The following is a 54,450-nucleotide window of genomic DNA, read 5'->3' as shown; positions in this document are numbered from 1 at the left end:
CCGACGATGACGGTGAACTTGCCCGCTGCGATTTCAACGTCGAGGTCGGCGATGACCTGCCGATGGTCGTAGGCGAGATCGAGATCGCGGGCTGCCAGCGGAGCGGTGACCGACGCCGCCTTGCCCGTCGTGCCCGTCGTGTCAGTAGTGTCCGTTGTGTCAGATGAGATGCTCATTGTGCCTTCCGAGCTTCTTGGATGAGGAGCCAGATCAGGTAGATGCCGCCGATGCACACGGTGACGACTCCGACGGGAAGTTGGGTCTCGCCCAGAGCGTGCTGGGCGATGAGGTCCGCGGCCACGAGCAGGAGCGCTCCGACTGCCGCCGCAGACAGCAGGCTAGTGCCCTGGGATCTTGCGATTCTGCGCCCGATCTGCGGGGCGGCAAGGGCGACGAAGGCGATCGGTCCCGCGGCCGCCGTGACGACGGCGACGAGAGCTACGGCCACCAGGATGAGACCGGCACGAACGGGTTCATTGCGCACGCCGAGTGCCTTAGCTGTGTCATCGCCGAGTTCCAGGGTCCCCAGGCCGCGCGAGAAGAGACCACATCCCAGGGCAAGGAGCACAGTGCCGATGGCGGCCGGCAGGAGGGTCGACCAGCCCATGCCGTTGAGTGTTCCAGCACCCCACGTGGCTGCTGCCATCGCGAGGTCGAGATCGGCGCGCAGAATCAGCCAGGTGTTGAAGGCGTTGAGCATGGCAGTCAGCGCGATGCCGACGATGATGAGCCGGAAGCCTTGGACGCCGCCCTTCCACGTCAGGAGGTAGACCACGATGGCGGTGAGGAGGCCGCCGATGATCGCACCGAAGGCGGTGGAGATGAAGCTGGAGCCGAAGACGATGATGGTGAGGATGCCGCCGGTGTAGGCACCGGTGGAGAAACCGATGATGTCGGGGCTGCCCAGAGGGTTGCGGGTCAGGGACTGGAACACCGCGCCCGAAACCCCCAGGCCCGCCCCAAGGACGATTCCAGCGATGATGCGCGGTGCCCGCCATTGCCCGACGACGGTGTTGACGATGCTTTTGTCGGCCTGGCCGAACAGTCCTTGGAAGACCTCGCTGGGAGTCAGCGAGAACTCTCCCAGCAGCAGTCCCAAGAACCCGCAGCCCAGGGCCAGAAGCGTGACGATGCCGGCTGTGACCACGACGCGCAGATCGATGCGGAAGCCGAAGGCTCGCAGCATAGGGCGACCGAAGTTGATCCGCTCCCCCGGCAGGGCGCGGCGTCCTGGAACGAATTCAGTGGCGCCACCGAGCGGTGAGTTCGACGATTTCACAGTCCGCTCGCCTTCTTTCTGCGAACCAGGGCGATGAGCACCGGTGCCCCGACGAAGGCGGTGACGACGCCGACCTGAAGTTCGCCCGGTTTCATCACCACACGCCCGAGCACATCGGAGATGAGAAGCAGGATGGGCGAAAGAATCACCGAATAGCTCAGTATCCATCTCTGATCCGGACCGACGATCCAGCGGGCGATATGTGGAATCATCAGTCCGATGAAGCCGATCGGCCCGGCGGCAGCGGTGGCGCCACCTGCCAGGAGAGTGACCGCGAGAATGGTGATGATGCGGGTGCGATTGACCGAGGTGCCCAGGCTGGCAGCCAGATCGTCGCCCAGTGCCACCGCGTTGAGCGAGTGGGCCAGGAACAATGCCAGGACGATGCCGACGATGATGAATGGGGCGACCGCGTAGATCGTATCGAAGCCGCGACCGGCAATGGCTCCGACGTCCCATGCCCGGAAGGCGTCGAAGGCTCTTTCGTTCGTGAGCAGGATTCCCTTGGTCAGTCCCGTCAGGACCGCGGCGACCGCGACTCCCGCCAAGGTCAGGCGGATCGGATCGACGCTGTGGTTCCGACCGGAGGAGCCGATGATGTACACACCGGTCGTGGCCACGAGGGCGCCGAGGAAGGCGAACCAGATGTAGCCGTTGATCGAAGTGATTCCGAAGAACCCGACGCCGATGGCCACCGCGAAGGAGGCTCCGGCGTTGACGCCGAGGATGCCCGGATCTGCAAGAGGGTTGCGGGTCAGAGCCTGGATGAGACCACCTGCCAAGCCCAGTCCCATGCCGACGAGGATGCCGAGAACGGTCCGGGGCAGCCGCAGTTCCAATACGACCAATTGGTCGTCGCTGCCGTTGGGGTCGAAGAACGCTCCGAGGACCTCCGAGACCGGCATGTCCCGGGTGCCGATGGCCAGTGACGCCAGCACGACGACAACCAATGCAAGAATCGCCACGATGAGCCCGACGGCTCTTTTGACTTTCAGTGCCCGGCTCGCCTTCTGACCGCTCACCTCAGACGAATTCGCCGAGGCGGTGGTGGCGAGACCGGTCATCGGAGGGTTCCTTAGCATCGACTAATTAAGGGCAGGCTAACCACAATCTAGTCGAAAACTTCGGCTCATCCAAACGAATTCCCGATCACTGGCCTGTGATCTTGCCGATCCTCTCGGAGACCTGACGCTGGATCCGGGAGAGCATTCCGCTCATCCCACGCAGACGCAGGGGGCTGACCAACTCGGTCATCGACAGGCGCAGTGGCAGGTCGGCGGGGATGGACAGGACCACCTCGGCGGTCTGGCCGTTGAGCCCTTCGTGGAGAATCCCGGCGAAGCCACGCGTCGTCGGCGCCTCGGGAGGCGCAGAGAAGTGCAGCGTCACGACCGCTTGCTCCCCCTGCTCGGGATTCTCAACCTCGGTGACGAGGAAGATCGGCGACTGACATTCGGGCACCGGCTCGAGCAGCTCGGGGTGATCACTGTAGCGCGGTGGCAGCTCGGGCAGCTCGGTTGCGAGTTCGAGCAGCAGCTGCAGTCGGTCGCTGGACTCTGTTTCCGCGAAGTCCGCAACGATCTCCCGCAGGCTCTCCGGCAGGTCCGAGTTCTCGGGTTCGGATGCGTGTGTGTCAGCAGTCATCACCGGCTGGGCACCTCCCCTGGTTCGGTCCCCTTCGTGATGGGAACACCGACGACGTTGCCCCATTCGGTCCAGGAACCGTCGTAGTTGCGGACGTTGCTGTAGCCGAGCAGGTGCTGGAGGACGAACCAGGTGTGGCTCGAGCGTTCGCCGATGCGGCAGTAGGCGATGACTTCGTCGGCGGTGCCGAGCCCGGCTTCATCGGTGTAGATGGCCTTGAGCTCTTCTGCCGATTTGAAGGTGCCGTCCTCGTTTGCGGCCCTCGCCCAGGGCACCGAGGCTGCGCTGGGGATGTGTCCGCCGCGCAGTGCACCCTCTTCGGGGTAGGAGGGCATGTGGGTGCGCTCTCCGCTGTATTCCTCGGGGCTGCGCACGTCGATGAGGGGACGCTTGCCCAGGCTGTCTCTGACCTCGGGCAGGAAGGCCCGCAGGGTTGTGTCATCACGGTCGATGACCGGGTATTCGGTCGGTTCGGGACGTGGCTTCTCCGTGGTCAGTTCGCGTTCTTCGGCCTGCCACTTGGCACGCCCGCCGTCCATGAGGCGGACGTCTTCGTGGCCGAACAGCGAGAAGACCCACAGCGCGTAGGCAGCCCACCAGTTTGATTTGTCGCCGTAGAAGACGATCGTGTCATCACGTGAGATGCCTTTGGCGGACATGAGCGCGGCGAAGCCTTCACCGTCGACATAGTCACGGGTCACGGTGTCATTGAGTTCGGTGTGCCAGTCGATTTTCACCGCGCCGGGGATGTGCCCGGTCTCATAGAGGAGGACGTCCTCATCGCTTTCGACGATGACCAGCCCGGGTTCACCGGTGTGCTTGGCCACCCACTCGGTGCTGACCAGTCGTGATCCGTCTGCGTAGTCGGCGAATTTGCCTGTGGAATCGGCTGGGATCGCTGTGCTCACTCGTTCCTCCTCGTGAAGATTGTGATGATGTGGCTCATTGGCTCTCTGTGTGGCTCAACGCCACTTCCCACCAGCATATTCCTCTTCAGCCGTGTGCCGACCCGGGGGTGGGCGCAGGTGAGGTCGGGGGTGTCATCGGCGTGCGAAGAACGCCCGCAGGGAGGAGATGAACGTCTGCGGCTGCTCAGAGTGGACCCAGTGGCCCGATCCCTTGACGGTGAGCAGAGATGCGCGGGGGAAGAGGGAACGCATGAGGGGCAGGTCGTCGCGGGAGACGTAGTCCGATGTCTCACCGGCGATCCACAGCACGGGACCGTCGAAGGTCGCCTCCCCAGTCTCGGGGAAGTCTCCGATCGCGGGCAGACTCTCATGGAGCAGGGTGAGATTGGGCTGCCAGGCGTACCCCGCCGAGGTGGTGCGCAGGTTCTGCAGCAGGAATCCCCTGATCGTGTCCTCGGGGATCTTCTCCTGCAGGGCTTCGTCCGCAGCGGTACGCGAATCGATCTCGTCGAGATCGAGTTCGGCCAGGCTCGAGAGCAGATGTTCGAACACTCCGAGGGAGCCGCCTGCAGTGGGAGCGATGTCAACGACGACGAGGTGGTCGATGAGGTCCGGGTGACGCAGGGCCAGGATCATGGCGACCTTGCCGCCCAGGGAATGCCCCACCAGGTGCACGGGCAGGTCATCGGGATCGGTCACCTCGGCGATCAGCGCGGCCACGGAGTCGGCCATGTCCACATAGCTGAACTCCTCGGTCCATCCCGAATCACCATGGTTGGGCAGGTCCACGAGCAGGCTCGAGTAGTCGGGCTCGAGGGCCTTGGCGATGGAGGTGAAATTCTTGCCACGGCCGAAGAGGCCGTGGAGGAACACGATGCGCTCACCGGTGCTGCCGATGAGTCTGCTGGCGATCTCAGTCACGCCACCAGCCTACCCGGGACGTCTCAGCGGGTCATCTGCTGCCCGGTGTCGGGTGGGATCACGCAGCACATCGACGATCGCGTGGACGTGGGGTGTCGAGCATGCGTGTAGCGATGATGCGTTCGTTGGGGAATTTCGCCGCTGCAGGCATGTGACCAGCCTATTCACCCCATTTCGGCGTGGGAAGAGATACTCACAGGTAGGCTGAGTCCATGCACTTCTCCGATTACGACACACGACTGGCCGGGTACGCGGTGATCGTCAACCAGGACCGGGAAATCCTTCTCAGCTGGTTCAACGGCGGCAAAGAGCCGGCCCATGCGCTGTGGACTCTGCCCGGCGGTGGAATCGAGTTCCATGAGAGCATCGAGGCCGGCACGATCCGCGAGATCAAAGAGGAGACGGGCTTCGACGCCGAGCTGGTGCGCCCGCTCACGACTCACACATTCACGGAGCACCGCAGCAATTCCTCCCGTCGCAGGTCGGTCTCACGTCCGTTCAAGGGAGTTCGGATCGTCTATGAGGCTCGCGTCACCGCAGGCACGCTGGGGACTCTTGAGGTCGATGGCACCACGGACCGGGCCGAATGGCTGGCCATCGATTCGCTGGCAGACGTGCGGCACGCCCGCATCATCGATATCGGCCTTGATGCGTGGCGTGCCGCACTGTGAGAGCCTCGACGGCCGGTTGAGTGCCCGCCCCTCTATTTGAGTGCGTCTGCGACGAGCTCGGGCATCTTGTCTGCCGCGTACGAGGCGGAGAGCACCGAGTTGAGTGAGAATGCCTGTCTGACGTCGTTGAGGTCCTCGGTCAGCACCAGGGCGTGCCCATCCTCGACCGCCGGGATCCGCTTGAAGGCAGCATCCTTGGTGATATCAGTGTCGGGGATGTAGATCGGGAAGGCCACGAGCAGGTCCGCGTCGAGATCGTTCAGCTTCTCCTCGGACACGGTGGCGGTGAAGCCCTCGGGTTTGAGGGCCGCGACATTCTTCGACTGTGTGAATCCGAGCTTTTCCATGAACTGCACGCGTTCGGAACCTTCGACATAGGCTCCCCAGCCTTCTGAGGTCTTCGCGGCCACGCTCACGGATTTCCCGTCGAACTCCGGATGGGCCCCACGAACAGCGTCAAATTTCTTGTCGAGATCCTTCAGCACCTTCTTGCCTTCGTCTTCTCTGCCCAAAGCCTGGGAGACGAGGTCGACCTGCTGATCCATTGTCGTCAGGTAGTTGTCTCCACCTTCAGGTGCCCCCACCGTCGGGGCGATCTCTGAGAGGCGGTCATAGCGCTTCTGCTCACCGGAGCTCTTCGTGTCGAGGATGAGGTCGGGTTCGAGAGCCGCGATCTTTTCGAAATCGGGTTCCATCGTCGCAATGATCTCCGGTGCCTGGTCGTAGAGGTCCTGGGCCCAGGGGCCAACGCCTTTGCCTCCGAACTCCACCCAGTCGGAGGCCCCGACCGGCTGCACTCCGAGCGCCAGTGCGGTTTCAGCGTCTCCCCAGCCCAGAGCCACAACTTTCTGCGGGTCCTGCGGGACCTCGACTGAGCCGAATTTGGTGTTGACGCTGACGCCGGAGGCCGCTTCTTCTTCACCACCGCCACTGCCACCACAGGCGGCGAGCAGGAGTACGGAGGCGAGCATGGGGGCGAGAATTCTGCGCATGTGATCCTTCTTCGTGAGTTAGGCAAGCCTAGCTTAACGTATGCGCAGGATCCCCGCGACAGACAGGTGCGACAGCCCGTATCCGCTAGGACTTGATCTCGAGTCCGTCGACGTCCATCTCATCAAGACCCACAGTGCGTGAGGAGGCGCCGGTGACCAGCCGGTGGATGAGCCACAGCAGAAGGAAGGCGGGCAGTCCGATGTAGGCCGAGGCCACTTCGAGGACCCGACCCTCGACGATCGCCTGCACGTTCTGGCCGATGATGACGATGACCAGCATCACCAGAGCGATGATCGGCCCGATCGGAAACAGCGGCGCCCGATACGGCAGGTCCGCGAGGTCGTAACCCTGCCTGAGGTAGGCACGACGGAACCGGAAATGGCACCAGGCGATGCCGACCCAGACGATGAACCCGGAGAGCCCGGAGACATTGATCAGCCACGTGTAGGCCCCTCCGTCACCCATCACCTCCGACAGGAATCCGAACAGGCCGATGACGGCGGTGGCCAGCAGCGCCATGACGGGCACTCCGCGTTCATTGAGTCGGGCGAACAGCCTCGGCGCCGTGCCTTCCCTGGCCATCGCATAGAGCATGCGGGTCGAGGCGTACAGCCCGGAGTTCCCGGCCGAGAGGATCGCGGTGAGGATGACGGCATTCATCACAGACGCGGCCACGGCGATGCCGGCGCGTTCGAAGACGAGGGTGAAGGGTGAGGCGGTGACATCCTCATTGGCAGCCGCCGCCAGCAGCGAGGGGTCCGAATACGGCAGGAGGAAGCCGATGATGATGATTGCGCCGATATAGAAGAGCATGATGCGCCAGAACACGGTGCGGATGGCTCGCGGCATATCGCGGCGCGGGTTGCTCGACTCCCCCGCGGTGACGCCGACGAGCTCCGTGCCCTGGAAGGAGAAGCCGGCGATCATGAACACGCTGATGATCGAGACCCAGCCGCCCACAAACGGTGCCTCGTCTCGCGTCCAATTGCTCATGCCCGGCGACTCGCCGCCGATGATGCCCGCAATCATGAGCACGCCCAGAACGAGGAACGCGAGGACCGCGGTGACCTTGATGGCTGCAAACCAGAATTCGCCTTCACCGAAGGCCTTGGCCGAGAGGAAGTTGAGTCCGGTGAGCAGGGCGAGGAAGATCGCAGCCCAGACCCAGGAGGGGACATTGGGCATCCAGAAGGACATGATGACTCCGGCCGCAACGAGTTCCGCGGCGAGCGTGATCGCCCAGTTGAACCAGTAGTTCCAGCCCATGGCGAATCCGAACGAGGGGCTGACGTATTTCGAGCCGTAGGTGTGGAAGGAACCTGCCACGGGCAGATGGGTCGACATCTCTCCCAGGGACTGCATGACGAAGAGGACCATGATCCCGATCGCGGCGTAGGCCAGGAGTGCACCGCCAGGTCCTGCCTGCGAGATCGTGCCGCCGGAGCCGAGGAAGAGCCCGGTGCCGATGGCACCGCCGATGGCGATCATCTGCAGGTGCCGTGACTTCAGCCCCCGCGCGTGTTTTCGCGCTTCTCCCTCGCAAAGGTGGCTGCTTCTTTCATCATGTTCCTTGACTGTCGTGCGACCGGTGTCCCGTTCGGACCCCGGCCATTTTTACCACATTCAGATCTCGGGGCTGCGCACCTCCTCCGGCCTGGCCGGGTGCTTGAGGAGGTCGATGATCGGTGCCAACGCAGTCTTGACGCTCACCAGCTTGACGATGAGCCCCCGCAGACCGGCGAGAGCCCCGGGCAGGTAGAACATGAGTCGAGCCAGTTGACGAGAGGTGGACTGTGCCTGTTCGACCCTGGGCCGTTGGACGGCTTCGAAGCGGGCCAGCGCGGCGGGCAGTCGCGCCGGTGAGGTGGATTCGAGCGATGCTGCGAGCATCCGCGCCGATTCCATGGACATTCCGGCACCGATTCCGGCCATGGGGAGGAATCCCGCCGCGGCATCTCCGAGGAGGACCGTGCTTCCGGTGGCCCACTGCGCGCTGCGAAAGTCTCGGAGCGACCAGAAATATGGGTCCTCTGCCTCGGCGACGGCGGTCAGGGCCGCATCGATTCTGGGACTCAGCGTGGTGAGCTTGCTGCGGACCTCGGTGACGAAGCGCTTCGCGCCCAGAGGTTCCCGTGGGTCTGGAGCGCCGAGGAAGATTCCGGTTCTGCCCTTGACCGGGTAGGCACCGAGGAAGAAGCCCTCACCCCAGAGTTCGTCGACCTGGTCGGTATCCGCATCTGCTGGAGCCCAGGCAACCCACCCGCCCCACGCCGTGTCGACCGAACTCTCGGATGAGCCTCCCGGGACGAGGCGTCTGCTGTGGGAACCCAGACCGTCGGCGATGATGACGAGGTCGAACTCCGCGCTGTGCAGATGATTGTCCTCGCTGTGGACGCCTGTGCGTACCTCCACCCGGGTCGGGCGAGGTACCGAGTCGGCTGCAGGCTCGGCTGCGAAGTCAGCTGCAGCAAGGGAGACCAGTGATGAGTCGAAGGAGACTGGGCAGGTGCCGGTCGACAGGACCGCGATGAGTTCTCCCCTGGCAATTCCTCTGTATTCCCCGTAGCGGGCGAGCAGACGTCCCAGACGGTCTTCGCGCAGCGTTTCGCCGGTATGAGCATGGAATGCGTACCGATCGATTGCCACGCTGTTCTCACGATAGTGCTCGCGGACACCGAGATCATCGAAGACCGGGTCGACCATGGGCATGAGGGCGAGCATGTATCCGGCATGATCGTCATCGGTCAACGTCTCTGAGACGCGCGAACGCTCGATGAGCACCGGATGTCTGCCCTGCCTGCGCAGCAGTTGGGTGACCGTGATCCCGGCGATTCCGGCGCCCACGACGAGAATGCGCACATCGTCGGTCACCGTGGCCTCTTACTGCTCTTCGAAGGGCACTTCCGTGATCATCGCATCTCCTCGCGTCGCCATCTCCTCGACTGGTCACCGTGTCCGCAGTCAGCATGCGAAGTGGACCGGCTGGTCCACTCACGGTAGCATTGTCTGGACCGGGTGGTCCAGGGATGGAGAGGAAGTGATCATGTCGGCTTCTGCCTTCGCACGTATGTCGATCACCAAACGGCAGGCGTTGATCCTCGCTGCCGCGAAAGAATTCGCCTCCAGCCCCTTCGAACAGGCCTCCCTCAACGGCATCATCTCCGGAGCTGGGATGAGCAAGAGCTCCTTCTACCACGTCATCGACTCCAAGGAGTCCTTGTTGTCGCTGGTCGTCGATGAGCTTCGCGAGCAAGCGAGGAAAGATTGGACTCCCCCGGAACCGCCGGACTTCATCCCGGACTTCTGGGCGACTGCGGCACGCGTGTTCGATGATGTGCTGCGTGTCTGGCCGACGAGTCAAGCACTAGGACTGCTGTGGCGGATCGTGCATGCCAATCGTGCCGATCCCAGCGTCAGCAGTCTTGAGTACAGCTACAGGAAGTGGATCTCGTCGGTGCTGGGCATCGGGCGAGAGACTGGTGCGATCGATGCGGACTGCCCGGCGGACCTCCAGGCCCTGGCGGCCGCGACAATGCTGGCGGCCTTCGACGAATGGGCGCTGCACCAGACCGAGGGCGGCAGCCGAACCGGCGACGGCCTGGAGTCCGCCGCCGGTCAGCAGTTCCGTCTGCTCAAGCGCCTGCTCCAGGCGTGAGGCGCTTCCCTGCGATATCAGCGGGCAAGCCGGGGACCGTTGGCAGTCCCCTGGCGAGGTGGGGCCCGAGGTCGGAGACAGTTCGGGAGCCCATCAGGCCCATGGAAGTTCGTATCTCGGCCCGGATGAGGTCGATGGCCTTCTCCACGCCACGCTGCCCGCCGGCCATGAGGCCGTAGAGATAGGCCCGGCCGATGAGCACGAAGTCCGCTCCGGCGCACAGCGCGGCCACGACGTCGGTACCGGACATGATTCCGGAGTCGAGGACGAGCTCCATATCTTCTCCGACCTCCGCTCGCACCTCTGCCAGTGCAGTCAGGGAATCGGGTGCGCGATCGAGCTGGCGTCCTCCGTGGTTGGACACGACCAGACCGTCGGCACCGATGGACCGGGCTCGGCTGGCATCGTCGGCGGTGAGGACTCCCTTGACGAAGAGTGAGCCCTTCCACTGCTCGCGGATCCATTTGAGGTCATCAAGGTCGAGGGTCGGATCGAACATGGTCCGCGTCATCTCGGCCAGGGACTGCGAGGTATTCGACAAGGAGGCATATTTCGGTGGTTCGGTGGTGAGGAAGTTGAACCACCAGCCGGGACGATAGGAGGCGTCGAGAATGGTCTTCAGGGTCAGCTTCGGCGGGATAGAGAGTCCATTGCGGTGATCGCGCAGACGCTGTCCGGTGATCGGGGTGTCGACGGTGACGAGAAGAGTCTCATACCCGCTGGCTTGGGCTCGTTGAAGCAGGTCGAGGCTGCGCTCGCGGTCCTTCCACAGGTAGAGCTGGAACCACCGCGTGGATCCCGGTGCCGCCTGCGCGACCTCTTCAATGGACCGCGTGCCCATCGTTGACAGGGAGAAGGGAATGCCGGCCTTCGTCGCCGCCCTGACTCCCCCTGTCTCACCTTCGGAATGCATCATCCGCGTGTAGCCGGTCGGGGCGATGCCGAATGGCAGCGCTGTGTGCTGACCGGCGATCGTCGTCGATGTGTTCGGAGCGTCGACCCCGTGCAGAATCCGTGGGAGGAGTTCGACATCGGCGAAGACCTGACGATTCTTGCGCAGCGTGTACTCATCGAGTGCCCCGCCGTCGACGTAGTCGAAGGGAGCTGTGGGGGTCACCCGCTTCGCGATACGACGCAGGTCCCAGATATCAGCAGCGGAGTCGAGCCGCGCAGCCACTCGGTCGAGCCTGGGCAGACCGAACTGCAGGAGAGGGGCGAGTTCTTTCACGTCGGGCAGCTGCCGTTTCATCGTTCTCCTCGTATTCAGCACTGAATCTGATCGGACTCTATACGTCTGCGACCTCCAGCGGCTGCTGGCGTCCCTGAGCTGCGAGTCTAGCGAGGGGTCCGTATTCACTGGAACGGGGATCACCATGAGAGATATTTCCGCTTGTGGAGATAGGTGGAAATATCTCGGTCCACTCAGGAGCGGTCGAGGCAATGCAGGACGGAAGCAACTCGACAACTGATCGTCTCCCCCGCGTGCAGCCCGAGCTTGTCGAAGATCGGGCTCTTGGCCAGGAGGAAGGCTCGAGCAGACGGCGGTCGGACGGCACACCGAGACACTGCAGATTGGACAGTGCCAACCGTTGACGTGGCATGATGAAAGAGATATCTCAAGCAGTCGTGTGGTATGTCAGCTACGGTTCGAACATGCATCGTGACAGGCTCGCCTGTTACCTGCAGGGCGGCCGTCCCCCAGGTGCATTCGTCACCTATCCCGGCGCAAGGAACACCGGTCCGCCGTTGGCAGAGATGGGCATCGAACTTCCCGGATCCATCTACTTCGCTGGCAGCTCCACCGTGTGGGGCGGCGGAGGAATGGCCTTCTACGACCATCGTGTACCGGGCCCCACACCTGCAAAGGCATATCTCATCACTGCCGAACAATTCGCCGATGTCGCCGATCAGGAGATGAATCGGCCACCCTCATCTGCCAATCCGCTGGAGGCGCTGGCCTGCGAACTTCCCGTCGGCTCTGCCCATTCCGTCGGACCAGGCAAATACGAGACTCTTCTGGTCCTCGACCGCAGAGATTCGATCCCGATGGTGACGTTCACGGCTCCGCACGGATCCGATGCAGTCACCCACACCGTCCCCGGTGAACCGTATCTGACAATGCTGCGCCTCGGCGCCGAGGAAGTCAGCTCTGTCGCAGCGATTCCCCAGCCCGCAGCTGCACAAGTGTGAGGTCGAGCAGGGGCGTCTCCACGCTGAGGTCAGCAGCCGTGCTCGCCAAATGACCGAGGATGTGCTCGGTTTCGCTGGGCAGTCCCGAAGTCACGTCACGGTAGAGCGATGAGGTGAATGAGGAGCCCTCGGCGGTGAGCATGGACAGTGTCATGTCCCTGGCTTTGGCCGAGACCGGGTGACCCCCGGCAGCCGCAACGGCTTCGAGCTCGTCGACGATCCAGATGACCTGCGGCCGGCCCCCGACTGCCATGATTGCGCCGACCGGGGCCCGGAACAGGCAGGTGACGACTCCGGCAGCGGCGATGAAGATCCATTTCTCCCACAGTGCGTCCGTGATTTCGTCGATGATCTGCAGTCTGCAGCCAGGGACATCAAGAGTCTGAGCAACGGGTTCTGGAACTGCTCCCCCGCCGAGTTCACCGATGGTCATGATCGCCATGTCTGTCATCTGGTGGACGACGCCGTCCTCGACCGTTCCCACGATCTTGACCAGACCGCCGAGCACCTGGCCGGGGAACTCCTCAACCAGCCGGTCGATCTGAGCCATGCCGTTGAGGAACGGAAGGATGCGTGTGCCCTCACCCACGGCGGGTCTGATGTCATCGATGATCGACTCCAACCCGTTGGCTTTGACCGCCACGATCACAAGATCGAAACGAGTGGAGCCTGGTCCATCGGCAGTGGCCAACTCCGCCGCAGTGAGGACGGGAATGTGGTTCGTCCGGTCCTCCCCGGGAGACACGAATCGCAGGCCCTCGGCACGCATCGTCTCTGCTCGGGCAGGCCGGACGAGGAATGTCACATCTCGGTCTGCTTCGAACAGGCGGGTGCCGAATGCCCCGCCGGTCGCGCCGGCTCCGGCGATGAGTATCTTCACTGCGTGCTCTCCCATGTCAGTTGGATTCCTTCGCTGTCACACTGTGCACCCTCATAATGCCTCTTTGAGTTCCGCGGCCGCGGCCGCGGGATCATCTGCTGCGGTCACCGCACGGACGACGACGATGCGCTGCGCGCCCGTGGCCTTCACCTTCGCGAGGCGCTCGCCTGCGCAGATCCCGCCGATCGCGAACCAGGGCTTTCTCGCGGTGGCGGCGAGCGCACGCAGGGGGTCAGTGCCGATGGCTGGCCTGCCGGGTTTGGTCGGGGTCTCCCACACGGGGCCCAAGCAGAAATAGTCGATCTCGGGGTCTGCCTCGGCGGCGAGCGCCTGGTCGATGGAATGGGTCGAGCGGCCCAGGATCACATCCGGGCCGAGGACCGCGCGGGCCTGCGTGCTGGTGAGATCTCCCTGCCCGACGTGGAAGACATCGGCGCCGACGAGCAGCGCCACGTCCGCGCGATCATTGACGGAGAACAGTTTCGAATGACGGTGGGCTGCGTCCCTGAGCACTTCGAGTGCTTCGATCTCGGCGCGGGCTTCGAGGCCCTTGTCGCGCAGCTGGATGATGTCGACACCACCGGCGTAAGCGGCATCAAGGAACTCGGGAAGGTCACCCTGCGCGCTGCGGGAATCGGTGCAGACGTAGAGCCTGGCATCGCGAACTCGGGCGAGTCGGGTGGCTCTGTCTGTGTCTCGGACTGCGGTGTCCATTGTCATATCTGCGACCATGCTCCTAGAGTAGAGGAGTTCGCGGGAGCCTCATAAAGAGGCTGAGAGGGCTGTGTGCCGACCGTTCAACCTGATGCGGATGATGCCGCCGGAGGGAGAAGCACATGCACGTCATTGTTGTTGGCGCCGGAATCATCGGCTTGTCCACTGCCTGGAATCTGGTCCGTCGCGGTGTGAGGGTCACCATCGTCGATCCTGCTCCCGCTACGGGTGCCTCCCATGCGGCGGCGGGGATGCTGGCACCGGCCGCCGAGGTGGTGTGGGGGCAGTCTCCCCTGTACCCGCTCATGCGTGCCTCGGCCGATCTCTACCCGGGCTTCACCGCCGACCTGGCTGCCGCTTCCGGTCGTGACCTCGGGTACTCGAGCACCGAGACGTTCGTCTGTGCCGGTGATCGGGCCGACCTCGCTTCGCTGCGTGAACTCATGAACCTGCAGCGCTCTGCCGGTTTCGACGTCTCCCTCATCGCCGGGTCCCAGGCCCGGAGCCGGGAACCGTCTCTGGCTCCCGGGGTAAGCGGGGCGGTGACGATCCCCGGAGATCATTCGATCGATCCCCGTCGGGTCACCGGTGCACTGACAGCGGTGCTGAGCGACGACATCGTCCGGACGCGCGTCAACGCTCTGATCAATGCGGAGGGACGGACCGTCGGCGTCGAGGCCGAGGATGGGACGAGGCTCACCGCTGATCAGGTCATCGTCGCCGCGGGCAGCTCCTGCAATGACATCTCGGGCTTGCCGATGCTGCCTCTGCGCCAAGTGTGGGGTGAGGTGATCAGGCTCCGGGTACCCGAGGCCCTGACACCGCTGCTGACTCGCACGATCCGCGGTCTGGTCCATGCCCGGCCTGTCTACATCGTGCCTCGCCCCGACGGTGAGCTCGTCCTCGGTGCCACGAGCCGTGAGGACGGTCGGTCGGGGACCAACGCAGGAGGCGTCCACCAGCTGCTTCATGATGCAGAACGTCTCGTTCCGGCCATCCTCGATTGCGAGATCACCGACATCACCACCCGCGCCAGGCCGGGCTCACCCGATGACGTGCCGATCATCGGACGCATCGATCCCGGCTGCGTGGTGTCCACCGGCTTCTTCCGGCACGGCATCCTCCTCGCCCCACTGGGTGCGGGCCTCACCGCCGACCTTGCCATCGGAGCCGACACTGCGTGGGCGCCATCGGGGTCCCTGGCCGCGGTGGGACCAGAACGCTTCGGCTCACAGAACCCACCGACCACCGCACCGGCCACAGAGCACACCGTTTTGATCCAGCAACCAGCAGGGAGCCATCCGTGACCGAGACAATCACCATTACGCTCAATGGCGAGGCCCACGCACTCGCCGGACCCACCACGGCCAGAGACCTCGTCTCCGGCATCATCGACAAGGACATCGCTGCCGACGGCACCCCCGTCGACGGCAGCCGACTGGGCATCGCCGTCGCCGTTGACGGTGAGGTGATCAGGCGCGGACAGTGGTCGCACTTCACCCTGGCCCAGGGACACAGTGTCGACATCGTCACCGCAGTGCAGGGAGGCTGATATGAGCTGGAACGTCGACGAGGTGACCCTGAACTCACGGCTCGTCATGGGCACCGGTGGCGCACGTTCGCTGAGCATCCTCGAACAGGCCCTGGACGCATCGGGCACCGAGCTTACGACCGTGGCACTGCGCCGCTACGACGGTCATGCCCGGGACTCGGTCTTCGCCCTGCTGCAGCGACTCGGTATCCGCATCCTGCCCAACACTGCCGGGTGCTACACGGCCAGGGATGCTGTGCTGACTGCTCAGTTGGCTCGGGAGGCGCTCGAGACGAACTGGGTGAAACTCGAGGTCATCGCCGATGAGGAGACGTTGCTGCCCGATCCGGTGGAGCTGTTCCGGGCGGCGGAGGAACTCGTCCTCGACGGTTTCACGGTCTTCGCCTACACGAACGACGATCCGGCCCTGGCCAAGAGGCTTGAGGATGCCGGGGTCGCGGTGGTCATGCCCGCAGGTGCTCCGATCGGCAGCGGGCTGGGTATCCTCAACCCTCACAACATCGACACGATCGTCACCCGCGCCCACGTGCCTGTGATCCTTGATGCCGGCATCGGCACCGCCTCCGATGCGGCTTTGGCGATGGAGCTGGGCTGCACCGCTGTCCTTTTGGCCTCTGCGGTGACCCGGGCGCATGATGCCAGCTCCATGGCTCGGGCGATGTCCCTTGCCGTGGAGTCGGGTCACCTGGCCGCCCACGCCGGGCGCATCCCGAAACGACCGTTGGCCCTAGCCTCGTCGACCTTCGACGGGATGGTGACCCCGGCATGAACGCGGCGAACAATCCGGGTCCGCTGGTCGAACCGACCGATTCTCTGAGCCCGCGGGAACTCGACCGCTACGCCAGGCATCTGAGCTTGCCGGGGATCGGAGTCGAGGGACAGCGCAGACTCCGGGCCGCCTCGGCGCTGGTCGTCGGTGCGGGAGGTTTGGGGGCACCGGTCCTGCACTATCTGGCCGCGGCCGGGATCGGCTCGATCACGATCATCGACGATGATGTGGTCGAAGCTTCGAACCTGCAGCGCCAGGTCCTTCACCGCGAGGCTGATATCGGGCGGGCCAAGGTCGATTCCGCCCGTGATGCCCTGCTGCGTCTCGATCCGCTGCTCGAGGTCCGTACCGTCGAGGAGCGGTTGAGTCCCGACAATGCGCTCGAGTTGTTTCGTGCCCATGATCTGGTCCTCGACGGTGCAGACAATTTCGCGACCCGGTACCTGTCCAATGATGCGGCCGAACTCACCGGCACCCCACTCATCTGGGGCACGATCTTTCGCTTCGCCGGTCAGGTGAGCACCTTCGTTCCCGGGCATGGGCCGCTGCTGCGCGACCTGTTTCCCGACATCCCCGAGGCCGACTCCGTACCCAACTGTGCCGACGGCGGTGTGCTCGGGGTGCTGTGCGGCACCATCGGTTCGGCGATGGCCACGGAGGCTGTGAAACTCATCTGCGGCATCGGCACACCGCTGATCGGTCGCCTTCTGCGCTATGACGCACTGGAGTCCGACTACTCCACGCTGAGGTTCTCACCCGACCCTGACCGCGAACCGGTCACCGACCTCGCCGAGGTGACGCTGGCCTGTGCCGCTGACCGTTTTGAACCAGACGATGACGGTGCAGATCGGGAGGACGAGATCAGTGTCGACGAGTATCTGGCTGATCCTTCCCCCAGCCTCCTCATCGATGTGCGTGCCGGATGGGAGCGGCAGCTGGCGGCTATACCCGGATCCGTCCACCTGCCGCTGTGCGTGCTGCAGGTTAAGGGGTGGAAGGCGCTAGAAACGGTGTCTGAACTGAACTCTGCCAACATCGTCATCCACTGCAAGTCGGGGGCTCGCTCCGCTCAGACCGTGCAGCTGCTGCGCGACGCGGCACCGGAGTCCGTGCGTCTGAGGTCCTTGACCGGCGGCATCGATGCCTGGTCAGCTTCAGGACGTGAGACGGTTGAGTCGTGCGACCAAACCGTGGTGCCCGGCGCTCATCACACGTGAGTGCATCCACGTTGCCACGGGACGCATCATGCGAATGGACATGCGCCGGGTGGTCACGCACCACACGGAGCTGATCGTGGTAATCGGGCCCGTCTGCTGCAGCGACCACACACCGGTCCCTCTCAGGTCGCCGGCGGCGGAGAACATCACGAAGTTCGGCGGGTCTGTGTCCTGAAGTTCGATGCCGAAACTCAACGTCACACCGATCGGGCTGTCGACCTGAATGTCGGCGCGGCTTCCGGGCACGATCTCGTCATCGGCGGGTACCGCGACTGGCAGGCCCGGCCACCACTGCGGCCACGACTCGATTTCGGAGAGCACGGACCATACGTCTGCCAGACGAGCATTGACCCTCCACCTGTTCTCGAAGTGGAAGGGTGCGGACTCGCCGGCGTGCGTTCGCACGTGCTGATGAGGCTGCTGCCCGTGTTCGTAGGTCATGGGTCTCCCGATGGTGCTGAGTCGGCGGGCGCTGATTCGTCCGGTCTGACTCGACGGTAGTGTGGACAGCGTGATTGAGGAAAATTTCATCAGCTCCCGGCGACCGTCGCCCTTAGGCGGACGAAAGCCGACGAAGGGCGACCTCGCTGAGTTCGCCAATGACAATCCCGACGCCATCGATGATGTCCTCCCCGAGCGCCCGGGTGAGCTGTCGATGCTCATCGTCGGAATCAACCCGGGCCTGTGGACGGCCGCGGTCAATGCGCCCTTCGCCCGACCGGGCAACCGCTTCTGGCCGTCTCTGCATCAGGCGGGTCTGACCGATCATCTTGTCGATGCCTCCTTGGGGCTCGCCGCCGAAGACGAGGCAGCGCTGCTGGCACGCGGCATCGGCATCACCAACCTCGTCGGACGAGCCACGGCGCGGGCTGATGAGCTGGACAAGCAGGAGCTGCGCGACGGTGCGGCCAGGCTTGTCCGCCGACTCGACGTCATCCGCCCTCGGGTGGTCGCGGTCGCTGGGATCACTTCGTTCCGGATCGGATACCTACAGCCCAAGGCTCACCTCGGCAAACAGGACACGTCTCTCATCGATGGCTGGCCCGAGGAGATCGCGCTTCATGTCGTGCCTCAGCCCAGCGGCCTCAATGCCCATTATCAGGTTCCGGACCTGGCCCGGATCTGGCGTGGGGTGTGGGAGAGCATCAAGGACTGACCATCTTCTCTTACACGATCGGGACCATTCGCTTCTCAGGCGTCGGAGCGAAATGCTCCCGGCAGCGTGCGACATAGGAATCAAGACCCCCGATATGGCTGGCATCGATGTCTGTGGCACGGGGTTCCGAGCCCTCAGCCGTGAGGCCGGGCGTGCCCACACGTTGGTGGAAGACGGCATCCCTGCCGCAGATCGTGCACACCGCAGTCAGTTTGAGGACGTCCTCGGCTACGGCCATGAATGTCGGCATCGGCTCGAAGGGCTCGCCGTCAAACGTCACGCACAGCCCTTCGACGATGACGGTGGCACCACGTTCCACGAATTCGAATACGGTCGGCACCAGGTCAGGCCCGAAGAACTGGGCCTCATCGATGGCCACCAGATCATAATCCTCTGCGCGAGCCACCTCGCCGAGGGACCTGACGTCACCGACGGGCACGGCGGGAATGTTGATCCCGTCGTGAGAGGTGATCGCCGAGAGATCGGAACGGGTGTCGAGAGAGTGGCTGAGGACGAGGACGTTGACACCAGCGATCTTTGCTCGCCGGACTCGGCGCATGAGCTCCTCGGACTTGCCGGAGAACATGGGGCCGGCGATGACCTCGAGACGCCCCGACGGCCGTGGCGAAGCTACTGGGTGCATGGGCATGGCGCCAGCCTACGCCGCGACGTTGCGTCCTGACAGTGCCCGGGAGGCGGCAGTGGTCAGTCGTCGACGGTGACATTCTTCGATTCGACGTCGACGGAGACCTCGATCTCTTGGCCCTTGTCATCAAAATCAAACTGGTATTCGATACGACCATCGTCTGATTCCAGCTTCCACCCTTCGAGTCGACCCGAGGCCTTGTCCTGGGCGAGTGTGAGCGCCTCGTCGAAGGTCATCGGGTCGTTCAGGTCGATGGCCTTCTCCTTGTCGTCCGTGGAGTCCTTCTCCACGTCGACGACGTCACCGGTCTCAGCGTCGATTTCGACGTCGAAGTCAGTGGTGGTGTTGATGATCGTGACCTCGTACTGCCATGCTTTGTCGCGTTCGTCGAAGTCGAGTTCGATGCCGTGTACGGTGCCGTCCTTTCCTTCCTTCTTCGCGGTGGCAATGGCATCCTTGGGGGTCACCGATGGTGATTCCTTGCTCAGATCGGCGTCACTGGCCAACCCTGAGGAGCTGGATGCTATCGAGTCCTGCGACTTCGCATCTTCAGCGCCGTCATCGCTGCTGGCGTCGTCGCCGCCAGATTCGGTGTCGTCGCCTGATTCGCTCTGAGACTCGGCTGCCTCCGAGGCCTGGTCCTCGGCCCCCGAGGTCTGATCCTCGCCTGACTCGTGATTCGAACAGCCGGCGAGGGCGAAGGCCAGAATCATGGTCCCGGCAGCGGCCCGCGTGGCCCATCTCTGTGTCTTCATACTCTTCACCGTAGCAAGGGGGTACATTTCCCACCCCCTTGCTCAGAGGGTTCTCATTCTGGTGAGAGCCCTCGTCAGTCGAGGCAGAACTCGTTTCCCTCAGGGTCGGCCATGACGATGAATCCAGTCTCCATCGGCGGGTTGGGATCAACCCGCTCGAGTCGCTGTGCACCTAGGTCCTGCAAGCGGCGACATTCGTCTTCCAGCGCTTGCATCCGTTCCTGATTCTGCAGCCCGGGAGCCGCGCGCACATCGAGATGGACTCTGTTCTTGACGGCTTTGCCTTCAGGCACGATCTGAAAGAATACTCGGGGGCCGCGTCCTTGCGGATCCTCGATCGCAGCACGGAAGTCCTCCGGCTTCATATTCATGCCCAGACCCGAGATGAATTCGTGCCATGCGGCAAAAGGATCATCGCCGGCGTCCAGCCTGACGCCAGGTGGGCCAGGGATGACATATCCGAGCGTCTCTGCCCAGAAGGTGGCCAGCTTGATCGGGTCGTGGCAATCGAAGGTGATCTGAACTGCTCGGCTCATTGTGTCTCCTCATTGAGATAGTTCGATCAAGGATACCTGCTTTTCCAACAAGGGCCACTGCTCGTCCAACGCCCAGTTGACCAGGGAGCTGCAGAGGTCGGTTCACGGGTTCCCGCCGAGTACCAGCAGGTGGGCGTCACCGGCTATGACGAGAGAGACCACTGTTCGGTCAGCGGAAACAGGCTCGGCACGTCCTCGCGGACAATCTGAGCGAATCTCAGTGCCCCACCAAAGAGCTTCTCGATGGCATTCACCGCGTGCAGGACCCTGTCCCTGGACAGTGGGGGCAAGAGTTCGCCGTGCTTGAGATAGCCCTTCAACGATCCGGTTGCCGCCGTTTTCAGACCGAGGCGTCCGGCTATCAGCCAGGTGATGCATTCGGCTTCAAAGCGGGCCTGTCTTCCGTCGATGTCGGTCTCACCAGCGGCTATACCCAGTTTCGGGAAGGCTCCGCGATGGCCGGCAAAGACCAGCGCCAGCTCATCGAGCACGTGCCGCAACTTCACCGTGGGACTCTGCGTCTTCGGCAGGCCGGCGAGATCCAGGCCCTTTCGGTGAAGGACATCCATGACGAGACGGTGCCCGTCCCACGTTGGTGCACCAACTGCTTTGAATGGGTTGATCGCGGCATCGGGGACTGGAGGCCCGTGAGTGTCTTCGACATCATAGACGAAGCGCACCGGAGCGAAGGGGTGAAGCACGATCAGCGCCACCGCTTCGTCCTTGAGCAGCCTGCCGTACTTCTGCTGCCAAGCGTGCTCTGTTTCGACGAAGATTGCTCCGGCATTCTGCTGCGCGATGAGAGCCGCGTTGAACGCGGCAATCTGGGGAAATCGGCGGACGAAGCCGAGCAGCTCGTCCCATGGCATCACGGATCTGTGACTGCCGACTTCGGCGTACAGTGCATCAAACGAATTCACGTTCTTATCCATGACCTCACGCTACGACGCGGCACTGACACGGCAGAGGCAAACGTCTGAGGATATGGTCAAGCAGCGCTGGTCGCACGTAACATCGAATCAGGGACGTGTCGCGGTCTCGCGCCAGCGAATCGGTCCCACGCGAATTCATCCCAGGAGGACGATATGACCGATGACGACCACATTCTGACGATCCGCATCGGCCATGACGAACTCGTCATCCGTCAGCGGTATCAGGTGTTGAGCATCGTCAACGATGTTCTCATCGGCATCTGGTTCCTCATCGGCAGCTTCATGTTCTTCTCCGACAAATGGGTGTTCACGGGAACCTGCCTATTCGTCCTGGGCAGCGTCGAGATGCTCATCCGTCCCATCATCCGCCTGATCAGACACGTGCACCTGCAGAAGATCCACGGACCTGAAACCCCGACTGCGGACTCCACGTACGACTTCTGAACTGACCGGCTGAAGTGACCTCGACTTAAGGGAGGGGCAGATTCGGTCCTCTCATCCCCATCCTGCCCTCTCCCCGGTCTCCCGGTCCTCACGCAGCCGCCCCTCGTCCAGTTCCAGGATGTGATCCGCTGTCGTTGCGGCCCATCGCCGGTCGTGGGTGGTGGCCAGGATGGACCCGCCTCGGCGGAGGAATTCCCGGATGAAAATGTTCAGCCTGTTGATGGCCTTGCCGTCTCTGCCCAGAGTCGGCTCGTCGAGGAGGAGAATCCGCGGGCTCATGATGAGCGCCGAAGCCATCACCAGGTCCTTGCGCAGGTCGATGCTCAGATCATAGGGGTGGGTCTCACTCACCGTGTCCAGATGAGTCGTCTCCATGGCCGAGGTGACCGCCGCCTGTCGCCGGGCGCGGATCGTTGCCCGGTCGCGGCGTCTGTGTGAGGGCAGGGGCACGGCATGCAAAAGCTCATCGCGCACGGTCGCGGCTGAAAGCTGACTGCCCGGGTCCTGCCCCACCCAGCCAAGGTGCTGTGCTCGTTCATGCGCGCGAGCATCACCGAGGCTGACCCGGGTTCCGTTGCCATCAACGGTGATCATGCCCGATGTTCGGGCTCCAGCTCCGAGGAGACCGGCGAGACTGCGCAGGAGGGTGGACTTCCCAGCACCGTTGGATCCCCTGATCGTGACGATCTCACCGGATGCGACGTCGAGATCGATGTGCTTGAGGACGGTGGCCCCAGCCCGGGCGACAGTCAGCCCGCGCACGGAGAGTGCGACAGTTGCCGGAGCAGTCGATCCAACTGGCTCAGAGGGGTCCTGCTCGCGTGGCTCATATGACTCATGTGGTTCACGTGGTCGAGTGTCCCAGATCCCGCATCGTTCAAGCTCGTGGGCTGCAAGACAGATGTCGGTCGTGATCAGCCGACCGGAATCCAAAACGCTCAGGTGGTCACAGGCTTCAGTCACCTCGTCGAACTGATGGGCGGTGATGAGAACCGCGCCTCCAGCGGAGCAGAAAGCCCGCAGCACCGTGCCGAGGCGCCGCCGAGCGTCGGGATCCAAGGACAGTGAGGGCTGGTCGAGGACCAGCAGCGACGGATTCACGGTCAGCAGCCCGGCCAGTGTGACCAGCTGCCGCTGACCACCCGAGAAAGTGTCGAGGCGTCGCCCCCACAGATCGCCGATGCCCAGTGAGCGCAGGACCTGCCGCGCACGCTCCTCGACCACCGAGACCTCATCACCATGCAGCCGCCCAGGCAGCTGGACCTCATCACCGACGAGGCTCGTCATTCCGCTCAGCTGCGCCTCGGGGTCATCGCCTAGCATCACCGCAGCCCCCTCGACGCGGATGCGCCCCACGCTGGTTCCACGGTCGCTCAACAATCCTGTGATCAGCCTACCCAGAGTGGACGTGCCCGAGCCCAGCGGTCCGAGGATCGCATGCATCTGTCCTGGGGCCAGGCGAAGGTCGATGCCGGTCAGTGCTGCCGAGGCGCCGCCGCGGTAGGTGAAGCCGGCTCCGAGGAGTTCGAGAGACATCATCTCAGACACCCCCGATCAGCTGGTCGGCAGTGGGCAGGGGCAGAACACCGGCCACGGAGCACACGACGAGGACGCAGGTGAGGATGGGAACACCTCGGCGCAACAATCGTTGGCCCGGCCCGTCGTGGTGATCCTGCAGTGACGTCGCCTGTGCTGCTTCTCCGAGGCCGCGTTGTTCGAGCACGTCATGACGCTGTTCGACCTCAATGAGGACAGAGGTGAACAGGCCGGTGACGATGCTCGGGAGCAGCCGTGTACGGACCGTCCAATTGCTGACGTCCCAACCACGACTGGCACGGGCCTCGATGATCTGCTGAGTACGGGTACGGATGAGCGGGATGAGGCCAATCGCAGAGGCGCAGACATAGGCCACCGAGGAGGGCAGTCGCAGGGCCCGCAGCCCGTCGAAGAGGCGCGCCGAGTCGGCGCCGAGACCGAAGAATGCGCTCAGGGACACGAGCGCAGTGACCCGCAACCAGATCTGAACGGCGATCGCCAGACCTTCGACGGTGAGCTGGGCTGGACCGTATTCCCACAGAACGCTCACCTCAGCGCCAGGGTAGAACAGACCCTGCACGAGACACAGGACGATCAGCGTCGGCAGGCACAGCACACCGACGCCGATCGCCCAGGCGCGCAGTCTCACCGTGGGAGAAGCCACCGCGGCGACAAACGTGGCAGCGATGATGGCGGTGGGCACGACCGGAGACGGGATGCCGAAGACGAGCAGCAGAGAGCATGCGAGAACGATGATCTCCGTGGCTGGATGAAGTCGGTGCCTGGCCTGCTGTTCCCGGTCGAGAACAGTCGCGGTCATTCAGCCGACCCGCACCGGTGCGCGGGAACTGCGCGAAAGACTGTGGTCGGTGAACGGATACCGGTCGAGGATTCGCCGAGGCAGGGTGCGCACGACCGTATAGGCCAAAGCGAAGATCAGCGCCTTGTCGATGATGTCGGAGAACAGGCTCTGCGCCAAGGTTGCGTTGAGCATTTCGAGGCCCGCTGCCTGCAGGATGGCGACGACGCCGCCGGTGCCCGAGCCCAGACCGCCGCCGAAGACGTAGGCGGCAACGGGGGCGCCGAGCGCTCCGGCCGGAATTCCTGCGAGCGCCCCGGCGATGACGGCGAACCAGGGGGTGCGGAAGGCTCCGAGCCGTGCGGCCCACCCTGCTGCGGCACCGATGAAGGCCGCCCCAGAACTGAAAGCGATGACGCTGGGGCTCAGGGTGACTCCCCAGATGAGGTTGGAGATGATGCCGGTGAATGCACCGGCTGCGGGGCCGGCGAGGACGCCGATCATCACGGTTCCGATCGAGTCGAGGTAGAGCGGGATGGGGGTGACGTTGCCGACGACCTGCCCGATGACGATGTTGGCGGCGATGGCGACAGGAATGAGGGCGAGAATGCTGCGCGGGATGAGCGGCAGTGTGCCGGCTGCCAGGAGAACTCCTCCGACCAGGTAGCCGAGGATGACCCACAGGGTCGTATGTCCCAGATCGGTGCCGAGGTTGGCCGGTTGCGTCAGGAGGACCGCGATATAGGTGCCGAGGATGACGAGTGTGCCGAGGAAGGTCAGTGTCAGCGGAAGTGTATGGCTTTTGTCATTCTTAATGCTCTGGTTTTGTGCGGGACCGACGGTGTGTGCCGGCCCCTGCCCAGACTGTTGGGATTTCATGGTCATGATGGGGGTCCTTTGCTCAGTGTCTCGCCGAGGTGGTCGAGGAAGGTCTGCGCATCGATCGTGGAAATGATCTCGGCGTTGACGCCCTTCCCCCACCGTCCCAGCCAATCGGCGACGGTTTCGCCACGTGTGAGTGTACCGGTGAGTTCGACGTCGACGGGCGCGCAGATCGTCGTCGCCCAGGGCAGTGTGCCTCGAGTTCCGTTCGCAATGGGTGCGTCGCTGCCCGCCGAGGTGGGTGTGACGTCGTCGCTGCGTGCCCATTCGAGCGCGCAGGCGAGGACGAAAGGGTCATGGATGTGGGCGATGTAGCCCAGGCCATCCCATTCGTGGAATTCGAAGTAGAAGCGCAGGGCTTCGGCCATCTGGGCCAGCCAATGACTCCATGTCTCACCAACGGCAGACGGTTCCCCTGGCTCGTCATGAGGTTCCAGTGCCCCGTCAAGGATCTCTCTCAACCTCGCAGGAGTCATCTCAAGAGCTTCGGTGGCTTCGATCGGGGCGATCACCGGCAGGGCCCGAAGAGTTTGAACGTGGTCGAAAGCGGCGATGACGGTCGCCGTCGCCTCGGGATCGAAGGTGACGTTCCATTCAGTGGTCGGGAGAGTGTTTCCGCGATAGTTGAAGGCACCGCCCATGATGAAGAGTCGTCTCATCAGGCTGGGCAGTTCAGGCTCGATTGCAAGAGCGAGGGCAAGGTTCGTCGCCGGTCCGATGACCACCCCGATGAGTTCACCGGGGTGAGACCGTGCCGCGTCGACCCAGGCCTGAGCGGCGCTGATGGCACTGACCTGTGTCGCCGGTGGTGGAAGCTGAGCATATCCGGCCCCGTTGGGGCCGTGAGTGAGGTCGGCGTATTCGGGCTCGACATTGGGCGATATCGCGGATTGCCCGTCGGTGTCCTCCGAGGGCCAAGCAGAGGGGAACCCGCTTCCCGGGTGGACGGGGATATCCGTACGTCCGGCGAGTTCGAGCCAGCCCTGGGCATTGACGCTGACCTGTGCGGTGGACACGTTGCCGCCTGAGGCTGCGATGCCGATGATGTCGACATCGTCTTGGCACAGCAGATACCCGAGGGCGATGGCGTCGTCGATTCCGGGATCACAGTCGAGAAACAGCGGCAGGTGTGGAGACATGTGCCCTATTCTGCCGGAGTCGCGCCTCCCTCTTCTCACCACCGACCCATTCGCACCCAGTTCGGGCAGGGCTGCGTCGAGCCTCGACGCACGAACTGGCAGCACAGGTAGAAGACCCTCGCGGGCGACTCATTGATACCGAACTCCTCACGCAGGTCGACTGGCTCTTGAGATTCGAACTCTGTGCCGATGTCCGCACCGAACGCAGCACCGGTGATCCACGGGCGTGATGCGAATGTGTAGGCGTTGTTGAATACCTCGCAGTCACAGCAGCAGGCGCCCATGCTGCCCAAGCGTTCCATCAGCGCAGTGGCCCGAGGAGCTGTTCGGTCCCGAAACGTCAGGGCGAAACGATGTGTCCCGTCGCAGCCGAATTCGCCGAGTTGACGGAAGACATAGCAGACCAAGCATTCTCCCTCCCGCGGTGTGAGGATGCGAGCTGAGGCTGCATCGACGATCGTTCTGACTTCTGACTCCATGGTGTCTTTGTCCATGCGGCAACGATTCCAGACGACACTGACATGAAACACAGTCAAAGTCGTATCATGAACGAAATTTGTCCTATTCGTGCTGATGAGACCTTCGATCGTCTTCTGTGCGCATAGAATCGAGCCCATGAGCATTCTTGTCATCGGTGAGGCTCTCATCGACATCGTCAGCTCGGTCGGAGCACCGGATCGCTATGCCCCGGGCGGAGCTCCGGCGAACGTCGCACTCGGCCTGGGCCGCCTTGGTGCCGACGTTGAGCTGCTCACCGATGTCGGAGATGACTTTCACGGTGGGTTTCTGCTGGCTCACCTACGAGAGTCTGCTGTTCGGGTGCATGCGCGCCCGACTGGTTCGACCTCGACGGCACGGGCACTGCTGTCGGCGGATGGCTCTGCCGAATACGAGTTCTCACTGCGCTGGGCCCCCGATGCATCGCTGGTCGAGAGCACAGACTGGGCGGCAATCCATGTCGGTTCGATTGCAGCATTCCTCTCCCCCGGTGCCGCCGCCGTCGATTCGCTTCTCCAGCGCGGACGAGCCTCCTCCGCACTGCTGAGCTTCGACCCCAACATCCGGCCCACCATCATCGGCGACCATGAGCAGGCGCTGGCTCGGTTCGAGTCCCTCGCTTCACGGGTTGATGTCATTAAGCTCAGTGATATCGACGCGGATTGGCTCTACCCCGAGAGCAGTGTCGAATCCCAACTTGAGCGGATCCACGAATTCGGAGCTCGACTGGTGGCATTGACCTGCGGATCAGATGGCTCGATCCTCTCGACCACCTCGGCGAGGGTGACGGTGCCTGCTGCGACCGTCGAAGTGGCGGACACGATCGGGGCGGGAGATTCGTTCATGTCCTCCCTCATCCACGACCTGCAGAGCCCGCGATCGCGGATCGAAGACATGGACGAGGACGCGCTCAAGCACCTGGGTGAGAATGCCTCACGACGGGCGGCCATCACGGTGGGTCGCACCGGTGCCGACCTCCCCTGGGCCAGTGAGGAAAACGCCTAGCTGCTCGAGTGCGATCCTGTGGCCATTACGGTGGCCCTCGAACATGCCGGTGCCGACGAACGACACGACCTGGTCGACGATCGAGACCCTCGTTCCCTCCGGGACCACGGAGAAGGTCCAGGCGATCAGGGCTGTTGCCAGAAGCTCCTCGTCGCGCCACACGGTATCCGTATGAACGGCGTACGACTGCTCTTCGACGCGGACATAGTCAATGGCGGCGCTGAACTGCAATTCGCCCGGGGTCCCGCACCGGTATCGAGCGCTACCGCCCGTGCGGAAGTCATCGTAGTCATAGACGAGTGCCTCACCAGCGGGGGCGCTCCATTGCTCCCGCGCTTCGGTGTCGGCGAATGCCGACCAGACTTCGCCGACGGGGCAGGCGATGTGCGTCGTCAGGTGCAGGGTCTCGGTCAGCGGATGCATATTCACTCACCGGCGAAGACGATGTGGTTGCCGTCCGGGTCGGTGATCCGCAGAATCCGCTGCCCACCGCCTGGCTCCGGGCCCCCATGTTCGAAGCCGACGGCGGTGAGCCGATCGGCAAGGGCGTCGAGGGCGGAGTCGTGGATGACGACGCTCGAGCATCCGGCGCGATCGGGATCGGCCCAGATCTGGACGCCGATTCCCGGCCCGAGGTGCCATTCGATCAGCCCCGCCATCGGTGCGGTGTCAGGTTCTCGACCGAACAGCCTCGTATACCAATCCTGTGCGCGGTTCGAATCCTTGACGGTGATGTTGGCCATGACACCCGTGAACATGATCGCTCCTGTGAGATCGGCTGTGTCGAGCAGTTGTATTCTACGCTGGAGACAATTCTCGCTGCCAATCACATCGGAGTGATCATGTTTCGTGCACGCGTGCACAGCCAATTCGTCTCGCTCGACGGCTTTTCCGCTGGCGACTACGTCACTTTCGACAAGCCCATCGGAGACGCTCAGGCCTTCTTCGGCTGGTTCGACGGCCATGGCATAGAGGGCATCCATAGTGTCGATGCTCCGGTGACCCTCGATCGTGGACTGTTCGCGATGTGGGGACAGGGCATCGGTGCCGAGATCATGGGGCGCAAGAAATTCGGTCCGCAGGAAGGGCCGTGGCCTGATGACGGGTGGCGTGGCTGGTGGGGTGAGGAACCTCCGTTCAAAACCCCCTGCTTCGTCCTCACCCATCATCGGCGTGAACCCATGCGCTTCCCGAACGGGACTAGTTTCGAGTTCATTGACGTCACACCGGATCAGGCTCTGCAGCAGGCCAAAAAGGCAGCGAATGGCCTCGACGTGCGTATAGGCGGCGGACCGTCGACGGTGCGGCAGTTCCTCGCCGCTGACCTTGTGGACTTCATGCATGTGGCGATCGTGCCGATCGTCCTGGGGCACGGAACTTCGCTGTGGCAGGGCGCCGACGGAGTCGAAGACCGGTTCAGCGTCGAAACGATCGGTTCCGCGAGTGGCCTGACCCATCAGCTGTGGAACAGAAAAGATCGGGCAGGTTCGCCCTGAACCCGCCCGATCTTTGCTTTTTGTCGTGCCGCCTGCGTGCAGGTGCACGTCGAAACCGTCTATCAGCTAGAGACTGGTGTCACTTGACAGCGTCGGCGATCGGAGTGTCACCGTCGTAGAAGTTCACGGTCTCTCCGACTGCGGCGTTCTTGGCGATGACGTGCGTCATCACGTCGGCGACGAGTTCACGTGAGGTGACCCTCGAGTCACTGTCCGGTGTCTGTCCGTCAACTTCGCCACGATCATCGGCCAGAGTCAGGCGGCCCTTCGACGGTTCGAGGGTGAGTCCGCCGGGGCCGAGGATAGTGTAGTCGAGTGAGCTGGCACGCAGGTACTCATCGGCACCGTGCTTGGCTTCGACGTAGGGGTAGAACGAGCTGTCGGGATCCACACGATCAAGGTCGATTGCTGCGGTCGAGTAGGACACGATGACGTACCGATCGACTCCGGCTTGGGCGCTGGCGTCGATGGAGCGCTTGGCCGCCTCGAAGTCGACTGAACGCGTGCGCTCGGGGCTGCCACCTCCGGCACCTGCGGAGAAGACCACAGCCTTTGCACCGGTGAAGAGCTCGGCGAGCTTGTCGGTGTCGGCTGTTTCGATGTCGAGGACAACGGGGTTCGCACCTGCGGCCTCGACCTCGGCGGTCTGGTCCGGGTTGCGGATGACCGAATCCACCGAGTACCCAGCTTCCTTCAGTTTGGGTGTGGCCATGAGTGCGACCTTGCCGTGTCCGCCGAGAATGATTACGCGGTCTGCATCAGACATGTACTTCTCCTTCGTCGCTATCTTCTGGTGACGCTTACTCTCATGAGAGCCAATATCGGCGCTCGATTATTCCCGTCGGCCGATGCCGACGGCATACAGGCGCTTGTACCCTAGTGCCATGGACGCGATGATGACTCCGCTCAGTGACAGCGCCGTCGAGACCCGCACAACAGACCGTCGGGTCGTACTGTGAGCTTCGACATCGTACCTGCGACCTCGGATCTCTGGCCGCGAGTGGGACATGTCTACGGGGCCCGTGAGAAGAACCCGGACTCATGCTGGTGTCAACGGTTCCGTCGACACGATGCTCCCGACAATCGGACGGCACTGCGTCGGGAGATCGAGCAGACAGAGGTGCCCGTCGGACTCCTGGCACTGGCCGATGGAGAGGTAGCCGGGTGGACGAGGGTTGTTCCCCGAGCTTCATTGCCCGCCATTGTCGAGAATCGTGCCCTGTCGAAGCTCCTCGATGACGCTGCCCTTGCGTGGTGGGTGTCGTGTTTCGTCGTCAGACGGGAGCATCGAGGAAAAGGGGTCGGGGTGGCGCTTCTGCGCGGTGGGGCCGAGTGGGCATTTCAGCATGGCGCCTATTCTGTCGACGGTCATCCAGTCGACGTCGATGCCCTTCGCGGATCCCCTGCTCCCTCCGCTGTCTTCACCGGCACCATGTCAATGTTCCTTCGGGCCGGATTCAGTGAAATAGGCCGCACATATCCCAGTCGACCTGTGATGCGCCGACTGCGTTTCAGCGACTCGACCGTAGCGGAGCCAGACTCCTGACCGATGCTCACGGCGGTGGCAGTGATCGTCCCTGTCGGATTGCTCCGGCTGCAGTCTCCCCGTTCAGGCAGCTGAGTCGGCCCGGATGAGACGCATCGCGATCACGGAGCACAGTGCGAACACCACACCGCCCGCGGCCACGGGCAAAGCGATGTGAATGAGGGCGAGTCCTCCGCCGATCGCCGAACTTAGCGTGAGTCCGATCAGACCGATGATGCGTGAGCTGGCGTTGACCCGACCGCGCAGCTCATCCGGGACGAGACGTTGACGCAGCGAGGTGGCACAGATTCCCCAGACGACCGCATGGCAGATGTAGACGGCGAGCAGGACGGCGGCAAGGATCGGGTTCGTGGTGAGGGCCAGGGCAAGCAGTGAGGCGGCTCCGGTGGCCAGGCTGGCAACGATCGTCCAGCGATATCCGATGTGTCCGCGGATTCGCGCCGTGAGGCCGGAGCCGACGAGTCCACCCAGAGCAGATACGGCCAGAATCGCACCATATCCGACATCGCCGAGGTTGAGCTGCCGTTGGACGAAGAGCACGAGAATCGAGAACGGAAGCATATAGCCCACACTCGCCAGTCCCCCGATGAGGGCGAGGCCCCGGACCGTCCGATTCTGCAGCAGCCAGCGTGAGCCCGTGACCACCTCGTGCCAGACGGAGGCTTGTCGTGGTCCGGAAGCCAGGTCCGCCCTCCGTCTGCGCACAGGCAGGGCAAGGGCGATCGCTCCGGCCGCTGCCCAGAGCCCACCCATCGCGAAGATCGGCGCCGAGGCGGCGAAGGCGAAGAGCAACCCTCCCAGCGGAGGGCCGAGGAATTCATCCGCCACAAGCTGTGTCGCCGAGATGCGTCCGTTCGCCCGATCCAGCTCAGACGCGCGAACGAAGTCAGGCACCAGCGAGACGCCGGCGTTGTCAGCCACGCTCTCCAGAGTTCCGACCAGGGCGAAGACTGCATAGAGCAGGAGAAGACCACCGACGCCGAGGTGGATGCACAGTGCCAGCGCAAGAACGCCGGTGCCGCGCAGAATATTCGCCAGCGCCAGCAGTGTCCGCCGATCCGTCCGATCGACCCACACGCCGACGGGCGCGGTCACCAGCAGTCTGACCAGTCCATAGACGGTCGCGAGGCCGGCGACCAGCCGTGGATCCTCGGTCAGCGATGCCGCCAGCAGCGGCATCGAGACGAAGGCCAACCCGTCGGCAAGGTTCGAGGAGGCATTCGCCGTCCACAGAATCCTGAATGCGCGAGGGAGTGACATTCCCGCCATCCTATAGTGACCGCTCGGGTGTGACGACGAGAACGTCACTCCCGGTCAGGCTCTTGCCCAACGGTGATGGCCGACACGTGGTGATGGCAGCCATGTGCGCAGAGCTGGGAGCTGCGGACTCCACAGTGCTCTACGGTAGGGAGCATGTTCCGACGTCTCGCTGCCCGTGTTTTCTGGACCTTCAGCCGCTGGAAGCTTGTCACCCAGCCGGCACCGGATCGACCCACCGTACTCATCGGGGCTCCGCACACCTCCAATTGGGACTTCGTCGTCATGCTCGCGATCGCCTGGAGCCAACGTATCGAGGTGCACTGGTTGGGGAAGAAGAGCCTGTTCACCGGCTGGCGCGGTCCGATCATGCGTGGGCTCGGCGGCATTCCCGTCGACCGTGCAGATCCGAAACGTGTTGTCGCCGAGATGATCGACCGAGTCCATTCGGGTGACGTCTTCGGCCTCGTCGTCACCCCCGATGGAACCCGCAAGGGGCACACCCACTGGAAGTCGGGCTTCTACCGCATTGCCCAACAGACGGGAATGCCGGTGACCCTCGGCTTCGTCGATCGGACTACGTTGACCACCGGGCTCGGACCCACGATCGAGGTCACCGGCAATGTGACTGCGGACATGGATCGCATCCGCTCGTTCTACGCGGACAAGTCGGGCATCCGCCCCGAGAACCGCGTCGAACCACGCCTGCGCGAGGAACTCGAGACCGACTGAACGAGTACCGGTTGGGAGTTTGCCCCGAGTAGACTGGGTGCCATGGACGACCTGCGCGTGCCGGCCGGACCGGGGATCCCCCATGGCCTCGTGATACCCGCCGGCGAGATGACGGAGCAGTTCTCTCGCTCGTCGGGTCCTGGTGGGCAACATGTGAACACCTCCGATTCTCGGGTGCAGCTGCGCTTCGACATCGGAACGACGACCGTGCTGACCGAGGCACAACGGGAGCAGGTCTTCCAACGGCTTTCTGCCAAGCTCTCCGGGGTGGCGCTGACCGTGAGCTCAGAAAAGCAGAGATCTCAGCTGCGCAACCGCAACGCCGCCCGGCAGCGACTGGCCGAACTTCTCCGAGAGGCTCTCGCCCCGCCCGTCGATCGCCGACCGACTCGACCGTCGAGGAACTCTCGTCGTCGGAGGGTCAGAGCCGAGCGTCGTCGCTCCGAGATCAAGCGCAATCGTCGACGACCGCAACTCGATTGACACCTCTGCCGACGCCAGCCTCGTCGCCGAATGACAACTCGGGTGTCGAAGAGCACAATGGGCCCTATGAACAGCATTGAGATTCTCACCGACATGGCCCAGCGACCTGTCGATGCGGCCAAACGACTCCCCCACCTCACCGCAACCCAACTCAACGCACATCCGGCCGACCACCCCAATTCCATCGCCTGGCTGTTGTGGCACAGCGGACGTGAGGTCGACGTTCAGCTGTCCGACCTCACCGGCGCGGCACAGCAGTGGCAGCAGTTCCGGCCGAGATTCGAGCTGGGAGACCTCGGTGACACTGTCGGCCTCGGTCATTCCCCGGAGCAGGCCAGCCAGATCAGGGTCACCGACCAGCAGCTGCTCGTCGCCTACCTGGAGGCCACCCTCACCGCGCTGAGTGAATATGTCGAGAGCCTCACGGACTCCGCCCTCGGCGAAGTCATCGATGACAGTTGGACTCCCCCGGTCACCCGCGGCGCGCGACTGGTCTCCATCGTCGACGACGCCGCTGTACACGTCGGCCAGGCCGCCTATGCCGCAGGAGCCATCACTCATTCACACTGAATGCTGAGGAAGTTCAAACGAAACGCTGATGTTGGTACACTGACGGAAAGCAACGACTGAACCTCAATCCGTCTGCGCAATGACGCACTGACGAAAGGCATACTTGATGAGTCCCGTCCTCCTGATGGTGATCGGTCTCGCGATCCTGGCACTCGGATACCTCGTGTATTCGAAGTACCTCGCGAAACGCGTGTATCGCCTCAATGACGAATTCCGCACCCCATCCCACGAACTCAAAGATGGGGTCGACTACGTCCCCACCAACAAATTCATCCTCTGGGGCCACCATTTCACCTCGGTCGCCGGGGCCGCGCCCATCGTCGGTCCGGCCGTCGCGCTGATCTGGGGCTGGGTTCCCGCCTTCCTCTGGGTCACGCTCGGCACGGTCTTCTTCGCCGGGATGCACGATTTCGGTGCACTGTGGGCCTCGGTGAGGAATAAGGGTCAATCTATCGGCGCCCTGTCGGGCCGCTACATCGGCAAACGCGGCGCGGGTCTCTTCCTGGTCGTGATCTTCATCCTTCTGCTCATGGTGATCGCGGCCTTCGCCGTCGTCATCACCGGCCTGCTCATCTCGACTCCGACTGCGGTCATTCCGACCTGGGGTGCGATCGGTGTTGCTCTGCTGGTCGGCCTGGCCGTCTATCGTCTGCGCATGCCGCTGGTGTGGGTCACCATTGTGGGCGTCATCGCGCTCTACGGTCTCATCGCCCTCGGCAATGCTGTTCCCGTCGTCCTGCCGGAGACGTTCCTCGGCATGACCCCGACGGTCTTCTGGATCCTGACGCTGTTCGTCTACGGAGCCTTCGCGTCATTGCTTCCGGTGTGGGTGCTGCTGCAGCCACGCGACTACATCAACGGCGTTCAGCTGTTCATCGGCCTCATCCTGCTCTACGGAGCGGTGGTCGTCGGCATGTTCGTCACCGACGGTGCCCACGACATCGTGACACCGGCCATCAACATGAACGTTCCCGAGGGTACTCCCAGCATGGTGCCGCTCCTCTTCGTCACGATCGCCTGTGGCGCGATCTCCGGTTTCCACGGCATGGTCTCCTCGGGCACCAGTTCCAAACAGCTGGACAAAGAGACTGACTCCCGATTCGTCGGCTACTTCGGTGCCGTCGGCGAAGGCCTCCTGGCACTGGGCACGATCATCGCGATCTCCGCCGGGCTGCGCACGGTTGCCGAATGGAAAGAGCTCTACAGCGAATTCGGCCAAGCCGGCGTGCAGTCGTTTGTCCAGGGCGGTGGCATGCTCATGGAATCCGGACTGGGCCTGCCTGCGTCGCTGAGCACCACTTTGCTCGCCACGATGGCAGTGCTGTTCGCTGCGACTTCGCTCGATACCGGATTCCGACTCATGCGGTTCGTCGTCCAGGAGATGGGCGAACGCGTCAACCTCAAGATCGGCAAGTACACCGCAACCGGAGTCGTCGTCGTGCTCGGCATGGGTCTGACCTTCTCACAGGGGCTGGGAGGAGAAGGCGGTCTGCGCATCTGGCCGCTCTTCGGCACCACCAACCAGCTGATGGCATCACTGACGCTGATGATCCTCGCGGTGATGCTGATTCGGAAGCGGCGCAACCCGTGGCCGGCGCTCATCCCGCTGGCCATCGTGTTCGTCATGTCGTTCTGGGCAGCAATCGATCAGCTCTTCAGCTTTGCGGCCCCGGGAAGCGCTGACTGGCTGCTGTTCATCATCGACTGCATCATCATCATCAGCAGTGTGTTCGTCGCGATCGAAGGCATCAAGGCGATCATCCGGGCTCGTAAGGAACCGCCGGAGTCCGACGATGCCGATGAGCAGCTCGAAGCGGTACGCGAAGAGGTATGACGTTTGCCTGACACCAGCGGCATGGACGCGGCTCAGCCTTGGACGAGGGAACTCGCTCAGCGCTGGGCCGCGTTCCGTGACGGTTTGGACGAGTTCTACAAGGGGCCATACCGTCAGATGTTCGCCCGGGAGAAGCAGAATGAGGATGATTTCTTCACCCTGATCGTTCTGGGCGAAGCACTCGGTGTGCCCGATCCCGCCGCGTACTACACGGCTGAGTTCCTCCCCAGCCTCTACCAGGACTTCCACGCATGGCATCGTCGCATGGGCATGCCCGACTCACCTTTGGACCACATCGCATGCTGCTGAAATCAATAGACGGCCTCCGAGTGGTCTTCGTCGGTGGTAAGGGCGGCGTCGGGAAGACGACGGTCGCCTCGTCCCTGGCCGTGGCTCACGCACTGCGCGGCAAACGAGTTCTCGTCGTCTCCACGGACCCTGCCCACAACCTCGGGCACCTCTGGGACCGTGAGGTCGGTGACGCACCCGTGCGACTGACCAGCTTCACCGAGAACGACACCTCCGGCGGATATGTCGATGGAATGGAGATCGATCCGAAAGCGACGCTTGAACGACACTTGGCCTCCGTCGAACGCACGATGAAGCGGATGCTTCCCGAACGCATGCGTCCCCATGCCGAACGCCACCTCGCTTTGGCGCGCGAGGCTCCCGGCAGCTTCGAATCTGCTGTCCTCGAACGTGTCGCCGACGCGGCGGCACTGGGCATGGAGGCCTACGATCTCGTTGTCTTCGATACCGCGCCGACGGGACATACGCTCAGGCTCCTCGCCCTCCCTGCGCAGCTGACGACGTGGACAGAGTCGCTGCTGAAGAACCGTGACCGCTCAGAACGCTATTCGGCGGCGATGCGCAGCATTGCAGGGACATCCGGTGATGATCCTTCGACCGAGGCGGATGCGCAGCTGCGTCGGACCCTGATTCAGCGCCGGGACCGTTTCGAGAATCTGCGCACGGTGGTCACCGACCGGGCACGGACCGGCTTCCTCATCGTATTCACCCCTGAGAGAATGCCCGTTGCCGAGACCCTGGAGCTGGCGAAGTCCCTCACGGACATCAAGATCCCACTGTCGGCGCTGGTGGCTAATCGGCGTTCGCCCGCGGATGCCGGTCAGCTGCTCAGGGACCGCCGCGACGCCGAAGACTCACAGGTGGAACGCGTGAAGCTGACGCTGCCCGACATTCCTCTGTCTGAGCTCCCGCTGATGCCAGGTGAGCTGGTGGGAAGCCAGGCGCTCGTGGACTTCGCCCACCTGCTGTCCTGAGCGCTCTCACCGCTTCGCATCGGGCCTGATTCGGCAGAAGGTCAGATCCCAGGCGGTTGCGCGTATAGTCGAAGAGGAGCTGACTGCAGTTCCACGACGATTGGAGGCCGGATGCCCGGCACCGCTCAACCGACCAGAACCTCGGCGAACATTGACGCGCCGAACAACGATCTGCTCAGCCTCGGCCTCCTCGCCGACTCCTCGATGGAGAACGAGAGGCGACTGCCGATCCATCCCCATCACCTCGACCGCATCGACCCCGAGGTCCGAGCCCGGATGATCGTCGAACGCGGCTACGGTGCCGACTTCCAACTGGAACCCGGCTATATCGAAGCGCGTGTCGGACGAGTCGCGGAACGCTCCGAGGTGATCGCCTCCGCTGAGGTGCTGCTCCTGCCCAAGCCCCAGTCCGACGATGTGGAGTCCATTCCCGAAGGCCGCATCCTGTGGGGATGGCCGCACTGTGTCCAAGATGCCGAGATGACACAGACCGCGATCGACCGCCGACTCACACTCATCGCGTTCGAGGCGATGAACCACTGGACACGTCAGGGAGACTTCAGTCTGCACGTGTTCCACAAGAACAACGAGCTCGCTGGCTACTGTTCTGTCCAGCACGCTCTGAGCCTCCGCGGTTCGACCGGTGACTACGGCCCACGACTCAGCGCGGTCGTCATCGGATTCGGTGCGACGGCACGTGGTGCCGTGACCGCACTCAAGGCACAGGGAATCTACGACATCCAAGTGCTGACCCAGCGAGGGGCCGCAGCCGTCGGATCGCCGATCCACAGCGCACACATCACCCAGCTCAACACCGACGAGGGTCCCACCCATCTGAGTACGGTGGTCACCGACGACGGCGACGTTCTGCTCCCGACCTTCCTCGCCTCACACGACATCGTGCTCAACTGCACGCTCCAGGACGTCTCCGCGCCGATGACCTACCTGCGCACAGAGGATCTCAGGGAATTCACCCCAGGCAGCCTGATCATCGACGTCTCGTGCGATGAGGGAATGGGCTTCGAATGGGCGAAACCCACCACATTCGACGACCCGATGTTCACCGTCGGCCAGGGAATCAGCTACTACGCCGTCGACCACAGTCCGTCGTACCTGTGGAATTCGGCCACGTGGGAGGTCAGCGAAGCACTCCTGCCCTACCTCCGCACAGTCCTGGAAGGACCGGATGCGTGGGCACAGATTCCCACCATCTCTCGGGCCATCGAAATCGAGGGCGGAGTGATCAAGAATCCGTACATCCTGAGTTTTCAGGACCGGAAGCCCGAGTACCCGCATCCCCGTGCTGCCGGGGAGGGCTGAGCCCGCACCACAACGGCGAACATTGCTTCGCCCCTCAGAGAGCGAGCATTGCCGTAGTGACCGCACCGCTCGCTCCCCCTGGCCCCAGTGTTCCCATCTCCTCGCGGAGCAGCAGATGCGCGCCGGTAATCGCTGCTGCGAGGGCTTCATCGTGACCGACAGGAAAGAACAGGTCCGCTCGGCCGCGGACGATCAGAGTCGGGATTCGCAGATTGCCCGAGCGCTCACGCCAGCGCGGTGAGCAGTCGAGTCGAGAGAAGATCATGCCCAACTGGTTCACCTCGTGGCGTTGCCTCTCCCGGGCGAGGGGCCACTCCCAGTTTCGTCCGGCGCCGGGCGAGCGAACAGGCTCGACAAGATGGCCTGATCGTGGTCGGGCAGGGGATCCTCATCGCGACCGAAACTCTCCACACCGAGCTCGACGCCGTTCACTCTCATCGAAGCCGTATGGCTCGATAACACCACGTGCTGGCTGAGGCTTCGCCGTCACAAGCTGCGTTCATCATCCGCGTTGCAGCCGATCTAACCCGGTCGCGAAGCTCCTCGGGCCGATCGATCACCACCTGGCAGCCAAGCGCCCCGATAACGGAGGAAAGACGGCGAGCCAGGTTGGGCAGAGCGACCGCAACCCGCGCAGTCGGTGACTGCGCGCACAGAACCTGCAGAGTTCGTCGGCGTAGCCTGGCAACATGGCACAACACCGTTCCCCATGGGACCCCTACACGTCCGGTGCACGGTTCTATGACCTGCTTTCAGGCGAGGTCTTCTACCGGGCCGGCCGCGTCGCCGGGATTGCAATGCTGGGTCCGCAGCCGGGCGAGGTTGTGCTCGACGTTGGCTGCGGCACCGGCCTGAACTTCGAACGCCTGACGACGGCAGTGGGTCCAACAGGGCGAGTGATAGGACTCGACCGCAGCGAGCACATGCTGCGCGTCGCCCACGACCGCATCGACCGGAACAGGTGGACGAATGTGTCCCTGGTTCGCGCCGACGCGACCTGCTTCACCGCCGACCAGCTCCCTGCCGATCACATCAACGCAGTGCTGGCGACCTACGCACTCAGCGTCACAGGCGATCCTGACGCCGCCTGGCGGCGAATCAAAAGCGTTGCGAAACCCGGGGCTCGGGTGTGTGTGGTCGACATGCAGAAACCGACCGGGTGGGCTCAGGTGTTCACTCCGCTGGCACGACTTGCCTGCTCAATGGGCCGTTCTGATATCGAGGCCAAACCGTGGCAGCTCCTGCAGCGCGACGCGCGCCAGGTTCAGGTCCGCAGTCTTCGCGGCGGGCACATCCAGGCCGCCTGCGGAACGATGCCCTGACCCCAGCCCTGCTGCAGGCTGCTCGTCAACAGTGTTCGGGGCCGGCACAGCGGCATCTGCGAGACGCGAAAACTCCGCGTTCGATCCCATGGTGTGTTGTACAGGTGTGGTCCGCCCCCGCGTGTCCCAGCCGAGTCTTCAAGCAACCTTCAGCGGCGTGCCCTCGACGGCCTATTCCCCGCAGCACGCGCCGCCCCACTCTCTGTGCTTTTCGATCACCGCCCTTGAGGTGCTGCTCACACCCAGGCAGTTTCCCGACATTTGGCGCCAGAGGACCCGATCACGGAATCAACTTCGGACGGAATACGGCAATAACGACAGCCGTCGAATCGGAACTCCACCGCTGTCGGCAGTCGAATGACACCTCAGCGACCATCGTGTCCGTCCCGAGACGAGCAGGCCACGATCAGGCGCATGGTTATACCGATTGTGCCATCGCGCCGTGCACCCGCACCGCAGCCGGTTTGCGCGCGGCGCGGACGCCGTTGAGGATGACGACGACCTCGGCGACCTCGTGGACGAGAACGACACCGGCCAGACCGAGCACGCCGAACAAAGCGAGAGGGAACAGGACGACGATGATCGCCAGCGCCAGGGCGATGTTGGCCGTCATGATGCGCCTGCCTCGGCGGGCGTGAGCAATGGCGGCAGGGAGCAGTCGCAGGTCGTGGCCGGTGAAGGCGATGTCGGCCGACTCCACCGCGGCCGCGGAGCCCGTCGCTCCCATAGCAATGCCCACGGTCGCAGACGCCAGCGCGGGGGCATCGTTGATGCCATCGCCGACCATCGCAGTCGGGCGCTCCGCCGTCAAGCGCGTGATCGCGTCGGCTTTGTCGGTCGGGAGCTGTTCAGCGCGCACATCATCGATGCCGGCCTCGACAGCCAGCGCGCGGGCCGTGCGGGCGTCGTCTCCGGTGAGCATGACAGTGTTGATGTCTTGAGCGTGGAGCATCCGCACGGTTTCAGCGGCCTCGGGTCGGAGCTCGTCGCGCACGCCGATCAGGCCCACGGTTCCCCCGTCGGCTTCAACCACCACGACGGTCATGCCGGCCTCAGCCAGCTCATCAGCATCGGTACGCAGACCACCCGGATCAATCCACCTGGGGCTGCCGGTCCTGATCACGCGCCCGTCGACACGGCCGAGAACTCCGCGCCCCGCGTCTTCACTCACATCACTCGCCACCTGGGCATTGGGCACGGAGGCGCTGATGGCGGAGGCCAACGGGTGCGTGCTGGCCGCTTCAACTGCGGCCGCCCATGTCAGCAAGGTCTCACGGGCGATTCCGCTGACGGTGCGGACCTCGGTCACCTGAGGATGGCCCTGCGTGAGGGTCCCGGTCTTGTCGAACGCGACTGTGCGAATGGTGCCGAAGCGCTCGAAGGCGCCCCCTGACTTGATGACCACACCGAACTTGGACGCTGAGCCGATAGCGCTGATGACGGTGACGGGCACGGCGATCGCCATCGCGCACGGTGAGGCGGCGACCAGCACGACGAGCGCCCGCTCGACCCATGTCCAGGGGTCGCCGACGACAACCCCGAACAGCGCCACGAGTCCGGCGGCCACCAGCACAGCAGGGACGAGGGGCCGGGCAATACGGTCAGCCAGCCGGGCGCGCTCTCCCTTACGGGCGTGTGCCTGCTCGACCAGCTCGACGATCTGGGTCAGCGAGTTCTCACGCCCGTCAGCCGTAGCCTCGATAAGCAGTGAGCCTGAGCCGTTGACAGACCCTGCGGGCACTGGTTCGTCGGGCCCGACTTCGACGGGGATCGACTCCCCGGTGACAGCGGAGGCGTCGATACTGGACCGCCCCTCAACGACGACACCATCAGTCGCAAAACGCTCGCCTGCGCCGACCCTAAGGAGATCGAGCTTGCGCACATCTGCCACCGGAACGACCGTGTCGCCTCCCTCCTGGGAGATGCGAGCAGTCTCAGGGATCAGAGTCAGCAGCGCGCGAAGACCCTCCTTCGCGCGAGCCATCGCGCGATCTTCCAAAGCTTCTGCCAAGGAGAAGATAAATGCCAGTGCGGCAGCCTCGGGAACGTGACTGAGCAGCACCGCGCCGACCGCGGCGATCGTCATCAGCAAACCGACGCCGAGCCGGCCGTGGAGCAAGCCGCGCACCGCGCCGGGCACGAACGTAAAGGCGCCGGCCAGCAGGCCAATCCATTGCGTCACCAGCGCAGAGATATCCAGGCCTGACCAGGCCAGCACATACCCGACGATGAGGAACAACCCCGAGATCGCCGAGGGCAACAGGGCAGCATCTTTCCACCACTGTGGGCGGGCTTCAGGCTCCTCGCCCGTTTCTGACGGGCCTCGTACTGGGACAGACCCACAGCACGCATCACCCTCATCGCGCCTCACATCCGCAGCCTCCTCGCCGCCGCAGCAGGCATCTCCCGAGGAATTCGAGGCGCCCCCGTCAAGCATGCGCAGGAGCGTTCGACGGCTGCTCCTCTTCGGACGAATCGGCTCATCGACCCCGCAGCACTCGTCGCTCACTGCGATTCCCCCTCGCAGGCTGCGCGACAACCCGGCACCGTGCACTGCGGGTCCAGGCAAGGAACACTCTCATCGATTGCCAGCGTCACGTCGACCAGCGCGGTCAGCGCCGCAGCAATGTGGCGGTCGGCGATCTCATACCGGGTTTGGCGCCCCTCTTGCTCGGATACGACAATGCCACAGCCCCGCAGGCAGGACAGATGGTTAGACACGTTCGTACGCGTCAGCTCCAACTCGCGGGCGAGTTTCGCCGGGTATCCGGGCTCGTCGAGGAGGGCCAGAAGGATGCGAGAGCGAGTCGTGTCCGCCATGGCGCGGCCAAGCCGGTTCATGACTTCTACCCGCGAAGCAATAGTCAGCATACACTGACCATACAGCAATCGATGACCTATCCTCTACGCGCAGATGGTGGACGGGGTGGCAAAGATAGGGACTGCTGCACAGCTTGGTGACAATGTCCCGAGCGACAACCCCGCACCTACCAACGAACGGAATCGAGCCACCGCCGAGCAACGAAACAATGATTGAGGATCACACACTCGAAGGATCAGTGCACAGTCCCGTCGCGATGGCAACGATTCATTCCACAACCCGTGCACGCGCCGACCGGTTTACGTCGAAAACGCTGCCAACCCGAGTTCGGGTCGGCAGCCTGAGCGGTCACCCGCCCCACTCACATCGTTCATTCACACGTTGAAACGGAACTCCACCACGTCGCCATGGCTAGCACCCTTGGGCTCATGCCCCGGTTGATCCTTGGACGTTGCTGGCCACGTGGAGCATCCTCCTCGCGGCAGCCTTCACCAGGCTTCGGAGTTCGTCAGGACGATCGATCACCACCTCGCAGTCGAGTACCGCGATGACCGACGGTAGCCAGTCGAGATTGTGCGCATGGATCTCGGCCCGATGCCAGGGCGGGGCGTCTTCGCGCTCCCGTTCCACAGCACGATCCAGTCTTTCGAGTCGAGCCACGCTCCTCGGCAGGTGGCCCCTGATTCGCTCCTCGGTCTCTCGAATGCGCAACACGACCTGCCCCCGATAGTCCGCAGCGGCGAAGTGGTCAAGGAGACGATCTTCCACGTCGGATCGCAGCGGCTGTGCGAAGGTTCCATCTATCGACCGAGCTGATTGAATACGGTCTACCCGGAAGGTGCGTTCCTCCTGCCGGTCCGTGTCGAATGCGATGAAATACCACCGGTTCGAGTGCGCGACCAGGCCAAAGGGGTGAAGCGTGCGCCGCGACGGGACGCCATCACCACGGACGTAGCGCAGATCGAGGACGCGTCGAAGGCTCACTGCTTCTGCGACGGTCAGCATCACGGCAGGATCGGGAGCGACTCCCCCGTGCTCGGGTGTACACGTCATTACCTCGAGGAAGGCATCGATCCGCTTCGCATCGGTGATCGGCAACGCTCGCTTGATCTTGGACAGGGCAGTCTGCGCGGCAATCCCAGGTTCGGTTGATGCCGCCTGTGCGCGGGCAAGCCCAAGGAAGACCGCGACGACTTCCTCAGTGCTGAACATGAGCGGGAGGACGCGCTGGCCGGGGGCGAGCCGGTAGCCGCCGTAGCGCCCTCGCAATGCCTCGACGGGCACTCCCAGATCGAACAGTCGCGCCACATCTCTGCGAACCGTCCGCTCGTCGACACCGAGGCGATCAGCCAGCTCGACAACAGTGCGCAGCTGCGCGGACTGCAGCAGCTCGAGCAATTGCAACGTTCGTGCAGTGGTGCCGGCCATGACACCGATCATCGCGCAGATACCGGACTGTTTTCGCCCGGTTTCGCCAGCAACTTCATATTCGTGGCTCGATTCATGGGGCCGCCCGTTCACAACCAGAGGAGACAGCAATGCAGTTGGCAGCCACCCGCATCTTCACCGACGACGTCGACGCGCTCGTCGAGTTCTACGCATCATCCACCGGAATCACCGCCGAGCGGATCCATCCGATGTTCGCCAAGCTTCGTACACCATCCGGCACGCTAGCCATCGCCAGCACTGCCACCGTTCCGTTGCTCGGCGACCATGTCGCCAATGCTCGCGCGAATCTCAGTGTCGCCTTGGATTTCCTCGTCGACGACGTCGACGCGACTTACGAAGCTCTTCAGGATGTCGTCAAAGTGTTCGTCAAGGAACCGACAGATATGCCATGGGGCAACCGTTCGCTCCTCGTCAGGGATCCAGACGGCAATCTGCTCAACTTTTTCACGCCGATCACTCAGTTAGCCCGGGACCGTTTCTCGAACGAGACTCAGGATTAGAAGCGGGAGTTCAGGTGCGCCAGGTGGTCACGAAGCACACCTCTGGCGGCGGGGAACCGCCATCCCGGATCGACACACCACGATGCAAGCAAACTCGAACTACACGTTGAAGCGGAACTCCATCGCGTTCCGGCACGGACCAACCTCTGGCCGAAGTCCATCACATCAGTGACCGCACGCCTTTCACAACTTCGACGCTGCAGAGATCGTCAGGGCGTGCCTGCTGCAGGAGGGGCAGGCAGCGGCTTCACCATGATCAAACAGGGGGTGCCTTCACCCCAAAGCGCGGCCTCCTCCAGCGACAGGAAAACCCACCGCTCATAGAAGTGGCGAGTGCGCGCATACCCGGGATCCGGGTGCGATCCTCCGAGCGTCTTCACCTGCAACAACCGCACCCCACGGCAAACCGCATCGTCTTCGACAGCTCTGAGCATTGCCGTGCCAACGCCGGCCCCGTGGACCGACCGGCCGACGACGGCGAGGTGCACCTCGGCAACATGCGGAAAGTGGAGATCGATCAGCGTGACACCGACGACCTCTCCCTCGCTGTTAACGACCGTCCATGTCTCCTTGGAGCGAGCCGCCTCGATGTACTCGTCATTGGATTCCGGCTACCCGAACCGCTCGGGGACCGTGGCGAGCAACCGTGCGACGTCATCAGGTACCTGCCGGCCGAGCTCAGCAACCCATGCAGTGCCGCTCATGCGACCTCGAGGGGCGTGATCGCGGCGACCTTGTCACGCAGCGCCCGCCGCTCGAGCCGCAGCTCGTAGTTCGACTGCAGACTCATCCAGAACTCCTCGGACGTGCCGAAGTACCGTGCCAGCCGGATCGCCGTACCAGCCGTGATGCCACGCTTGCCGTGCACGATCTCGTTGATCCGACGCGGTGGCACACCGATCGAGACCGCCAGCTTGTTCTGCGTGATCCCGAAGCCCTCGATGAAGTCCTCCATCAGGATCTCCCCAGGGTGGATCGGCTCAATCAGGTCGCTCTCAGTAGTAGTCGACGAGTTCGACATTGTCCGCACCTCCATCTCTCCAGACGAAGCAGAGACGCCACTGGGCGTTCACCCGGATGCTGTGCTGACCACGACGATCGCCGACGAGCCGCTCCAGCTGGTTGCCCGGCGGGACCCGGAGGTCCTCGACATCCTTCGCCGCATGGATCAACTCGAGCTTCCGCAGGGCCGCCCGCTGTACCTTCCGGTCAACCCGTTTGACGTACTGCTCGTGCCAGATGCGCTCGGTGTCCTTGCTGCCGAACGATCTGATCACGAGGCCAGTCTATAACGGACACCGTCATTAACGCTATACGTTAAATCGGAACTTCACCGCGTTCCGTAGCTGAACAACCTAGATCGGGGGCTGACTGGCCAGGGCCCCGCTCATGCCCGCTTCACTTGAGTCTCCGGCCCGGACGCGGTCCCCGGGGCGGCGATCATCTCGAGCGCCTCCCGGGCAGCCATCGTCACGCCCTGGTGGGACTCGAATCCCGCCTCGCGCCACCGGTCGCTCGAACGGCTGGTTTGCCTCCCCGTCACGACGGACATGAGTAGCCGGATCACCAGGAAGCCGGGGAAGCCGACGACCATCAGCCAGATGCCCACCTCGAAGTGGAACAGCGACAGTCCGAGCCCGACGAGGGCAGCGGCCAACAATGCCATCGAGAGGATCAGCAGCGGCCAGAGCACCATGTTGTACGCACGATGGGAACGGGCCAGGCGCTCGTGCAGGGCAACCACCTCCGACATGCTCACTCGTCGAGTAGTGGGGTAGTGCTGGAACAGTTGCTGATGGTTCTCCTCGCCCTTCGACCGCTGTTCGATGATCGTGCCATCAGCAGCGATGTGCCACTGGACTCGCCACGGCAACTTCGCGTCCGATGCCATTCTCCGCCATCACCTCTCGCTGGCCGTCAGCTCACACATTAAACCGGAACTCCACCACGTTCCGTAGCCGAATAACCTTTGGCCCACGGCGCTGAGGCCCAGGACAACGGCAGCCAAGGCGGGATGACTACCTCGACGGTTCGGCAACACGAGCAGCATTTCATCTTGCCCAGCGCTTGCGAGAAGTTGAAGGTTCACGAGCAAGATTCCGAGGCGACCAACCACTCGCCCGCAGTCCGAGATGTCGCCCTCAGCTGAGGGTGTTCCTGCACGATCTCGAGCTGTCGCTCCGCCGACAGCCCGAGTTCGTGCAGGACGTTGAGGATCACGACCGCAGTCGTCGCCTCGACGACGGCGATCAGCTCTTCGATTGAATGGTTCGGCGTCCTACCTTCATGCGCGAGATCATTGCGGGCCCGCGTCGTCCTCTTCGCCCAGTGTGCAACGTCCGGCACTAGAAACCTGATCGCTTCCTCATCGGGTCTCGCGGCTAGGGCGTGAAGCCGGTCCCGAAGCGTCGGATCATTGCGGATGGCCCCCTTAAACCTGTCTCGATGCTCTTCGGCGACCTGGGCCAGCATCGCGTCGCGCATCGCCGCGAACTCCGCCTTAGGGAAGGGCTTCTCGTCGATGCGGAGGTTGCGGTGCAGAACCTCAGCAGCGCCCACGGCCGTCAGCAGGTTGTTCTCGACGAAACGGGCGGGCGCGTAGCGCAGGCCCAAGACCATGTTCGTTGCTGCCTCCAGTCGACCATGAGCCTCGCACCAGCGGGGCAGGATCTCCTCGAAAGGGAGCGAGTCGCAGGTGAAGAGCACTTGGTGGTGGTCGACCGCCTTCGCATCATGCGCGCCCAGCGCAGGCGGCGAAAAGAGCACGCTGGCGCGCCGACGCGGCAGGGTCTGACCGTCTGGCAGCAGTGACTCGGTACCGGCCACCTCCAGCCGGAGCCAGATCACGCCTGCCGCACGGTGCGTCGCCAACGCGATGAGGTCCTGCACCTGGCTCGCTGCGTTCATGGCAGCGCTCAGCGAGAACGGCTCGGCCGGAGTGACTCGAATGGAGACCGTGTCCCGCATGCGTCCGACGGTCTCGCCCTTGAGCTGGTCGAAGCGCGGAAGCGTGTGCGTATGCACGAGGCGATACTCGGTTCCGTCAACCACGACCGACTGCGCGTCAACGGGCTTCACCGAAATGCTCCCGGTTCCGTCGAACTTGCCTTCGGGAGCACTAATGACTCCTTCGAACACGGACGATGCGGCCCAAAGCCCCATATCCTCGACCGAGACCTCGGCCCCGGAGAAGGCCTGGTCCGCCTCGCCGCTAACGTGCGCACCGACGATCGCGACCGTCGCGGTCACGGTCTGCTTGTCGGGGCTGTCCACCCGCGCGAACATCGTCCGCTTCCCGCCGGTCGGGACGCATCCGAGAAGGGTGAGCTCGCGATGCTCAGCCGCTCCGTGGATCACGTCCCACGTCCTGGTACCCTCGTGGACAGCGATGACGTCGAGGGCAGGATGCGACATGATTCGCTCTTCGAAAGCGCCAATCAACGAGAGCGTGAGGCCGCCTTCGGAATCATAGTGTAAGACGCCTGGAACCTGCTCTTCGGGGGCATCCGGCAACCACCATAGGCCAGCCCACTCACCGGACTCATCGAGGTTCAAAGGTTCGTTGGACATAATTCTCTCCAACGGAGGCTTCTTCTTCGCACGACCGGTACTCCCCCGCGACGGAACTCCACCTACACGACCTCCCGTTTGTCGCTTATCAGCGTCAATACTTCGCCCAGGAGCACATATGCCTGAAGGAACACGAAACGGGCCTCCTGTACCGAAACCTCTGCATGAGTGCCCGCCGAGCACCGGTCGAACAGGTCGGAAATCCCCCGGCGGATTCGGTCACGTCTAGCCTTCGACGCATCTGTCGAGTGCACGTAGGCCTGCAAGCGGTTTAGGACATTATGGTCCCCAACCTTTAGCGACAGCCCGCCGACGTCATACATACCGTCTGCAGCCGGAAACAAATGGTCGGCAACCCCGACGATTAGGCGGCGGCAGGTGGTCAGAGCATGACTGACAGATTCAGGGTCACCTTCTCGTAGGCGCATTGACACCTTCTCGATCTTGTCGAGCACCGAGCCGCCAGCCTCGGCGAGCATGCCATCCACCTGAGCCTGCGCCTGGGCAAACAGCGTCGCCTGCAATTCGCTAAACAGGAGTTCGTTATAGATCTCTACCAAGAACTCATAGACAGTCGAGATGACTTGTTTGCAGACCGACGTTCCACGGCTTACCAGTAATGCGTGCGACGCGATGCGGTTGTCGTGATCCCGACTCGAAATGAAGGCCATTTCGCCGGAGTAGTTGCCACCGCCGTGCAACGCATCAATAGCCTGCTGGGAACTCGTGACCGTCGACTCGATCTCAGTTAGCGGATCGACACGGTACATAGGGCCGCCCCCGTCGGTCTTTTTAGGTGGGATGCGTCGACCAGCAGATTCAGCCCACTTGGCCCACCCAGAGCCAGCGTAGCCGCTTCGTTCAAACGCCAAGAACTCCTGCAGATCGTCGTGCCCAACAAGTCGCGCCAGACGGCTCGCTTTTAGTACGACTTCAGACGCCTTCAATCTTTGAAGTTCAATGTCTTCGAGTAGCGCTTCCGAAAGGAGCAGCGCCTCGACTTGTCTGTCCATGACTCAATCAAAGCATAGGAATCACCTGTTCTCCATAAGTGCCGCTGGGGAACATGGGTGGCGCTAGTGCGAGCGCAACACTGTCAGCAAGAGCGAATCCGGAAGGCACTATTTCGAAAACCGAAATTCCACCACTTTCCGTAGCGGAATAACCTTTCGCTAGTCGTGGGTCAGGGTCCCACTACGCCGGCCAGCGCCCACCGCATGGCCTACAGAATTTCGAAATTGCTCAGCTTAACGTCGGCGTCGTAGCCGCGGTTCACCAACCAGCCCGACATTCGCTCGAGTGCCTCTTCGTCGGTCGGGTGGTCCGGCTACTATGGTGCGAACATGTGGCCGCGGAGAACCTTCCATCTGACCGATCGCATCGACGAGGTCTGCCACGACCGATGCAGAACCCAGAAGCTGTTGATGGAGACCTGCGGCGGACGTCACCAAGTCCGTCTCCGGCGTCAATGTCGCCTTGGTCCATCGGATTCACCACCAAAACGGTACACACGAGGGACACCTCCAGGCCACACGACGAAGTACTCGCCAGTTTCCACTCGGACCTGCGGCTCATCCCCGTCTAGCACATCCTCGAACACACCGAGCGCAACTGAAGTGTTGCCGACTGACGTGAGACCTTCCTTCTCTTCGGGCCGCCGACAGGAAACCAAGGTTGTCTGAGAGTCGAAGAGGATCATCTCCGAAGCCAGCATGGAGCTCTCAATGTGCGCTACTTGATTGCGCGCCTGGGAGAACTCCGTTGAGTACCATCCAACGAGGTCCATTAGCCCTCCATACGGAGTCAAGAGGACATAGTGCTCGGCCTTGTCCCCGAGCGCATCGATCTGCCTACAGATCGCCTGCGCCGACGGTTCAAACAGTTCGTCTTGAAGAGAGCGCAGCACGCCAACGATCCTACTTTCCTCCCCATCGGTGAACCCGCGTGCGATCACAGAGCCTAGTTCCGCAGGATCGGCGTAGGTCTGGTTGAAGATCTTGTCGACCAAATAGTGCCGGGGAATGCGGAGGTTCATTCCGAGGATAGGACGCGATGTGTCGGCTTCTTTTGGGACGGTGTTCGCATGGGGGATCCTATCGGCGAGTCGCTGGTCGGCGTCAAGTGCCTCCCCCAGCGAGGTCCGCAGGGCATCGACTCGTTTGCCAGACAGAGGCTCGGTCGTCAAGCGCGCATCCTCGGCGGTCTGCCACCTGCCGATCTCGTCGAGAAACCTCTCCATAAGCCTCAACTCCATTGTGGTCAAATCCGTGGTTCGCTCGTCGAGAACTCCGAGTAGCCGCTGGTACTCCGACGCGGTTTGCTGGTCGTTGGCTGGGGGAAGGGGTCCATACGACAAGGCGAGCGCGGCCACTTGGGCCCTGTCGATGTAATGCGAAAGTTCTAACGACTGAGCATGGGCGGAGCCGCTGAACTTCATCTCCCACCAGTCCCAACGGCTGAACGGAGTCTCGCCACGTTCGGCTAGGTTTCGAGCGGATAGAATCTCAGCCCAAGTGCCGTGGGGCGTCACCAGCGCTCGGAGCTCAGCATCGGCTGAGTCTCGAGCGTCACCCTTGCCTGAAAGGTATTCCAGCCAGCCAGCGAGAACGAGTTGACCTGCTCTGACGTGTGCCCTCTGAGTCCCATCTTGATCGGAATACTGAAACAGCCCGCCAAGTTCCTCGGCAGCGAGGATAGCGGCTTTAGGCTTGTGCGCGTCGAGTGCGAGTTTGACCAGCTCGACCATCGCCCACGTCGCGCGGCTTGAGAGGTGTTCACGTTGATCCGGGGCGGTGAGTACGGCAAGGTTCTGCACACAGACGACGATCCGGCCAATGAGCTGATCGAACTCCGTCCCGCCTTGCTGAAGGACGTCGAGCCAGATTCGGGTGAAGCTGCGTAGGCATTCGTCAACGTATTCGGACGACCCCATGCGAGGTGCTTCGAGTGCCCTCGTCATAGCTTGATCAACGAACATGCCTGCGGCTCGCGGCGACAGGACAGCGTCCTGTTCAACTTCCCCGATGCTGCGCAATAGCCAGTCTCTACGGGTGAACGAAGCGCGACGAGAAGAATCAAATCCGTCTCGTTGGATCATCCAGGCACCCCGTACAACGTGTCCAAGCAATTCGACGGCCCGCTCCGCCGTGGCGAAGGCGCCGGATCGTATGTTCTCTCCGACGGCGTCTTTCAGGTTCGCAATCTCACGGTCTGTCTCTTCATCGGGCGTGACCGCCCCCGAGGATTCGAACTCGATGCTCGACTGCAACAGTCGGATGATCCGGCGCTGCTCCGATCCATCCAGTGGTTCGTGCGTGATAACGCGGAAGGCCGTTTCATCGAGGCGAGTACGATCACCAGGCTCAACGTCCAGGGTGATTTGCGGCGGGACGTATCTGCCGCTGCTCTCAGCCTTGGTAGAGCGGTTCTCAGTCACTCGCGGGGCGAGTGTGTCGAGTGCTTGTTTCACGGCATTCGACTTAATTGCCTTAATAAGACCGCCGCCCTGAGGTACTGGAATTCGGAGCGTGATGGTCGAGGATCTAAGGTTCAAGTGAGACCAGCCCGATGTGACGAGGCCATCCAGTTGCTTCGTCGCTACGGAGTATCTGCGCGAGACCTCTTCCAGGCGACTGGACAGAGACTCAACCAGCGAGGTTCGGACAACTTCGTCAAGCAACGACGGGTGCCCGAAAAGCTTGACTAGCTTGACCGTCGACCCCACCAATAGCACAACGGTTGGCGCGAACCACACGATCGCAATGCCAAGGACACCAAGCCCGCTCGACAGCCAAATCGTCTCGATGCCAATGACTACGTTTCCGACAAGACCGATGCCGACGAATCTGTCGGCTCCGATGTACTTGAGCACCCGTCCTCGAGAGGCTCCGATCGCGAGTGGGGCCTCGGCAAACAGTTGTGCGGCTATTGCAAGGCCGGCGAATCCGACCGACAGGAACGTCGTCTGCACCTGCCACAAGATTCCGTCACTTCCGTGTGCGGGCGGAAGGTGCGAGATGAGCCAGACGGAATCTCCAGCGTTGCGGGCAATAGCTAGCAGGACCACACTCACGATGAGCGAACCCAATAGTAAGATCAGACCGCGCCACGTCCGGAACCAATCGACCAGCCGCTTTAACATCGCCATGGCGCACCCCTCTCTACGCTCCGCCGTCACGAACTCTAACGGCATACACCGACATAGCTCGGCCTCCAGCCGAGCTTAAACGTCAGGCCAGTCGTTGATAAACGCCTCACCCCCTCCGAGGCCTTCTCGTTGCTTTTGCACTACGTCGTGTCCCACCGTTCAACGCCCCGGAAGCGGCAAACCCGTCATGAAGGGCCGACGAACTCGCCGCCGCCATGCCTACTTCCTCCCGCGCCCGGATGGACCTGCACTACACGTTAAACCGGAACTCCACCACATCGCCGTCGGCCATCACATAGTCTTTGCCTTCCATCCGGACCTTGCCGGCGGATTTGGCAGCGGCCATGGTGCCGTTGGCATCGAGGTCGCCGAATGAGACCACCTCGGCCTTGATGAAGCCCTTCTGGAAGTCGGTGTGGATGACTCCGGCTGCTTCGGGAGCCGTCGCGCCCTTCGGGATCGTCCAGGCACGGGATTCCTTGGGGCCAGCTGTCAGATAGGTCTGCAGACCCAAGGTGTCGAAGCCGACGCGTGCCAGCTTGTCCAGACCGGCTTCCTCCTGCCCGGTCGATTCCAGCATCTCCCGCGCCTCTTCTTCGTCGAGTTCGGAGAGCTCCGACTCGAACTTGGCGTCCAAGAAGATCGCTTCGACCGGGGCCACCAGAGCACGCATCTCAGCCTTCTTCTCTTCATCGGCGAGCACATCGTCGTCGACGTTGAAGACATAGAGGAACGGCTTGACGGTCATCAGCTGCAGTTCGCTCAGCTGCGTGACATCGAATTTGTCGGCCTGCATCGCCTGGAAAAGCGTCTTTCCGCTCTCGAGGATCTCCACTGCGGCATCGATGACGGTCAGCTGTTCTGCCGGTGCACGCTTGCCCTTCACTTCTTTTTCGATCCTCGGCCGCGCCTTCTCCAAGGTCTGCAGGTCCGCGAGGATGAGCTCAGTGTTGATGGTGTCGATGTCGTCGGCGGGGCTGATCTTGCCCTCGACGTGAATGACATCGTCATCGACGAAACCGCGGATGACCTGGCAGATCGCTTCCGCCTCGCGGATGTTGGCCAGGAACTGGTTGCCCAGGCCTTCGCCTTCGGACGCGCCTCGGACGATCCCGGCAATATCGACGAAGTCGACGGTTGCATTGAGGATGCGTTCGGAGCTGAAGATCTCTGCCAGTCGAGTGAGTCGCGCGTCGGGCAACGGCACCACGCCGACGTTCGGTTCGATCGTCGCAAACGGGTAGTTCGCAGCGAGAACTTGGTTCTTGGTCAATGCATTAAACATGGTCGACTTGCCGACATTGGGCAGTCCCACGATTCCGATAGTTAGAGCCACGGTAGCTAAGTCTATCCCGCCGCCGAGGTGCGGGTCTAAATCTCGTGTCAGTGCCGTCTGTCACGCTCGAGTCATGAATTCTTTCCCCACCGCTGGACTTCCCATCGTCTTCATCCTGGCGATCATCATCAGCGCCGCCCTCGGCTTCCTCCTCGGTCGCGCGCACATGCGTTCTCGCTATATCGAGCGACTCACCAGAGCAGAGACCACGTCTCGGATCCTCACCAGCCGGACGGAGGATCTGGAAGCCGATGCGCAGATGGCCGGTGAGATCACCGCTGCAATCGGGCCGCTGGCGGCAAGCGTCAACCATCTGCAGGAGAATCTTCAGGCTCAGGACCGAACTCAGCTCGAGCAGATCACTCGCCTCAATACGCAGATCGGCCACCTCAGCCAACAGAATCTCCGGTTGCAGGAGTCGACGGGTTCACTGGCCAGTGCCCTGAACTCGACGACTCAGCGCGGTGACTGGGGTGAAGTCCAGCTCAGACGAATCGTCGAATATGCGGGACTCCTCCCCCATGTGGACTTTGAGACACAGGTCAGCAGCGTGCGTGATGGTAAACGCCATCGACCCGATATGACCGTCAACCTACCCGGAGGCGGAACGATCATCATCGATGCCAAGACGCCGCTGTCAGCTCGCATGGACGACGCAGATGCCAGCGATGAAGATCATGCTCGAGCACTTCTGCGCCATATCGATTCTCTGGCGTCCAAGGAGTATTGGAAGTCCTTCGACACCGCGCCGGATTTCGTCGTCTGCTTCGTCCCCACGGACGGACTGCTGTCCGCGGCGGCATCGACCTATCCGAAGATGATCGATCATGCTCTCGGCAAGAACGTCGTGCTCGCCTCCCCCGCCACGCTTCTGGTCCTGCTCAAGACCGTGGCGCTCAATTGGCGGCACGCGGACATGAGCACATCTGCGGCTGAGGTCCTCAAGCTCGGCACCGAACTCTACGAACGCATCGGCACGTTGGTCACCCACGTGACGCGAATGGGCTCGAGTCTCGACCGCTCGGTTGAGGACTACAACCGTTTCGTATCGTCGTTGGAATCA

60 protein-coding genes and 1 riboswitch (2 of these 61 running past the window's edge) are annotated in these 54,450 nt (G+C 63.0%); of the genes, 22 read left to right on the top strand and 38 right to left on the bottom strand.

All coding sequences use genetic code 11. The features are described 5' to 3' along the window. The 6 genes from AAFP32_RS06620 to AAFP32_RS06595 form a co-directional block, all read right to left on the bottom strand. Positions 1–176: the start of an ABC transporter ATP-binding protein gene (locus tag AAFP32_RS06620; RefSeq protein ID WP_350271133.1), read on the bottom strand. Its footprint begins 694 nt before the window's first position; 176 of the gene's 870 nt are visible here — the first part of the coding sequence; it begins with the start codon at positions 174–176; its stop codon lies off the left edge, out of view. Next, positions 173–1,279, bottom strand: a complete 1,107-nt coding sequence (locus AAFP32_RS06615; RefSeq protein ID WP_350271132.1) for a FecCD family ABC transporter permease — start codon at positions 1,277–1,279, stop codon at positions 173–175. The genes AAFP32_RS06620 and AAFP32_RS06615 overlap by 4 nt, the downstream gene beginning before the upstream one ends. Beyond that, positions 1,276–2,343, bottom strand: coding sequence for an iron chelate uptake ABC transporter family permease subunit (locus AAFP32_RS06610; protein ID WP_350271131.1), 1,068 nt, complete (start codon positions 2,341–2,343; stop codon positions 1,276–1,278). Before AAFP32_RS06610 ends, AAFP32_RS06615 begins: the two co-directional genes overlap by 4 nt. 85 nt (positions 2,344–2,428) lie before the next feature. Further along, on the bottom strand, positions 2,429–2,923 hold the full coding sequence (locus AAFP32_RS06605) for a SufE family protein (RefSeq protein WP_101620285.1): 495 nt from the start codon (positions 2,921–2,923) through the stop codon (positions 2,429–2,431). Beyond that, positions 2,923–3,831 (bottom strand): sulfurtransferase, encoded by a 909-nt coding sequence (locus tag AAFP32_RS06600; RefSeq protein WP_350271130.1) that lies wholly within the window; start codon positions 3,829–3,831, stop codon positions 2,923–2,925. Before AAFP32_RS06600 ends, AAFP32_RS06605 begins: the two co-directional genes overlap by 1 nt. A 132-nt stretch (positions 3,832–3,963) precedes the next feature. Next, positions 3,964–4,752 carry an alpha/beta fold hydrolase gene (locus AAFP32_RS06595; RefSeq protein WP_350271129.1) on the bottom strand — a complete coding sequence of 263 codons (789 nt, stop codon included), beginning with the start codon at positions 4,750–4,752 and terminating at the stop codon, positions 3,964–3,966. Between the two features lie 212 nt (positions 4,753–4,964). Here AAFP32_RS06595 and AAFP32_RS06590 point away from each other — a divergent pair, with 212 nt between their 5' ends. Beyond that, positions 4,965–5,423, top strand: coding sequence for an NUDIX hydrolase (locus AAFP32_RS06590; protein WP_350271128.1), 459 nt, complete (start codon positions 4,965–4,967; stop codon positions 5,421–5,423). A 32-nt stretch (positions 5,424–5,455) separates the two neighbouring features. Here the strand turns inward: AAFP32_RS06590 and AAFP32_RS06585 are convergent, their stop codons facing one another. The 3 genes from AAFP32_RS06585 to AAFP32_RS06575 form a co-directional block, all read right to left on the bottom strand. After that, positions 5,456–6,415 (bottom strand): iron-siderophore ABC transporter substrate-binding protein, encoded by a 960-nt coding sequence (locus AAFP32_RS06585; RefSeq protein ID WP_350271127.1) that lies wholly within the window; start codon positions 6,413–6,415, stop codon positions 5,456–5,458. An 85-nt stretch (positions 6,416–6,500) separates the two neighbouring features. Continuing rightward, a complete protein-coding gene (locus tag AAFP32_RS06580; protein ID WP_350271465.1) occupies positions 6,501–7,925 on the bottom strand; it encodes an amino acid permease in 1,425 nt (474 codons plus the stop codon). A gap of 114 nt (positions 7,926–8,039) precedes the next feature. Continuing rightward, positions 8,040–9,287 carry an NAD(P)/FAD-dependent oxidoreductase gene (locus tag AAFP32_RS06575; protein ID WP_350271126.1) on the bottom strand — a complete coding sequence of 416 codons (1,248 nt, stop codon included), beginning with the start codon at positions 9,285–9,287 and terminating at the stop codon, positions 8,040–8,042. 172 nt (positions 9,288–9,459) lie between these two features. On the opposite strand from AAFP32_RS06575, the gene AAFP32_RS06570 reads away from it, so the two are divergent. Further along, a complete protein-coding gene (locus tag AAFP32_RS06570) occupies positions 9,460–10,071 on the top strand; it encodes a TetR/AcrR family transcriptional regulator (protein ID WP_350271125.1) in 612 nt (203 codons plus the stop codon). Here AAFP32_RS06570 and AAFP32_RS06565 read toward each other — a convergent pair. Beyond that, positions 10,049–11,320 (bottom strand): alpha-hydroxy acid oxidase, encoded by a 1,272-nt coding sequence (locus tag AAFP32_RS06565; protein ID WP_350271124.1) that lies wholly within the window; start codon positions 11,318–11,320, stop codon positions 10,049–10,051. The genes AAFP32_RS06570 and AAFP32_RS06565 overlap by 23 nt on opposite strands. A 350-nt stretch (positions 11,321–11,670) precedes the next feature. Between AAFP32_RS06565 and AAFP32_RS06560 the strand changes: the two genes are divergently transcribed. After that, a complete protein-coding gene (locus tag AAFP32_RS06560; RefSeq protein ID WP_350271123.1) occupies positions 11,671–12,261 on the top strand; it encodes a histone deacetylase in 591 nt (196 codons plus the stop codon). Here AAFP32_RS06560 and AAFP32_RS06555 read toward each other — a convergent pair. Then, entirely contained in the window at positions 12,215–13,156 is a 942-nt protein-coding gene (locus tag AAFP32_RS06555) for a 2-dehydropantoate 2-reductase (protein WP_350271122.1), read from the bottom strand. The two genes, AAFP32_RS06560 and AAFP32_RS06555, sit on opposite strands and share 47 nt — an antisense overlap. A gap of 36 nt (positions 13,157–13,192) precedes the next feature. After that, entirely contained in the window at positions 13,193–13,861 is a 669-nt protein-coding gene (thiE, locus tag AAFP32_RS06550) for a thiamine phosphate synthase (protein WP_350271464.1), read from the bottom strand. Between the two features lie 23 nt (positions 13,862–13,884). After that, positions 13,885–13,987, top strand: a riboswitch (TPP riboswitch). Between thiE and thiO the strand changes: the two genes are divergently transcribed. From thiO to moeB, 4 genes are all read left to right on the top strand, one after another. After that, entirely contained in the window at positions 13,978–15,162 is a 1,185-nt protein-coding gene (gene thiO / locus AAFP32_RS06545; protein ID WP_350271121.1) for a glycine oxidase ThiO, read from the top strand. Its footprint overlaps the riboswitch before it by 10 nt. Continuing rightward, positions 15,159–15,407: a sulfur carrier protein ThiS gene (gene thiS, locus AAFP32_RS06540; protein WP_350271120.1), complete on the top strand. Its 249-nt coding sequence runs from the start codon at positions 15,159–15,161 to the stop codon at positions 15,405–15,407. The genes thiO and thiS overlap by 4 nt, the downstream gene beginning before the upstream one ends. 1 nt (position 15,408) lies before the next feature. Further along, positions 15,409–16,176, top strand: a complete 768-nt coding sequence (locus AAFP32_RS06535) for a thiazole synthase (RefSeq protein ID WP_350271119.1) — start codon at positions 15,409–15,411, stop codon at positions 16,174–16,176. After that, positions 16,173–17,393 (top strand): molybdopterin-synthase adenylyltransferase MoeB, encoded by a 1,221-nt coding sequence (gene moeB, locus AAFP32_RS06530; RefSeq protein ID WP_350271118.1) that lies wholly within the window; start codon positions 16,173–16,175, stop codon positions 17,391–17,393. The genes AAFP32_RS06535 and moeB overlap by 4 nt, the downstream gene beginning before the upstream one ends. On the opposite strand, the gene AAFP32_RS06525 is transcribed toward moeB, so the two are convergent. Continuing rightward, positions 17,331–17,834: an SRPBCC family protein gene (locus tag AAFP32_RS06525; protein WP_350271117.1), complete on the bottom strand. Its 504-nt coding sequence runs from the start codon at positions 17,832–17,834 to the stop codon at positions 17,331–17,333. The genes moeB and AAFP32_RS06525 overlap by 63 nt on opposite strands. Positions 17,835–17,904: 70 nt before the next feature. Between AAFP32_RS06525 and AAFP32_RS06520 the strand changes: the two genes are divergently transcribed. After that, a complete protein-coding gene (locus AAFP32_RS06520) occupies positions 17,905–18,549 on the top strand; it encodes a mismatch-specific DNA-glycosylase (protein WP_350271116.1) in 645 nt (214 codons plus the stop codon). A gap of 10 nt (positions 18,550–18,559) precedes the next feature. Here the strand turns inward: AAFP32_RS06520 and AAFP32_RS06515 are convergent, their stop codons facing one another. The 4 genes from AAFP32_RS06515 to AAFP32_RS06500 all read right to left on the bottom strand — a co-directional run bounded on the left by AAFP32_RS06515 (position 18,560) and on the right by AAFP32_RS06500 (position 21,418). Continuing rightward, positions 18,560–19,192 (bottom strand): thymidine kinase, encoded by a 633-nt coding sequence (locus tag AAFP32_RS06515; RefSeq protein ID WP_350271463.1) that lies wholly within the window; start codon positions 19,190–19,192, stop codon positions 18,560–18,562. A 62-nt stretch (positions 19,193–19,254) separates the two neighbouring features. Continuing rightward, positions 19,255–19,950, bottom strand: a complete 696-nt coding sequence (locus AAFP32_RS06510; protein WP_350271115.1) for a PepSY domain-containing protein — start codon at positions 19,948–19,950, stop codon at positions 19,255–19,257. 74 nt (positions 19,951–20,024) lie between these two features. Next, complete coding sequence (locus tag AAFP32_RS06505; RefSeq protein WP_350271114.1) at positions 20,025–20,486, bottom strand: VOC family protein; 462 nt, start codon at positions 20,484–20,486, stop codon at positions 20,025–20,027. Between the two features lie 143 nt (positions 20,487–20,629). Next, positions 20,630–21,418 carry a hypothetical protein gene (locus AAFP32_RS06500; protein ID WP_350271113.1) on the bottom strand — a complete coding sequence of 263 codons (789 nt, stop codon included), beginning with the start codon at positions 21,416–21,418 and terminating at the stop codon, positions 20,630–20,632. A 153-nt stretch (positions 21,419–21,571) separates the two neighbouring features. Between AAFP32_RS06500 and AAFP32_RS06495 the strand changes: the two genes are divergently transcribed. Then, the gene (locus AAFP32_RS06495; RefSeq protein WP_350271112.1) at positions 21,572–21,862 is read left to right on the top strand and encodes a YrhK family protein; all 291 of its coding nucleotides are present in this window, start codon (positions 21,572–21,574) and stop codon (positions 21,860–21,862) included. 51 nt (positions 21,863–21,913) lie between these two features. Here the strand turns inward: AAFP32_RS06495 and AAFP32_RS06490 are convergent, their stop codons facing one another. From AAFP32_RS06490 to AAFP32_RS06470, 5 genes are read right to left on the bottom strand one after another with little or no spacing between them, the layout of a single operon-like run. After that, positions 21,914–23,401 carry an ATP-binding cassette domain-containing protein gene (locus tag AAFP32_RS06490; RefSeq protein ID WP_350271111.1) on the bottom strand — a complete coding sequence of 496 codons (1,488 nt, stop codon included), beginning with the start codon at positions 23,399–23,401 and terminating at the stop codon, positions 21,914–21,916. Between the two features lies 1 nt (position 23,402). Continuing rightward, positions 23,403–24,218: an energy-coupling factor transporter transmembrane component T gene (locus tag AAFP32_RS06485; RefSeq protein WP_350271110.1), complete on the bottom strand. Its 816-nt coding sequence runs from the start codon at positions 24,216–24,218 to the stop codon at positions 23,403–23,405. After that, the gene (locus AAFP32_RS06480; RefSeq protein ID WP_350271109.1) at positions 24,219–25,082 is read right to left on the bottom strand and encodes a histidine kinase; all 864 of its coding nucleotides are present in this window, start codon (positions 25,080–25,082) and stop codon (positions 24,219–24,221) included. Beyond that, on the bottom strand, positions 25,079–26,218 hold the full coding sequence (locus AAFP32_RS06475; RefSeq protein WP_350271108.1) for a nucleoside hydrolase: 1,140 nt from the start codon (positions 26,216–26,218) through the stop codon (positions 25,079–25,081). The genes AAFP32_RS06480 and AAFP32_RS06475 overlap by 4 nt, the downstream gene beginning before the upstream one ends. A 35-nt stretch (positions 26,219–26,253) precedes the next feature. Beyond that, positions 26,254–26,712 carry a DUF2695 domain-containing protein gene (locus AAFP32_RS06470; RefSeq protein WP_350271107.1) on the bottom strand — a complete coding sequence of 153 codons (459 nt, stop codon included), beginning with the start codon at positions 26,710–26,712 and terminating at the stop codon, positions 26,254–26,256. 121 nt (positions 26,713–26,833) lie between these two features. On the opposite strand from AAFP32_RS06470, the gene AAFP32_RS06465 reads away from it, so the two are divergent. Continuing rightward, complete coding sequence (locus tag AAFP32_RS06465) at positions 26,834–27,721, top strand: carbohydrate kinase (RefSeq protein ID WP_350271106.1); 888 nt, start codon at positions 26,834–26,836, stop codon at positions 27,719–27,721. Here AAFP32_RS06465 and AAFP32_RS06460 read toward each other — a convergent pair. Next, positions 27,650–28,144, bottom strand: a complete 495-nt coding sequence (locus AAFP32_RS06460) for an SRPBCC domain-containing protein (protein ID WP_350271462.1) — start codon at positions 28,142–28,144, stop codon at positions 27,650–27,652. The genes AAFP32_RS06465 and AAFP32_RS06460 overlap by 72 nt on opposite strands. A 2-nt stretch (positions 28,145–28,146) precedes the next feature. Continuing rightward, positions 28,147–28,479, bottom strand: a complete 333-nt coding sequence (locus AAFP32_RS06455; RefSeq protein WP_350271105.1) for a VOC family protein — start codon at positions 28,477–28,479, stop codon at positions 28,147–28,149. A gap of 84 nt (positions 28,480–28,563) precedes the next feature. Between AAFP32_RS06455 and AAFP32_RS06450 the strand changes: the two genes are divergently transcribed. Further along, positions 28,564–29,217 (top strand): dihydrofolate reductase family protein, encoded by a 654-nt coding sequence (locus tag AAFP32_RS06450; protein ID WP_350271104.1) that lies wholly within the window; start codon positions 28,564–28,566, stop codon positions 29,215–29,217. Positions 29,218–29,296: 79 nt separating this feature from the next. Here the strand turns inward: AAFP32_RS06450 and AAFP32_RS06445 are convergent, their stop codons facing one another. Beyond that, positions 29,297–29,983: an SDR family oxidoreductase gene (locus AAFP32_RS06445; protein WP_350271103.1), complete on the bottom strand. Its 687-nt coding sequence runs from the start codon at positions 29,981–29,983 to the stop codon at positions 29,297–29,299. Positions 29,984–30,172: 189 nt separating this feature from the next. Here AAFP32_RS06445 and AAFP32_RS06440 point away from each other — a divergent pair, with 189 nt between their 5' ends. Further along, entirely contained in the window at positions 30,173–30,763 is a 591-nt protein-coding gene (locus AAFP32_RS06440) for a GNAT family N-acetyltransferase (protein ID WP_350271102.1), read from the top strand. A gap of 63 nt (positions 30,764–30,826) precedes the next feature. Here AAFP32_RS06440 and AAFP32_RS06435 read toward each other — a convergent pair whose 3' ends face one another. Then, positions 30,827–32,023 carry an MFS transporter gene (locus AAFP32_RS06435; protein ID WP_350271101.1) on the bottom strand — a complete coding sequence of 399 codons (1,197 nt, stop codon included), beginning with the start codon at positions 32,021–32,023 and terminating at the stop codon, positions 30,827–30,829. 153 nt (positions 32,024–32,176) lie between these two features. Here AAFP32_RS06435 and AAFP32_RS06430 point away from each other — a divergent pair, with 153 nt between their 5' ends. The 7 genes from AAFP32_RS06430 to AAFP32_RS06400 all read left to right on the top strand — a co-directional run bounded on the left by AAFP32_RS06430 (position 32,177) and on the right by AAFP32_RS06400 (position 38,242). Beyond that, on the top strand, positions 32,177–32,752 hold the full coding sequence (locus AAFP32_RS06430; protein ID WP_350271100.1) for a 1-acyl-sn-glycerol-3-phosphate acyltransferase: 576 nt from the start codon (positions 32,177–32,179) through the stop codon (positions 32,750–32,752). Between the two features lie 42 nt (positions 32,753–32,794). Further along, positions 32,795–33,235, top strand: coding sequence for an alternative ribosome rescue aminoacyl-tRNA hydrolase ArfB (gene arfB / locus AAFP32_RS06425; RefSeq protein ID WP_350271099.1), 441 nt, complete (start codon positions 32,795–32,797; stop codon positions 33,233–33,235). 66 nt (positions 33,236–33,301) lie between these two features. Further along, positions 33,302–33,805: a DinB family protein gene (locus AAFP32_RS06420; RefSeq protein WP_101620256.1), complete on the top strand. Its 504-nt coding sequence runs from the start codon at positions 33,302–33,304 to the stop codon at positions 33,803–33,805. A 106-nt stretch (positions 33,806–33,911) separates the two neighbouring features. After that, the gene (locus AAFP32_RS06415) at positions 33,912–35,639 is read left to right on the top strand and encodes a carbon starvation protein A (protein ID WP_350271098.1); all 1,728 of its coding nucleotides are present in this window, start codon (positions 33,912–33,914) and stop codon (positions 35,637–35,639) included. Positions 35,640–35,642: 3 nt separating this feature from the next. Then, the gene (locus tag AAFP32_RS06410; RefSeq protein WP_418904347.1) at positions 35,643–35,948 is read left to right on the top strand and encodes a cory-CC-star protein; all 306 of its coding nucleotides are present in this window, start codon (positions 35,643–35,645) and stop codon (positions 35,946–35,948) included. Continuing rightward, positions 35,939–36,922 (top strand): ArsA family ATPase, encoded by a 984-nt coding sequence (locus AAFP32_RS06405; protein ID WP_101620254.1) that lies wholly within the window; start codon positions 35,939–35,941, stop codon positions 36,920–36,922. Before AAFP32_RS06410 ends, AAFP32_RS06405 begins: the two co-directional genes overlap by 10 nt. Before the next feature lie 111 nt (positions 36,923–37,033). Continuing rightward, the gene (locus tag AAFP32_RS06400) at positions 37,034–38,242 is read left to right on the top strand and encodes a N(5)-(carboxyethyl)ornithine synthase (RefSeq protein WP_101620253.1); all 1,209 of its coding nucleotides are present in this window, start codon (positions 37,034–37,036) and stop codon (positions 38,240–38,242) included. Positions 38,243–38,276: 34 nt separating this feature from the next. On the opposite strand, the gene AAFP32_RS06395 is transcribed toward AAFP32_RS06400, so the two are convergent. Further along, on the bottom strand, positions 38,277–38,507 hold the full coding sequence (locus tag AAFP32_RS06395) for an alpha/beta fold hydrolase (RefSeq protein ID WP_101620252.1): 231 nt from the start codon (positions 38,505–38,507) through the stop codon (positions 38,277–38,279). 424 nt (positions 38,508–38,931) lie between these two features. On the opposite strand from AAFP32_RS06395, the gene AAFP32_RS06390 reads away from it, so the two are divergent. Continuing rightward, entirely contained in the window at positions 38,932–39,564 is a 633-nt protein-coding gene (locus AAFP32_RS06390; protein ID WP_350271097.1) for a class I SAM-dependent methyltransferase, read from the top strand. Positions 39,565–39,982: 418 nt separating this feature from the next. Here AAFP32_RS06390 and AAFP32_RS06385 read toward each other — a convergent pair whose 3' ends face one another. From AAFP32_RS06385 to AAFP32_RS06375, 3 genes are all read right to left on the bottom strand, one after another. Then, entirely contained in the window at positions 39,983–42,001 is a 2,019-nt protein-coding gene (locus AAFP32_RS06385) for a heavy metal translocating P-type ATPase (RefSeq protein WP_420883386.1), read from the bottom strand. A 68-nt stretch (positions 42,002–42,069) separates the two neighbouring features. Continuing rightward, positions 42,070–42,435 (bottom strand): Cd(II)/Pb(II)-sensing metalloregulatory transcriptional regulator CmtR, encoded by a 366-nt coding sequence (gene cmtR, locus AAFP32_RS06380; RefSeq protein ID WP_101620249.1) that lies wholly within the window; start codon positions 42,433–42,435, stop codon positions 42,070–42,072. Positions 42,436–42,811: 376 nt separating this feature from the next. Continuing rightward, positions 42,812–43,813 (bottom strand): YafY family protein, encoded by a 1,002-nt coding sequence (locus AAFP32_RS06375; RefSeq protein WP_350271096.1) that lies wholly within the window; start codon positions 43,811–43,813, stop codon positions 42,812–42,814. Between the two features lie 110 nt (positions 43,814–43,923). Here AAFP32_RS06375 and AAFP32_RS06370 point away from each other — a divergent pair, with 110 nt between their 5' ends. Next, positions 43,924–44,334, top strand: a complete 411-nt coding sequence (locus tag AAFP32_RS06370; protein ID WP_350271095.1) for a VOC family protein — start codon at positions 43,924–43,926, stop codon at positions 44,332–44,334. A gap of 209 nt (positions 44,335–44,543) precedes the next feature. Here AAFP32_RS06370 and AAFP32_RS06365 read toward each other — a convergent pair whose 3' ends face one another. The 8 genes from AAFP32_RS06365 to ychF all read right to left on the bottom strand — a co-directional run bounded on the left by AAFP32_RS06365 (position 44,544) and on the right by ychF (position 53,387). After that, the gene (locus AAFP32_RS06365) at positions 44,544–44,855 is read right to left on the bottom strand and encodes a GNAT family N-acetyltransferase (RefSeq protein ID WP_350271460.1); all 312 of its coding nucleotides are present in this window, start codon (positions 44,853–44,855) and stop codon (positions 44,544–44,546) included. Positions 44,856–45,034: 179 nt separating this feature from the next. After that, entirely contained in the window at positions 45,035–45,355 is a 321-nt protein-coding gene (locus tag AAFP32_RS06360; RefSeq protein ID WP_350271094.1) for a HigA family addiction module antitoxin, read from the bottom strand. Further along, a complete protein-coding gene (locus AAFP32_RS06355) occupies positions 45,330–45,611 on the bottom strand; it encodes a type II toxin-antitoxin system RelE/ParE family toxin (protein WP_350271093.1) in 282 nt (93 codons plus the stop codon). Before AAFP32_RS06355 ends, AAFP32_RS06360 begins: the two co-directional genes overlap by 26 nt. 110 nt (positions 45,612–45,721) lie before the next feature. Continuing rightward, positions 45,722–46,225 (bottom strand): hypothetical protein, encoded by a 504-nt coding sequence (locus AAFP32_RS06350; protein WP_350271092.1) that lies wholly within the window; start codon positions 46,223–46,225, stop codon positions 45,722–45,724. A 194-nt stretch (positions 46,226–46,419) separates the two neighbouring features. Then, entirely contained in the window at positions 46,420–47,904 is a 1,485-nt protein-coding gene (locus tag AAFP32_RS06345) for a HEPN domain-containing protein (RefSeq protein WP_350271091.1), read from the bottom strand. A 62-nt stretch (positions 47,905–47,966) separates the two neighbouring features. Then, entirely contained in the window at positions 47,967–48,917 is a 951-nt protein-coding gene (locus AAFP32_RS06340; protein WP_350271090.1) for a hypothetical protein, read from the bottom strand. Between the two features lie 452 nt (positions 48,918–49,369). Further along, positions 49,370–51,874, bottom strand: coding sequence for a hypothetical protein (locus AAFP32_RS06335; protein ID WP_350271089.1), 2,505 nt, complete (start codon positions 51,872–51,874; stop codon positions 49,370–49,372). Between the two features lie 427 nt (positions 51,875–52,301). Further along, positions 52,302–53,387, bottom strand: coding sequence for a redox-regulated ATPase YchF (ychF, locus tag AAFP32_RS06330; protein ID WP_350271088.1), 1,086 nt, complete (start codon positions 53,385–53,387; stop codon positions 52,302–52,304). A 73-nt stretch (positions 53,388–53,460) separates the two neighbouring features. On the opposite strand from ychF, the gene AAFP32_RS06325 reads away from it, so the two are divergent. Beyond that, a protein-coding gene (locus tag AAFP32_RS06325; protein WP_350271087.1) for a DNA recombination protein RmuC crosses the window boundary here: on the top strand, positions 53,461–54,450 show its 5' portion. Its footprint extends 195 nt past the window's final position; the window shows 990 of its 1,185 coding nt (coding positions 1–990); it begins with the start codon at positions 53,461–53,463; the stop codon falls past the right edge of the window.

The sequence above is a fragment of the Brevibacterium sp. CBA3109 genome (assembly GCF_040256645.1).
Lineage (GTDB): Bacteria > Actinomycetota > Actinomycetes > Actinomycetales > Brevibacteriaceae > Brevibacterium > Brevibacterium koreense.
Note: the sequence above shows the minus strand (reverse complement) of the source record. Positions and strands in the feature narration are given on the sequence as shown.

What these genes read in the sequence shown, in the direction of transcription:
- AAFP32_RS06610 (WP_350271131.1), bottom strand. Translation starts at nt 2,343, where the DNA reads ATGACCGGTCTCGCCACCACCGCCTCGGCGAATTCGTCTGAGGTGAGC.
- AAFP32_RS06605 (WP_101620285.1), bottom strand. Translation starts at nt 2,923, where the DNA reads ATGACTGCTGACACACACGCATCCGAACCCGAGAACTCGGACCTGCCG.
- AAFP32_RS06590 (WP_350271128.1), top strand. Translation starts at nt 4,965, where the DNA reads ATGCACTTCTCCGATTACGACACACGACTGGCCGGGTACGCGGTGATC.
- AAFP32_RS06585 (WP_350271127.1), bottom strand. Translation starts at nt 6,415, where the DNA reads ATGCGCAGAATTCTCGCCCCCATGCTCGCCTCCGTACTCCTGCTCGCC.
- AAFP32_RS06570 (WP_350271125.1), top strand. Translation starts at nt 9,460, where the DNA reads ATGTCGGCTTCTGCCTTCGCACGTATGTCGATCACCAAACGGCAGGCG.
- AAFP32_RS06565 (WP_350271124.1), bottom strand. Translation starts at nt 11,320, where the DNA reads ATGAAACGGCAGCTGCCCGACGTGAAAGAACTCGCCCCTCTCCTGCAG.
- AAFP32_RS06560 (WP_350271123.1), top strand. Translation starts at nt 11,671, where the DNA reads ATGATGAAAGAGATATCTCAAGCAGTCGTGTGGTATGTCAGCTACGGT.
- AAFP32_RS06555 (WP_350271122.1), bottom strand. Translation starts at nt 13,156, where the DNA reads ATGGGAGAGCACGCAGTGAAGATACTCATCGCCGGAGCCGGCGCGACC.
- thiE (WP_350271464.1), bottom strand. Translation starts at nt 13,861, where the DNA reads ATGACAATGGACACCGCAGTCCGAGACACAGACAGAGCCACCCGACTC.
- thiO (WP_350271121.1), top strand. Translation starts at nt 13,978, where the DNA reads ATGCACGTCATTGTTGTTGGCGCCGGAATCATCGGCTTGTCCACTGCC.
- AAFP32_RS06535 (WP_350271119.1), top strand. Translation starts at nt 15,409, where the DNA reads ATGAGCTGGAACGTCGACGAGGTGACCCTGAACTCACGGCTCGTCATG.
- moeB (WP_350271118.1), top strand. Translation starts at nt 16,173, where the DNA reads ATGAACGCGGCGAACAATCCGGGTCCGCTGGTCGAACCGACCGATTCT.
- AAFP32_RS06525 (WP_350271117.1), bottom strand. Translation starts at nt 17,834, where the DNA reads ATGACCTACGAACACGGGCAGCAGCCTCATCAGCACGTGCGAACGCAC.
- AAFP32_RS06515 (WP_350271463.1), bottom strand. Translation starts at nt 19,192, where the DNA reads ATGCACCCAGTAGCTTCGCCACGGCCGTCGGGGCGTCTCGAGGTCATC.
- AAFP32_RS06510 (WP_350271115.1), bottom strand. Translation starts at nt 19,950, where the DNA reads ATGAAGACACAGAGATGGGCCACGCGGGCCGCTGCCGGGACCATGATT.
- AAFP32_RS06505 (WP_350271114.1), bottom strand. Translation starts at nt 20,486, where the DNA reads ATGAGCCGAGCAGTTCAGATCACCTTCGATTGCCACGACCCGATCAAG.
- AAFP32_RS06500 (WP_350271113.1), bottom strand. Translation starts at nt 21,418, where the DNA reads ATGGATAAGAACGTGAATTCGTTTGATGCACTGTACGCCGAAGTCGGC.
- AAFP32_RS06495 (WP_350271112.1), top strand. Translation starts at nt 21,572, where the DNA reads ATGACCGATGACGACCACATTCTGACGATCCGCATCGGCCATGACGAA.
- AAFP32_RS06490 (WP_350271111.1), bottom strand. Translation starts at nt 23,401, where the DNA reads ATGATGTCTCTCGAACTCCTCGGAGCCGGCTTCACCTACCGCGGCGGC.
- AAFP32_RS06485 (WP_350271110.1), bottom strand. Translation starts at nt 24,218, where the DNA reads ATGACCGCGACTGTTCTCGACCGGGAACAGCAGGCCAGGCACCGACTT.
- AAFP32_RS06480 (WP_350271109.1), bottom strand. Translation starts at nt 25,082, where the DNA reads ATGACCATGAAATCCCAACAGTCTGGGCAGGGGCCGGCACACACCGTC.
- AAFP32_RS06475 (WP_350271108.1), bottom strand. Translation starts at nt 26,218, where the DNA reads ATGTCTCCACACCTGCCGCTGTTTCTCGACTGTGATCCCGGAATCGAC.
- AAFP32_RS06470 (WP_350271107.1), bottom strand. Translation starts at nt 26,712, where the DNA reads ATGGACAAAGACACCATGGAGTCAGAAGTCAGAACGATCGTCGATGCA.
- AAFP32_RS06465 (WP_350271106.1), top strand. Translation starts at nt 26,834, where the DNA reads ATGAGCATTCTTGTCATCGGTGAGGCTCTCATCGACATCGTCAGCTCG.
- AAFP32_RS06460 (WP_350271462.1), bottom strand. Translation starts at nt 28,144, where the DNA reads ATGCATCCGCTGACCGAGACCCTGCACCTGACGACGCACATCGCCTGC.
- AAFP32_RS06455 (WP_350271105.1), bottom strand. Translation starts at nt 28,479, where the DNA reads ATGTTCACGGGTGTCATGGCCAACATCACCGTCAAGGATTCGAACCGC.
- AAFP32_RS06450 (WP_350271104.1), top strand. Translation starts at nt 28,564, where the DNA reads ATGTTTCGTGCACGCGTGCACAGCCAATTCGTCTCGCTCGACGGCTTT.
- AAFP32_RS06445 (WP_350271103.1), bottom strand. Translation starts at nt 29,983, where the DNA reads ATGTCTGATGCAGACCGCGTAATCATTCTCGGCGGACACGGCAAGGTC.
- AAFP32_RS06435 (WP_350271101.1), bottom strand. Translation starts at nt 32,023, where the DNA reads ATGTCACTCCCTCGCGCATTCAGGATTCTGTGGACGGCGAATGCCTCC.
- AAFP32_RS06430 (WP_350271100.1), top strand. Translation starts at nt 32,177, where the DNA reads ATGTTCCGACGTCTCGCTGCCCGTGTTTTCTGGACCTTCAGCCGCTGG.
- arfB (WP_350271099.1), top strand. Translation starts at nt 32,795, where the DNA reads ATGGACGACCTGCGCGTGCCGGCCGGACCGGGGATCCCCCATGGCCTC.
- AAFP32_RS06420 (WP_101620256.1), top strand. Translation starts at nt 33,302, where the DNA reads ATGAACAGCATTGAGATTCTCACCGACATGGCCCAGCGACCTGTCGAT.
- AAFP32_RS06415 (WP_350271098.1), top strand. Translation starts at nt 33,912, where the DNA reads ATGAGTCCCGTCCTCCTGATGGTGATCGGTCTCGCGATCCTGGCACTC.
- AAFP32_RS06405 (WP_101620254.1), top strand. Translation starts at nt 35,939, where the DNA reads ATGCTGCTGAAATCAATAGACGGCCTCCGAGTGGTCTTCGTCGGTGGT.
- AAFP32_RS06400 (WP_101620253.1), top strand. Translation starts at nt 37,034, where the DNA reads ATGCCCGGCACCGCTCAACCGACCAGAACCTCGGCGAACATTGACGCG.
- AAFP32_RS06395 (WP_101620252.1), bottom strand. Translation starts at nt 38,507, where the DNA reads ATGATCTTCTCTCGACTCGACTGCTCACCGCGCTGGCGTGAGCGCTCG.
- AAFP32_RS06390 (WP_350271097.1), top strand. Translation starts at nt 38,932, where the DNA reads ATGGCACAACACCGTTCCCCATGGGACCCCTACACGTCCGGTGCACGG.
- AAFP32_RS06385 (WP_420883386.1), bottom strand. Translation starts at nt 42,001, where the DNA reads ATGCTTGACGGGGGCGCCTCGAATTCCTCGGGAGATGCCTGCTGCGGC.
- cmtR (WP_101620249.1), bottom strand. Translation starts at nt 42,435, where the DNA reads ATGCTGACTATTGCTTCGCGGGTAGAAGTCATGAACCGGCTTGGCCGC.
- AAFP32_RS06375 (WP_350271096.1), bottom strand. Translation starts at nt 43,813, where the DNA reads ATGGCCGGCACCACTGCACGAACGTTGCAATTGCTCGAGCTGCTGCAG.
- AAFP32_RS06370 (WP_350271095.1), top strand. Translation starts at nt 43,924, where the DNA reads ATGCAGTTGGCAGCCACCCGCATCTTCACCGACGACGTCGACGCGCTC.
- AAFP32_RS06360 (WP_350271094.1), bottom strand. Translation starts at nt 45,355, where the DNA reads ATGTCGAACTCGTCGACTACTACTGAGAGCGACCTGATTGAGCCGATC.
- AAFP32_RS06350 (WP_350271092.1), bottom strand. Translation starts at nt 46,225, where the DNA reads ATGGCATCGGACGCGAAGTTGCCGTGGCGAGTCCAGTGGCACATCGCT.
- AAFP32_RS06345 (WP_350271091.1), bottom strand. Translation starts at nt 47,904, where the DNA reads ATGTCCAACGAACCTTTGAACCTCGATGAGTCCGGTGAGTGGGCTGGC.
- AAFP32_RS06340 (WP_350271090.1), bottom strand. Translation starts at nt 48,917, where the DNA reads ATGGACAGACAAGTCGAGGCGCTGCTCCTTTCGGAAGCGCTACTCGAA.